Raw genomic sequence first — 55,307 nt, forward strand, 5'->3', positions numbered from 1 at the left:
GGTCGGCCTAACCCTGTAGCACCAGCGATATGAGTTCGGGCGTGGAGACGCCCGCCGAGCGAAGGAAGCCCTGGTAATAATCACAGCCTTCCCGTGCCAGCAGGTCGAGCTGCTGCTCCGTCTCCACCCCTTCGGCGATGACGTTGAGGCCCAGCGACTTCGCCATATGGATCACCCCGCGCACGATGATCCGGTCGCGCGCCGACCCGGCGATATCCTGGGCCAGGCTGGAATCGATCTTCAGATAATCGAGCGGCAGGCCCTTGAGGTAAGCCAGGCTCGAATAGCCGGTGCCGAAATCGTCGATCGCCACCGCCAGCCCTTCGGACCGCAGTGCCGTCAGCAGCGCCGCCGCCGCGTCGACATCATGGATCAGCCCGCTCTCTGTAATCTCCACCGTCAGCCGCGACCGGGGAAAGCCGCTGCGGTCCACCTGCCCCAGGAAATCGCCCATGAACCCCGGCTGCGAAATATCCGCCGCCGTGACGTTGATCGACAGGCGCAGATTGGACAGCGCGCTCGGCCATGCCGCCGCCTGCCGCAAGGCCTCGGCCTGGATATGCGCCGACAGCGGCAGCATATAGTCGGACCGTTCCGCCGTGCCGAACAATATGCCGGCCCCCAGCGGACCATAGATCGGGTGGTTCCACCGGGCCAACGCCTCGACCCCGCTGATGCGATGGTCATAGACCGGATATTGCGGCTGGAACACGATGCCGATCTCGCCCCGGTGCAGCGCCAGCCGCAGGTCGGTTTCCAGTTGGTCGGCGTCGAGCTGGCGGCTGCGCTTCTCGGCGGAAAAGATGCGAATGCCTTCGCCCCCGCCCTGTCGCGCATCGGCCAGTGCAGCCCCTGCCCGCCGCAGCAACTGGGTCGCATCATCCTCCGCCCGCGCCTGCGCGATACCGCATCGCGCAATCAAGCGGATCAGATGGTCGCCCGCACTGAACGGCCGGCTGATCGCCTCGATCAACTGCCGCGCCAGATAGGTCGCCCGCTCCGCCGCCGCCGGCTCGCCGGTCAGGCCGACCAGAAATTCCGTGCCGGCGATACGCGCGACCATCGCATGGCCCGCCACGCTGTCGACAATCTGCTCGATCCGCCGAGCGATCCGCCCGAGCAGCGCATCGCCCACGACCTGGCCATAGGCCGCATTCATGCGATCGAACTGGCTGATCGACAGCAGCACCACCGTCGTCGGCAGCCCCGACCGGCGATCCAGCCAGTCCAGCGCCGCCTGGCGCGAACGCAGCCCGGTCAGATTGTCGCGGCTCGCCACATCCTGATCCTGCGCGTCGGACAGCCACTCCACATCCGCCGCCACCGTGCCGTCGACGAAGCGCAGATGATGCACCAGCCGATTGCCCGGCCGATCCAGCACGGCATGGGCGAATGCCGCCGGACGCCCCGACTGCATCATCCCCTCCAGCGCGTTCAGCACCGCCTTGCGTTCATTGCGCGCCAGCCGGTGGATCAGGGTCGATGGCGTCGGCTGCCACGCCTCTATCCCCAGATTGCGGGCCAGGCTCTCGCTCAGCCGCAGTCCGGCGCCGTCACGGTCCATCTCCCAGTAAAGCGCGTCACCCCTGCGGATGCGCTGCGCCCGCTGGCTCTGCATCGCGCCGCCACCCAACCGCTCGACCAGCCGCTGCGCCGATGCCAGCGTCGCCTGCAACAAGGGTTGCGTCACCGGCGCCACCAGGAAATGGGTCGCGCCGGCATCGAACAATTGCGGCAGCGTCGCGACCGCCGCCGCATCGACCAGCACCACCAGCGCACAGCCACCCGCATCCACCGCCGGCACCAAAGGCGCGATCAGCTTGGCCGCCGTGCCGCCGCGCATGTCGACCAGCGCGATCTGGGCATCACTGCGCAGGAAACGTTGCGGGGCATCGGTGGCGCGGCGCGCGCCGATCGCGCGCCAGCCCGCCTCCTGCGCGGCACGGCACAGGGGGTCGCGGTCGCCGGGCGACAGGATGAAGATGCTGCGCTGCCCGTCCGGGGCGGCCTGCCCGCTCACTCTTTTATCGACTCCCTGACAAGGCGCATGCCGCTCTTGTAACAGCAACCGGTTACCGACCTCTTCACCGCCCCGCAACCGGCCAGCTTGCGCCCGCCATGCCCATGGCCTAGCTAGGGGCATGGCCATGGTCGATCCTGCCGCAACTTCCATGACCGACGGCCTTGGCCGCCGGATCGATTATCTGCGGATTTCCGTTACGGATCGATGCGACTTGCGCTGCCGATACTGCATGGCGGAACGGATGCAGTTCCTGCCGAAAAATCAGGTTCTGACGCTGGAGGAAATCGCGCTGCTCGCCGATCTCTTCATTGCGCGCGGCGTGCGCCGCATCCGCCTGACTGGCGGCGAACCGCTGGTGCGCCGCGACATCATCGACCTGATCCGTCGAATCGGTCGCCATCTGGATGCCGGCCTTCAGGAACTGACGCTGACCACCAACGGCACGCGTCTGGCCGATCATGCAGAGGCGCTGCACGACGCCGGCGTCCGCCGCATCAATGTCAGCCTTGACAGCCTGCAGGCAGATCGCTTCACCCACATCACGCGCGGCGGAGACCTGTCGGCCGTGCGGCGCGGACTGGATGCCGCGCGCGTGGCGGGGCTTGCGGTCAAGATCAACATGGTCGCGCTCAAGGATATCAATGCCGACGAGATCCTGCCGATGCTACGCTGGTGCGACAGCCAAGGCTTCGACCTGACCCTGATCGAGACCATGCCGCTGGGGGAAACCGGCGAGGATCGCACCGACCATTATCTGCCGCTGTCGCAAGTCGCGCAGGAGATTGACGCCCATCATGCCCTCACCTCGATTGCGGTGCGCACGGGCGGCCCGGCGCGCTATCATGATGTTGAGGGGCTGGGCATCCGCCTTGGCCTCATCACCCCGCTCACCCGCAATTTCTGCGCCGACTGCAATCGCATGCGCATGACCTGCGAGGGCAAGATCTACATGTGCCTGGGCCATGACGACCATGTCGATTTCAAGGCCGCGCTGCGCAGCGGCGGTCTCGCCGCGGTCGAGCCGCTGGTCGATCGCGCACTGCGGCGCAAGCCTGCCGCCCATGATTTCCGGATCGGCGCCGGCGCTCCGACTGCGGCGGTCCAGCGACATATGAGCGTCACCGGCGGATGAACAGCGAACCCCGGCGCGCCCTCGTCGCGTCCCCGACCCAGGCTGCACGGGCAGCGGAAGAGCGGTTGCGCGCTGCCTATGATTTCGTGCCGCTGGAACAGGCGGACACGGTAATTGCGCTGGGCGGCGACGGTTTCATGTTGCAGACACTGCACGCCATGCTGGAATCCCGCCGCATATTGCCGGTCTTCGGCATGAATCTCGGCACGGTCGGCTTCCTGATGAACGAATGGCGGCTTGAACGGCTGGAACAGCGGCTGGAAAAAGCCAAGAGCTTCAAGGTCAATCCGCTGCGCATGGTAGTCGACACCGTCGATGGCGAGCGTTTCTCCATCCCGGCGATCAACGAAGTCTCGCTGCTGCGCGAAACCCGCCAGACCGCCAAGCTGGAAGTGCAGGTCAACGATCGCCCCGTGCTGCCCGAACTGGTGTGCGACGGCGTGCTGGTCGCAACGCCCGCCGGGTCCACCGCCTATAATCTGTCCGCCCATGGCCCGATCCTGCCACTGGGGTCGGCGCTCGTCGCCCTGACCCCGATCAGCCCGTTCCGGCCGCGCCGCTGGCGTGGCGCCATCCTGCCGGAAAATACCGCGATTCGCTTTACCGTGCTCGATCCGGTCAAGCGTCCGGTCAGTGCCGTCGCCGACCAGCGCGAAGTCCGTGACGTCGCCCAGGTGGAGGTCAAGATCGACCGCGCCACGCCGCTGACTTTGTTGTTCGACCCCGAACATACGCTGGACGACCGGATCGCGGCCGAACAATTCATCGCGTAATTTTCTGCAATTTCACGCTTGCCATTTGGGACAAGCCGCTGCATATGCGCGGCCTGCCCGGCGCAAGCAGGGCTGCTCCCCGATAGCTCAGCGGTAGAGCATTCGACTGTTAATCGAATGGCCGTAGGTTCGAATCCTACTCGGGGAGCCACTATTTCAGCCCTTGGCAAGGCCGGACTGGCTCCAGACAATCCGAAATTCAGCGCATCGCACGATTGCAGCACTCGCGGCGCGCAAATGCATTGCGGGCCGGAACCTTTCGGCCCGGCCCGCATGAAGTCATGGTCACGCCCGAAGGCGCCGTGCGATCAGCGCGATGCGAATTGGCGACCGCGCGTCGATGCCACGGCCCAGCGCTGCGGCGTCGCGTTCGGTGCGCCTTCCCGCACGAAGCACTGGCCGCGCTGTGCCTTGATCGACTGACACAGCGTCTGCGCGTCGGCACGACTGCCAAAGCCGCTGATCGCGATCCGGTGGAAGGTCCGACCATTGACGGTCGCCTGGCTGGTCAGCACCGGGAAGGCCGCGATGCGTCCGTTGACGCGCGCCATACTGGTCCATTTTTCCTTGGCCACGGCCGGCGAATCGAAAGCACCAAGCTGGACGACCCAGGCGCTCGCGCCCGTGGTAACCGGCTTGATATAGGCAACCTGCTGCATCCGCGCTACCGGGCTGGCGAGCGGGGTAGCCTTGCCCTTGGCCGGCTTGGCCTTGGCCGCCGGGCCTTCGACGACGAAGTCGCGCTTGGCGGCGACGCGCACCGGTGCCGGCTTGGGCGCAGCCTTGACCGCGGGTGCGGGCGTGGATGCAGGCACGGCGGTTTCGATGATCCGGGTGTTGAGCGCGGGTGCGGCAGGCGCCGGCTCAGCCGCCGCCATCTCGATCGGCGAACCGCTCGGCAGGTCCAGCACCGGTGCCGGCTCGGTCGATGCGGCTGCCAAAGCCACCGGTGCGGCATCCGGCGCAGCGGGCACCAGCGCCAGCACCGCCGGCTGGCCCTGATCGGCGCCGTTGACGGTAACGCCCATCAGCGCGGCGACGCGCTGCGGCGCCAGTGCCGGGTCGGCCATGCCGGCCCATTGGGCGATACGCTGATTGGCGGCAAGCGGCGCCAGATCCAGCCCGGCGACCAGCCGCGCATCCTTCCAGCGACCGGCCAGCGCATAGGCATAGGCCAGGTTCTGGCGGGTGCGCGCATTGGCCGACGGATCCTGGATCGCGGCGGACAGGATGCGGACGCCTTCGGTCGGATCACCGGCCATCGCCAGCGCCAGGCCATAATCGCCCGCCGGCACATTGTCGGTATTGGCCGCCAGCAGATCGCGCGCAGCATCATTCTTGCCCAGCGCCACCTCGACCAGCGCCAGGCTGACGATGGTGCGCGAATCGCGGTTGCCCAGCGTCATCGCGTCGGTGAACGCCGTCTCGGCCGAAACGAAGCGGCCATCCAGCACATAGGCACGGCCCAGCAACTGGCGATATTGCGCATTGTCGGGCGCCGCCTGCACGGCCGCTTCCGCTGCCTGCACGGCCTTTGCGCCGTCGCGATCGGCCAGCGCCTTTTCCGCCGCCTCTGCCGGCTTGCCGGGATTGGCGTGCTTGACCGCCGCCGATCGCGGATGGAATGCCGCGCCGGTGCAGCCGACCATCGTCGTCGCCACCATCAAGGAGGAAACGGCCGCCTTGCCAAATGCCGTTCGTTTCATGACCTTACCCACCTATAATCAAAGATCGCCGCGTCAGTGCGGCAATTGCTGGGCAAGCCGATCAATTTCGGGCAGCCCTTCGAGGAAAGCATCCAGTGCTTCGGTAACAACCTGTTGTGCCGACCGGCCGGTCACCGCCGCCGCCAGACGCAGCTTGAGATGACGGCCCGCGTCCAGCCGCAGCGTGAAGGCCGCCTTGCGTGCGTTGTCGACCGCCATCGCCTTGGGCGGCGCGGCGCGCACCGGCGCCGGCTTTGCCCGCATCGGCTTGGCAGCCATCACCAGTTCGGCCGGTTCCGGCTCGGCTTCCACCGTCTCCGGCAGAACGACCTGTGCCACGCGCTCGGCCAGTTCCTCGCGTTCGGTCACGACCGCGGGCACCGGAACCGGCGCGAGCACCGTGGTCATCGGCGTCAGGCCGGTGGCAACGGGCGCGGTCGGCGCGGCAGGCTCGTCATCGTGCATCGGCACGTCGAAACCCATGTCGTTCCAGCCCAGATCATCGGACACCATGCCGGCATTGCTCGGGCGACCAAAGCCCAGCATCGGGCGGCGCATCGCCGGCGTGGCCGCGCCCTTGCGCGCCAGCAGGCCGGACGTCAGGGAAGCGATCGGTTTGGCTTCAGCCATGATAGCCCCCTTTTCTTACTGCACGACGCGGCGGCCGAAGCCACCACCGGCGGGACGCGAAGCGGCGGCGGTGCCGACGCTGTTCTGGGGCACGGAAAAGACCGTGCGGCGGAAATTCTTCTCGAGGCGATCGGAGATATAGCTCCACAGCCCGGTCACTTCGGCGGCCGACTTGCCCTTGGGATCGACCTCCATCACCGTGCGACCGTCGATCATCGAGGCAGCGAAATCGGTGCGATGGTGCAGCGTCACCGGCGCCACCGTGCCATGCTGCGACAGGGCGACAGCGGCTTCGGAGGTGATGCGCGCCTTGGGCGTCGCGGCATTGACGACGAAGATCAGCGGCTTGCCGGCGCGCTCGCACAGGTCGACCGTAGCACCGACCGCGCGCAGGTCATGCGGGCTCGGACGGGTCGGCACGACGATCAGTTCGGCAACCGAAATCACGCTCTGGATAGCCATGGTGATGGCCGGCGGCGTATCGATCACGGCCAGCTTGAACCCCTGCTGGCGCAGGATTTCGAGATCGGCGGCCAGCCGCGCAACCGTGGTCTGGGCAAAGGCGGGATATTCGGCCTCGCGCTCGTTCCACCAGTCAGCCAGCGAACCCTGGGGATCGATGTCGATCAGGACGACCGGACCGGCCCCGGCCAACTGGGCCTGTACGGCCAGATGACCGGACAGGGTCGTCTTGCCCGATCCGCCTTTTTGCGATGCCAATGCCAATATGCGCACGCGCCTTCCCCCAGGTAAATCCAGTTCCGAAACGATTTGGCATGGCGCCGCCTAAAATTCGGTTAACTGGTCTGGCAACCTTGTTGAGGATCACCTATCCCCGATTTCACATCATGGATCCGGCAATGCTAAGAAGACGTTAACCTTGTTTGACGATAGTGCCGGACGATATTTCCGGTCTGGAGCATGGATATGAAGCCTATCTGGGGAGCCGTTGCGTTCGGCACGCTATTGACGGCCGCCTTGCCGGCGCTTGCCGATGTGAAGGCCGGCGTCGATGCCTGGCAGCAGGGCGATTATGCCAAGGCGATCACCGAATGGCGCCCGCTCGCCAATGCCGGCGATCCCGATGCGCAGTTCAATCTGGGTCAGGCCTACAAGCTCGGCCGCGGCGTTCCGGCCGACCTCAACAGCGCGGTCGACTGGTATCGCAAGGCGACGGCGCAGGGCCATGCCCGCGCCGAGGATAATCTGGGCCTGCTGATGTTCCAGCAGGGCGATCGCGCCGGGGCCATGCCCTATCTCCAGCATGCCGCCGCCCGCGGCGAAACCCGCGCGCAATATATTGTCGGCACCGCCCTGTTCAACGGCGACATGGTCGGCAAGGACTGGGTCCGCGCCTATGCGATGATGACGCGCGCCTCCGCCTCCGGCCTGCCACAGGCAACCACCAGCCTGCAGCAGATGGACAAATATATCCCCGCCGACCAGCGCAAGCAGGGCCTAGCCCTGGCTTCGTCGATGGAAGCGCAGGAAAAGAGCCTAGCCAGCGCCAGCCTGACCCTGCCGGCGACAGCGGCACAGCCCCGCTCGGCTTCTCCCGCCCCGGCTCCAGCAAAGCCAGCGCCCGCACCCGTGGTAACGCAGGTCGCGGTTGCCAAGCCGCAGCCGGCCGCGCCCAAGCCGGCGCCGGAGGCAGCCAAACCGGCCCCCTCCAAGCCCGCGCCACCCAAGCCCGCGCCGTCTAGGATGCCGGCACCGGCTGCCGGCGGCGACTGGCGCGTCCAGCTTGGCGCGTTCGGCGACGAAGGCCGCGCCCGTGCGTTGTGGAGCCAGTTGACCCGCAAGGTCAGCGGCCTCTCCGGCTATCAACCCTATCTGGTCAAGGCCGGCAGCGTGACCCGCCTTCAGGCCGGACCGATCGCCAGCAGCGCCGACGCCTCGCGCCTGTGCAGCAGCATCAAGGCCGCCGGCGCGGACTGCATGCCGAAGAAGAACTAAGCCCGCGCGGGCGCCTAATACCCACCCGCGCTCGCCAGCATCCAGGCGCGAAAGCGCGCCAGTCCCGGATGGCCACCAAGCCCCGTGGGATAAACCAGATAATAGGCCTGCTCGCTGGACAGCGGTCGGTCGAACGGGATGACCAGGCTGCCCGCCTCCAGCTCCGGTTGGATCAGGAAGCTGGGGATCAGCGCCACGCCCGCCCCCGCCACAACCGCCTGCGCCAGCATCAGGAAATGCTCGAACGCCGGCCCCGGCGGCAACGGCCCCGCCTCGACGCCCGCCACCGCGAACCAGCGCGCCCAGGCGTCCCGCCGCGAACTCTGGCTCAGCAGCGGCTTGCCCAGCAGATCGGCCGGCGACCGCAGCCCATTGGCCGCCAGCCAGTCCGGCGCGCAGACCGGCACCATCTGTTCGCGAAACAGATAATCCTGCGCCACGCCGGGCCATTCCTCCGGCAGGCCATAATGGATCGCCGCGTCAAATTCCTCCTGCGCGAAATCGAACGGGTCGGATCGCGATGCGAAATCCACCACCAGATCAGGATGCAGCGCGCTGAGGCCCGGCAGGCGCGGCGCCAGCCAGCGCATGCCGAAACTGGGCAGGGTCGCAATCCGCAGCGCCCCCTGCGCCCGCCGCGCCGCCACCCGCCGGGTCGCCCGCCGGATCCTATCGAGCGCCGGCCGTATCTCCTCGGCATAGGCCTGCCCCGCCTCGTTCAGTTGCACCCGCCGCCCGACCCGGTCGAACAGAGGCGTCTGCAACCAATCCTCCAGCAGCGCGATCTGGCGGCTGACCGCACTCTGGGTCAGCCCCACCTCCACCCCGGCGCGCGAGAAGCTGCCATGGGTCGCGGCCGCATCGAAACTGTTGAGCGCGCTCATCGGCGGCAGCCATTTGCGCGCCCTATCCATTCCCGTTCCGCATCAAGTGATGACAGCTCCCTATTTGCGCGACCCACCCTATCCTGCGATAAGAGCGCTGTCATCGTGGAGCGTTCTTATGTCGTCGCAGAATGAAGGAAGCATCGTCGCCCTGGTTCAGTCGGTGCTGGGCGAAGACGCCGGCCGGGCCGCACTGGACGCATTGGCAATCGATCCCGCGCTGCTGGCGCAAAGCGGCCCGACCGTCAGTCGCGCCGCCTTTGCCATGGCGATGAACGTCATCTTGTTCCACGACCTGCTCGAACGGGTGCCGAGTGGCGCGGCCTATGTCGCCGACACGCTGGCGCGCGGCGGCCGAGTGATGTTCGACCATGGCGCGCTGCGAACCATCCGTTTTGCCGATGGGCCGACCGGCGCCCTGCCCGCTGGCGAGGATGCCTTCACGCGCATCTTCCTGCCGCTGGGCTATCGCATGGCCGCCCTCTATCCGCTTGATCGCCTCAGGATGACCGGCCGCGCCTATGCCCATGTCGACGCGCCCGAGACGATCCCGCAATTCTTCCTGTCCGAACTGCATGTCGACCGGTTCGACGCGGAATTTGGCGCGGCCGCGAGCCGCATCTTCGGCACCTCGCGCGATCCGCTCGACGCCCCGACCATCGCCCTGCTCGACCGCTATGCCGCTGGCGAACCAGTCACCTTCGATGAAGCCGCCGCCGCCCTGCCCGTCATCGTCTCCGCCTTCGACCGCCAGCATGAACCGCCGGCCTTTGCCGATTATGAACTGCTGCTCTCCCGCTCCAACGAGGCCGCCTGGATCGCGACCGAGGGCAATGCCTTCAACCATGCGACCGATCGCGTGCCCGATGTCGCAGCGCTGGCCGACCGGCTGAAGGCGGAAGACCGGCCGATGAAGCCCAAGCTCGAAATCTCCGCCACCGGCCGCGTGCGCCAGACCGCTTTCCGCGCCGACAGCGTCGAGCGCCTCTTTGCCGATCGCGATCTGCGCACCGTGCCCGGCTCCTTCTACGAATTCATCAGCCGCGATATCGACCCGGATACCGGCCGGCTGGACCTCGCCTTCGACACCGGCAACGCCACCGGCATCTTCGCCATGACCAGCGCCAAGGCTTGATCGCGGCCCCGGCTTGAGGCAACGCCTCGGCAGAATTGCTGGGAGCCGCAGAGTGAACGACAAGACCATCCCATCCTGGATATTGACCCTGGTCTGCGCCGATCGCGTCGGCATCGTCGCCGCGGTCAGCCAGTTCCTCGCCGAACGGGGCGGCTTCATCACCGACAGCCAGCAATATGCCGATCGCGAGGCCGGCCTCTTCTTCATGCGCGTCGCGTTCGAGGCGACCGACACCGGCATGCGCTTCGACACAGCCGGTCTGCGCGACGAATTTGCCGACATCGGCACCCGCTTCGCCATGGACTGGCGCCTCACTGAAGCGGCAGAACGCCCGCGCATGCTGATCGCCGTGTCGAAGGGGTCGCACTGCCTCGCCGACCTGCTTCATCGCTGGCAGACCGGCACGTTGGCGGTCGACATCATGGGGGTGGTGTCCAACCATCCCGACATGCGCCGCATCACCGAATGGCACGGCATCCCCTATCATGAGCTGCCGCCCAATGGCGACAAGGCCGCGCAGGAGGCCGCCCTGCTCGACCTGTTCGATCGCAGCCGGTCGGAATATCTGATCCTGGCCCGCTATATGCAGGTATTGTCGGAAAATCTGGTCGATCGGCTGGCCGGCCGCTGCGTCAATATCCATCACAGCTTCCTGCCCGGCTTCAAGGGCGCCCGCCCCTATCACCGCGCCCATGAGCGCGGCGTCAAGCTGATCGGCGCCACCGCCCATTTCGTCACCGCCGACCTCGACGAAGGGCCGATCATCGAACAGGCGGTCGAACGCGTCGACCATCGCGCCACCGCCGACGACATGATCCGCATCGGCCGCGATATCGAGGCCCAGGTGCTGGCCCGCGCCGTCGGCTGGCTCGCCGACCGACGCGTGCTGCGCAATGGCGGCAAGACGGTGGTGTTCCGCTAGAGCATCGTGCGCAAAAGTGGGCGAGCGGGATTCGCGTGCCTCCGGCTCGAGTTTTGCGCCTAAAACGATGCGACAACAAAAACTTAGAGCGCGCGATCTGCGTCGGATTTAACGCAGCGCGCTCTAAGAAGGCCGAACTGCCCGACATCCGTTCGGTTCGAGCCTGTCGAGAACCCTATACGCCCCTTCTCGACAAGCGCGAAGCGAACGGCCGTTAAAGCCCCAGCCGCGCCCAGAAATCGCCCGGCGCCAGCACGGCCTCAGCGCTGCGGTTGCGCTCGACGCGCGACCAGCTGCTATGGGGAATATGGATTTGCGGGGTCTGGTCCTGCCGCTGCTGGCGGACACGGGCTTGCTTATGGGTCATCGTCTTCTCCTTTTGCGGGAGGAACACGAAACCGGGCGTTGTCGCTTGGGTACCGTGCGCTTTAGCCGTTGGTAACGCGGAGCAAGCTGACATCCTTCAAAAGCCGCGGAGCGAAACGCTCGGCACTCTATCTACCTATCAAATAGAGAAAGGCAAAATAGCTTATCTTGTGCCGCGACCATCCGGGCTTTGCCCGGACGGTCCGCGATCAGCCCAATTGCTCAGCCCAGCCGCGCGGCATGCCAGCGCAGATGATCGTCCATGAAGCTGGAGATGAAATAATAGCTATGGTCATAGCCGTCGCGCAGATGGAGCGTCAGGTCGATGCCCGCCGCGTCGCAGGCCGTGCGCAGCAATTCGGGGCGTAGCTGCCCCTCCAGGAAGCTGTCTCCCGCGCCCTGATCCACCAGCAGCGCATCGATCCGCGCTCCATCCTCGATCAGCGCGACCGCGTCATGCTTGCGCCACGCGGCCCGGTCCGCGCCCAGATAGCCGCCCAGCGCCTTCTCGCCCCAGGGCACCTGCCCCGGCGCCACGATCGGCGCAAAGGCCGACACGGCACGATAACGATCGGGATAGGTCAGCCCGACGGTCAGCGCGCCATGGCCGCCCATGCTGTGCCCCATGATCGACTGGCGATCCATGTCGGCGGGGAACTGGTCCGCGATCAACGCCGGCAATTCCTGCGTCACATAGGACCACATGCGATAATGGGTGGCATAGGGCGCCTGCGTCGCATCGACATAGAAGCCTGCGCCCAGGCCAAAGTCCCAGGCGCCGTCCGGATCGTCGGCCACGCCCTCGCCGCGCGGCGAGGTATCGGGCGCGACGAAGATCAGCCCCAGTTCCGCGCAGGCCCGGCGAAACTCGCCCTTTTCGGTCACATTGGCATGGGTGCAGGTAAGGCCGGACAGATACCAGACCACCGGCAGCTTCGCGCCCGGCGCATGCGGCGGCACGAAAACGGAGAAGGTCATCTCCGTCCCCGTCTCGCGCGAGGCATGGCGATAGACGCCCTGGATGCCGCCAAAGGCCCTGTTGGTCGAAACCGTCTCCACTTGGCTCTTCCTTCCTCAGCCGATCCGATGCAGGCCGCACAGCTTGTTGCCGGCGGGATCGCGCAGATAGGCGAGATAGAGCTTGCCGAAGCCGCCCTCGCGCACGCCCGGCGGATCTTCACAAGCCGTGCCGCCCGCCGCGACCCCGGCCGCATGCCAGGCATCGGCCTGCTCGGTCGATGTCATGCGGAAACCGATCGTGCCGCCATTGGCGTGGCAGGCTGCCTCGCCGTCGATCGGTTTTGTGACCATGAACAGCGCGCCGTCATGCATGTAGATCAGCCGCCCCTTGTCGTCCTGCATCGCCGGCTTGCCGCCGACCGCACCGAACAGCGCGTCATAAAAGGCGCGCGAAGCGTCGAGATCATTCGATCCCACCATCACATGGCTGAACATGGTCACTCTCCTGTTGGGTTATCGGTTCAGAAGACGACGACGCTGCGGATGCTCTCGCCCGCATGCATCAGGTCGAAACCCTTGTTGATGTCCTCCAGCCCCATGACATGGGTGATCATCGGGTCGATCTCGATCTTGCCGGTCATGTACATGTCGACGATCTTGGGCACGTCGGTGCGGCCCTTGGCCCCACCAAAGGCGGTGCCGCGCCAGTTGCGGCCCGTGACCAGCTGGAACGGACGGGTGCTGATTTCCTTGCCGGCCTCGGCCACGCCGATGATGATGCTGGTGCCCCAGCCGCGATGGCAGGCTTCCAGCGCCACGCGCATCACTTCGGTGTTGCCGGTGGCGTCGAACGTGTAGTCCGCGCCGCCATCGGTCATCGCGACGATCGCGGCGACCACCTCCTCGCGGCTCATCCCCTTGGAGTTGAGGAATTCGGTCATGCCGAACCTGCGGCCCCATTCCTCGCGATCGGGATTGATGTCGACGCCGATGATCTTGTTCGCACCGGCCAGGCGCGCACCTTGGATCACGTTGAGGCCAATGCCGCCCAGGCCGAAGATCACGACATTGTCGCCGACCTGCACCTTGGCGGTGTTGATCACCGCGCCGACGCCCGTGGTGACGCCGCAGCCGATATAGCAGCTGCTCTGGAACGGCGCGTCCTCGCGAATCTTGGCCAGCGCGATCTCCGGCAGGACGGTGAAGTTGGAGAAGGTCGAGCAGCCCATATAATGGAAGATCGGCTGGCCCTTGTAGGAAAAGCGGGTCGTGCCGTCGGGCATCAGCCCCTTGCCCTGGGTCGCGCGGATCGCGGTGCAGAGGTTCGTCTTGCCGCTCAGGCACGACTTACACTGGCGGCATTCCGGCGTGTAGAGCGGGATGACATGGTCGCCCGGCACCAAGCTCGTGACGCCGGGACCAACCTCGCGAACGATGCCGGCGCCCTCATGGCCCAGGATCGAGGGGAAGATGCCCTCGCTGTCGAACCCGTCCAGCGTATAGGCATCGGTATGACAGATGCCGGTCGCCATGATCTCGACCAGGACTTCGCCCGCCTTGGGGCCTTCCAGATCGACCTCGACGATTTCGAGGGGCTTCTTCGCTTCGAAGGCGACGGCGGCGCGGGTTTTCACGGCGGGCTACTCCCATGACTGGCGTGAACGGGCGCCCCGAGGACGCCCTGTTAAAAGCATTCCCGGCGTTCATATCGGTTCCGGCAGCAATTGCCAGCCGATACCGCTGTCCAAAGGAGAGGAAAATCCAGCAGGATCCGAAAAAAACAAAGCGCATCCAGCGACTTGCATCGCCAAACGGATCGCCCTGCCTTTCCCGGTCGCGTCCTGTTTAGAAGGACACGTTGTAAATGAACCAGCCCAGGATCAGCAGGCTGCTCACCAGACAGATACGATCGCCGAAGACATCAATTCGAGACATCTGACACATCCTTCACCCAAAAGACGATCTGCGCCGCCTGTTGAGGAAGAATACATCAGATAAATGGACGTGGGAACAGCAATCTCATGACAAAACGTGCCGCCAGGGCGATGAATGGAAATCGCAACATCTTGAAATTTTCGCTGCAGCGCACAGCGATCATTCAACTAATCGAACGATGCCAAAAAGCCGAATAGTGGCAGGCACTTACCGCGGCTCAGCGAAATGCTGCACCGCGGTGGCGCAGGAAGGAGGCCGTCGCCTCCTCCGGCCCGCGATAGGCTTCCTGAAACTCGGCGCTCCAATATTTCAGGTCGTCGAGGTCGATTCGCGCGCCCGATACGGCGCAGAGCACGAACTGCCCCGGCCGTACCACGTCGAAATGCGGCGTGTCATATTGCAGCACCGCCAGCCCTTGAATATCCGCCGCCATCAGTCGCCGGTCAGGATGCGGTCGACCAGCTGCTTCACGGTCGGCACGAACCCGTTCGAATAGAAGGGGTCCTGCTTGAAGCGATAGGCGGCATGGCCGGCGAACAGCAGATTCTTGTCCAGGTCGCCGCCATGGACCGATTCCTGCAGCGACTTCTGGATGCAGAAGCTGCGCGGATCAGCCAGGCGACCGGTGGAGTTGGTTTCGCTGTCCATCCAGCTGGAGAAGCTGCACTGCGACAGGCAGCCCATGCAGTCGGTCTGGTCCTTGCGGATTTCCGCCTTCTCTTCCTCGGTCACGAAGACGAGCGTGTTGTCCGGCGTCTTGAGCGCGGAGGTGAAGCCTTGGCCCACCCATTCGCGCGCACGCAGCAGGTCGCCTACCGTAACCCAGAAATTCTTGCCCTTCACGCCCGCGTCGAGCTGATGGGTATGATCGCCCGCCTGCTCGGTGCTGAACGGGATCTGGCGGTCCGACCGCGCTTCGAGCGAGCGCAGGAAGGGATTGCGGATCGCCGAGCTGTAGAAGCCGGTGGGCGAGAATTTGTGCAGCAGCACGTCGCCCGGTTCCAGCTGCATCAGCCGGTCCTTCCAGTCCTGCGGGATCGGGCTTTCCTGGGTCAGCAGCGGACGGGTGCCGAACTGGAACATGATCGCGCCCAGCTCGGGATTGTCGATCCAGTCGTTCCAGTCCTTGAGCGCCCAGACGCCGCCGGCCATGACGATCGGCACGTCGTCGGAAATGCCGCCTTCGCGCATCGTGGCGCGCAGGTCGCGCACGCGCGGATAGGGATCCTGCGGCGCACGCGGATCTTCCGCATTCGACAGGCCGTTGTGGCCGCCGGCCAGCCAGGGATCTTCATAGACCACCGCGCCCAGCCATTCCGAAGCCTTGGAATAAGCGCGCTTCCACAGCGCGCGGAAGGCACGGCCCGACGACACGATCGGCAGATAGCTGACATTGTAGGAGGCAGCGATTTCGCTGAGCTTGTAGGGCATGCCCGCGCCACAGGTGACGCCGGCGACCATGCCCTTGGTCTTTTCCAGCACGCCGTGCAGCACGCGCTGCGCACCACCCATTTCCCACAGCACGTTGATGTTGATCGCGCCCTTGCCGCCGGCAATCTCATAGGCGCGCTTCACCTGCTCGACGGCACCGTCGATGGCATAGGCGATCAGTTCCTCATGGCGGTCGCGGCGGGTGCGGCCATGATAGATTTGCGGGATGATATTGCCCATGGAGTCATAGCTGTCGGCATTGACCGCCGATACCGTGCCGATGCCCCCGGCAGCCGCCCAGGCGCCCGAACTGGCGTGGTTGGAAACAGCAACACCCTTGCCACCTTCGACCAGCGGCCAGACTTCACGGCCACCATAGACGATGGGTTTCAAACCCTTGAACAACGACTTCTCCCGCGAAATGAACCGGCCTCCCCAGACCGGTTGAAATGTCGTCCTATAACAGTTTTTGTCAGGGATGACGAACTGTAGGGCGCCCTAGCGCAAAATGTGGGGGCTGGCCAGAGCCTCGCCATATAATGCGGCATAGGCGTCGACCATGGTCTTTTCGTCATAATCGCGCTGCGCCCGCACCCGGTTTGCCGCCCCCAATGCGGCGCGCAATTCCGGGTCGGCGGCCAGCGTCCCCAGCGCATCGGCCAGCCCCCGCTCGTCCGCCGCGACGAAGGGGCGGTTGGCCGGCGCGACCATATTGGCGACGTCGCCGACATCGGTCGACGCCACCGGCAGTCCGGCCGCCATCGCCTCAACCAGCGAGATCGGGAACTGCTCGCTGTCCGACGACAGGGCAAAAATGTCGAACAGGCCGATGAAGCGCCAGGGGTCGGTCATGAACCCGGCCAGACAGATATCGTCCAGCCCCTGCGCCGCCGCCTCGGCCAGGATCGCGTCGCGCTCCGGCCCCTCGCCCACCACCACCAGTTGCAGCCGTTCGCGATGGGCGGCCACCGCGCGCACCAGCCGGGGAATATTCTTGACCGCGCGCAGCCCTGCCAGCGTGCCGACCAGCAGCTTGCCCGGCGTGCGCACCAGACCCGGTATCGCATCCGGTGCCGGCGCCTGCGCATAGCGCGCCACATCGATGCCGTTGCGGATCAGATGGACCTTGCCCGCCGGCTGCTTCCACGCCTGATGCGCGATCCGCTCCAGCCGGGCCGAGGGCACGACCAGCGCCTGCGCCCGCCCTAGCGCCATGCGCCGATAGAGATTGCGCTGCGGCTTCAGCCCCGCCGCCTCGTCGGCGTTGAAGCCATCCTCATGATGGATCAGCGGCGGCAGGCGCATCGACCGGGCGAACAGCCGGTGCGCCATCACCCCGTCCATCGCCCCCCAATTATAGCCCAGCACCAGGTCATAGCCGGACAGGAACTGCGCGATCGCGCGGAACCGCGCCAGCCCCGGCCGCCCGGCAAAGGGCGGCGCTTCGGGAAAATCGACCGGCACCTGCGGTTCGATCGCGCTTCGGGCACCCAGCGCCTCGGGCGCGGCGCTGACGATGCTGTGCCGCGCCTTGTTGCCCCAGATGTTCATCAGCCGGATCGCGCGGGCTTCCTTGCCGCCCAGGGTGAAGCTGCCATGGATATGCAGGATGCGCGGCGGATCGCCCCGCCTCACGCCGCCGCCATCAGCCACGCAGCACGCGTTCCAGCAAACGGTCGATCCCGGCCGCCGCCTCCGGCTCGTCCAGTGCCGGCGCATGGCCGACATCAGACACCGTCACCAGTTCCGCGCTTGGCCCCACCTCGCGCGCCATCCGCTCCGCCGTCGGCGCGCTCAGCAGGTCCGACCGGCCACCGCGCAGCAACAGGGTCGGAATGCCCTGAAACGCCGCCATCACCGGCCACATGTCGACACCCGCCTCGCCGCCGGGCGCGCGCAGCGGCTCGGCGATGCGCATGTCATAGTCGAGCACGATCCGTCCGCCGCTGTTCAGCCGATAGAGCCGCTTGGCCATCGCCAGCCATTGCTCCAGCCCATAGGCCGGATAAACATCGCCATTCGCTTCCTCCAGCGCGCGGGCCGCATGGACCCAGCTCGGGTGCGACTGGCCGACGCCGACATAGCCGCGAATCCGCTCCAGCCCCGCCTCGTCCAGCGTCGGGCCGACATCGTTCAGCACCGCGCCCGCCAGCCATTCGCGATGGGTGGCGGCGATGAGCATGGTGATGATCCCGCCCAGCGACGTGCCGACCGCCACGAAGCGGGTGATCGCCAGGTCCGCCAGCAACCGACCGATATCCTGCAAATAGGTCAGCGGCACATAGCTCATCGGATCCTTGGCATAGGCGCTTTCCGCGCGCCCCCGCATATCCGGGCAGATCACCCGCCACTCGCCCGCCAGCCGCTGTGCCAGCGGCTCGAAATCGCGCGCATTGCGGGTTAGCCCCGGCAGGCACAGCACGGGCGGCCGCCCATCCTCGCCGCCCGCATAGTCGCGATAATGCAGCCGCAGTCCATCCGGGGACCACCAATATGCGTCACTATAGCCGGTCAAGCTTGATCCTTCCGCCCATGCTCCCCCATATCGCCGCATGGACAACAAGCCGCAAGCCGCCAATTACCACCCCGCCACGGAAATCACCGCGCTGATGCCCGACATCGCCGATCCGGTGCATGCTGCGGACTTTCCACAGACCCTGTTGCGCTTCCGCAATGACTGCGCCGCCGCCACTGTCGGCCTCGATCATCTGAGCGACGAAGAGTGGATAGCCCATTTCGGCCGCTTCGCGCCCCTGCCCGACAACCTCCCCCAGCCGCTCGCCCTGCGTTACCATGGCCATCAGTTCCGCCATTATAATCCCGATATCGGCGACGGCCGCGGCTTCCTGTTCGCGCAGATGCGCGACGCGGACGGCCGCCTGCTCGACCTGGGCACCAAGGGATCGGGCCAGACCCCCTATAGCCGCTTTGGCGACGGGCGCCTGACACTCAAGGGCGGCGTGCGCGAGATTTTGGCGACCGAGATGCTGGAGGCGCTGGGCGTCAACACGTCGAAGACCTTCTCGATCATCGAGACCGGCGAGGCGCTGGAGCGCAATGACGAGCCATCCCCCACGCGCGGCGCGGCGATGGTCCGTCTCAGCCATTCGCATATCCGCATCGGCAGCTTCCAGCGCGCCGCCTATATCGAGGACAACAGGTTGCTCGAAAGGCTGACCGACTATGCTCTCACCCGCCTCTATGGGGAACAGCCCGGCGACAATCCGCCCGCCCAGTTGCTCGGCCGCGTGGTCGATCGCACCGCCGACCTGGCCGCCAGCTACATGGTCGCCGGCTTCGTCCATGGCGTGCTCAACAGCGACAATATCAATGTCACCGGCGAAAGCTTCGATTATGGCCCCTGGCGCTTCACGCCGCTCTGGGACGCGGGCTTCACCGCCGCCTATTTCGACCATGCCGGCCTCTATGCCTTCGCCCGCCAGGCCGAGGCGATCCATTGGGACGTCGCCCAACTCGCCGTGTCGCTGCGACCATTAACCGAGGCGCCGCCGCTGATCGAACAGCTCGAACGCTTCCCCGCCCTCTATGCGCAGGCGATGCAGCGCCGCTTCTGCTGGCGCCTCGGCGTCCTGCCGGGCGCGAACAGCGCCGCCATGACCGAAACCGCCGTGCGCGCGATGATGACCACCGCGACGCCGATCGACATCTTCTTCCACGACTGGCGCGGCGGCACGCCCCGCAACCCCGCCCGCTACAGCGAACCGATCTGGGCCGAACTGCGCGACCAACTGACCAACCACCCGCCCGTCCCCGGCGCCTGCGACCACGCCTATTGGTCGGACGACGCCCCCTGCTCCATGCATATCGACGAAGTGGAAGCGATCTGGAGCGCGATCGACCAGTCCGACGACTGGTCCCCGCTCCACGCCAAGGTCACCGCCATCCGCCGCATGGGCGAGGCCCATGCGGCCGCGCCGACGCTGCCGTGAGAAAGGTCCAGACCCGGCAAAGCAAGTGGCACCACACCTGATCGCGTGGCGGAATGAGGTGGGAAGCGGTCTGCCCGATAATTCCTCCCCAAGCTTGCTTGGGGAGGGGGACCGCCGAAGGCGGTGGAGGGGCGAGAGAGGTGCGTTTGCGGCATAGCCCCTCCGTCAGCGTTGCGCGCTGTTCAATGGAGACACGTGTCTCCATTGAACTCCCCAAGGCAAGCTTGGGAAGGAATTAGAAACGTCCGCTGCGGGTGGATGGCGGACAGTCTGCTTCGGCTTGCACAACACCACTAAGCAGACAAGTATGCCTCCAACCAAAGGGAAGGCGAAAGATGCTTGAAGGGCGTGATTGGTTTGGGCTGGACGGCGCTGCTATATCGGAATTGGCCGCCTTAAAAGCGGTCGCCCCAGATGGCATCCCTTCCATCTATCTCGACCTGCTTGCATTTAGCAACGGCGGCGAAGGCCCCTTGCCTGTCAGCCCATACAACTTCTGCTTGGATGCGGCGGCGACCGTGGTGGAGAACATCAAAAACTCAAACTATAGCCAACCTCATCTGCAAGGCTTTCTTATCTTCGGCAGTAGCGGAGGTGGAGAATATCTCGCCTTCGACATCCGTGCACCAGCATCTTGGCATGTTGTTACTATCGACATGGTAGCAGGTGGCGACACAGCAGAGGTCGTCGCGCCTGATTTTGACGTTTTCTATGACTGGATCGGGTTAGAGGCAGCCGCGCCCTGAACGTCTAAAAGTGGTCGTCAGCGGCCCGTTATCGCCATGCCAATCGCTGCCACCGCCAGCATAGCAGCAAGACACATCACCGACCAAAACAGGACGGGTTGCTTGGATCGCTCAACGCCACCGCTATGGATTGCTACGGTTCCCCATCGAAAGCCCACGAACAAAACGAAAGCCGATACGGCCAGAAGCATAAGATTGAGAGCAAGCGGGGTCATTCAACAATCATAGCCTACCGATCTCGATATAAGCAATAAAACGTCCGCTTTCGGGGAAACAGCGTTGGCGAAGGAACGTCCAAAAATGGTCGCTTCCAGACCGCCTAACTCAGCTGTCCTACTCCGCCTTTCTCTGATCTACCCTTGGAAATGGATCAATCGCACGATCTTCACGCCATCTCGCGGTCGCTCCGCAACCGCCTGCTGGCGCATGGGCGTCGCTTCGCTGTCGCCCCGCTGTCGCGTCACCGAGGCGTGGTGATGACCCGATTTCGATGCGCGTGTCGCTTCACAGGCGCGCCGTCGGCGCGTCGCAGGAGCATCACCGGTGCATTTCGCTGGAATCCGCCTCACGACACTGTGAACTTCGACTGTCGCGTCGATTTACGGTCGAGACCTGCCAGCAATTTTCCGGAAGAAGCCGGGCCAGTCCGGCCAATTGCAGCGCCCCGCAGCAGCGCGACACGGAAAAAGCGTCCCGCCTTTGCCCCGGAAGGCGGGACGGGACGCTCCATCGGTCGCAGGCCGCCCCGTGATAACCATGCGCGGGCCGCGTCCGTCGAACCAACGACATCGGAGCGAGGCCGTTCCGGCGTTGATCGCGGGCCTGGTGCGACCTGCCGCAAAATCCGCCCCATCCGGGCAGCCTCCCGGCATCGCGTCGCCGGGAGGCGCTGCGCCTCAGCGCCGGGCAAGCTGAACGGCCGACTTGTGGCTGATGGTCAGGCCCGCATCGGCCCAGCCCTGCCTGCTGCGGCAATCGACGCGCGGCACCAGCGTGCTCGGCTGCACTTCGCGGAAGCAGTAGCGGTCGGTTTTCTCTTCATAGCTGACCTTGGCGTTGCCAAACTTGCCCACGGGCTGGGCGAAGACGGGCGCGGCGGCAACGGTCATGGCGGCGGCAGCGGCGATGATGGCGATGGTCTTCATGAGCAAATTCCTTCCCTGATTTTGATGGATCGGCGGCGCCGGCGTTCAGCGCTGGGCCAACTGGACGGCCGGCTTGCGGCTGATGGTCAGGCCCGCGTCGGCCCAGTCCTGCTTGCTGCGGCAATCGACGCGCGGCACCAGCGTGCTGGGCTGCACTTCGCGGAAGCAGTAGCGGTCGGTCTTTTCTTCATAGCGGACCTTGGCATTGCCGAACTCGCCTTCGGGCTGAGCGAAGGCGGGCGCGGCAGCAACGGTCATGGCGGTGGCAGCGGCGATGATGGTGATGGTCTTCATGAGCAAATTCCTTCCCTGAAATCTCGTTCCGCGACCCCGATCGGGTCGTGCCAGGAGCATTGCAGGGGCCGTGCCAATTTGCCGAAAGCCCGGAAAATCGGGCCTAAGTCCGCGCAAATCACATTTGCCGCACGAAAATTACACCAACAGTCGGCGATATATTTTTATATTTGGCATTTTCCGCGAACGACGATCCATCCCAACTTCGCCACGCATCAGCAAAGCTTTATTGTCAATCAAATCAGTAGTGATAAAATTGCCCCATAGATTTGGAGGTGCAGATGACGATTCACACCCTGTCGGACGACCAGACCCCCACCATCCTGACCGTGCCCGGCCTGATGAACAGCGGTCCGGGCCACTGGCAAAGCCTTTGGGAAAAGGCGCTTCCCGACTGCCATCGGGTCGAACTGGGCAGCTGGGACGCGCCCCATCGCAATGCCTGGATCACCAACCTGGGCCATGCCATCGCCCAGGTTGACGGGCCGGTGATCCTGGCCGCGCACAGCCTTGGCTGCCATGCGGTCGCCTGGTGGGCAGCGTTCGAAACCGGACAGTTGCGGGACAAGGTGGCCGGCGCCCTGCTGGTGGCGCCGCCGGAAGTGGACAGCGGCGCGGTCGACCGCCGCCTCGTCGGCTTCGGCCCCACGCCCAAGGGGCTGCTCCCCTTCCCCTCGATCGTCGTCGCCAGTCGCAACGATCCCTATATCGACTTTGCCAGCGCCCGGCGGCTCGCCCAATTCTGGGGCAGCCAGTTCGCCGACGCGGGCGAAAGCGGCCATATCAACGCCGCGTCGGACCTGGGCGAATGGAGCTTCGGCCAGTTCCTGCTCAACCACCTGACCGATCGGACAGCGCCGGCCGATCTTGCCGCGGTTCGCAACGAAGAAGCCCGGCGCAGCGCCGAAATGGCGATCCGCTACGGCTTCTGATCGCCGCTCACAGGCGGCCGCGCTGTCCTATTCGACGGCAGGATGATACAGGATCGATCCGGCATCGGCGCCCGCCCTGGCCGGATCGACCCAGCATCATAAAATTTCCAACTTCGGTTCTTAAATGTCCAAATATGCGGGAAATATGGGAAGTTAAGCGGAACATTTCCTATTGGCCGAACGTAGAAGAGCGCCCTCCATGCCCCGCTCTTCCTTCGTTAACCATTTTCGGTCATATCCTGCACCATGTCCGCCTCGCTGACGTCCCATGAACCCGCGACCGGCGCCCTGCTATGGCAGGGCGAAAGCGGCGACGTGGACGATATCGTCGCCCGCGCCCGCACCGGCTGGCCGCGCTGGGCCGCACAGCCGGTCGCCTTCCGCATCGAAACGCTGCGCCGCTTCGTCAATGTCGTGCGCGCCCATGAGGAGGAACTGGCCGACCTGATCGCCCGCGAAACCGGAAAGCCGCTATGGGACGCCCGGACCGAGGTGACGGCGGTCATGGCCAAGATCGACACATCGGTCGCCGCCTATTCCGAACGCACCGGCCAGCGCCGGCTGGAGGCCAATCTGGGCGCCCGCCAGTCGGTGCGGCACAAGCCCCATGGCGTGATGGCGGTGCTTGGCCCCTATAATTTCCCGGCCCATCTGCCCAATGGCCACATCATCCCGGCGCTGCTGGCGGGCAATGCCGTCATCTTCAAGCCGTCGGAAAAGACCCCAGCGGTCGGCGAGATGCTGGTGCGCTTCTATCATGAAGCGGGCGTCCCCACCGATGCCGTCCAGTTGCTGCTCGGCGGCGCGGAGGAAGGCAAGGCGCTGGCCGCCCATGCCGATGTCGCGGGCATATTGTTCACCGGATCGGCCCAGACCGGCATCGCCATCAACCGCCAGTTCGCCACCCAGCCGGGCAAGATCCTGGCGCTCGAGATGGGCGGCAACAATCCGCTGGTCGTCTGGGACACGCCGGAAATCGGCGCCGCCGCCGCGCTGGTGATCCAGTCCGCCTTCCTGTCGAGCGGCCAGCGCTGCACCGCCGCCAGCCGGCTGATCGTGCGCGACGCGATGGCCGACGCCCTGATCGCCGAGGTCAAGAAGCTCGCCGACCGGCTGATCGTCGATCACCCCCATGCCGATCCGCAGCCCTATATGGGACCGGTCATCGACAATCCGACCGCCGATGGCCTGACCGAAAGCTTCCTCTATCTGATGAGCCATGGCGGCCGGCCGATCAAGCATATGGTCCGGCCGCAAAAGGGCCTGCCCTTCCTGACGCCCGCGATCATCGACGTGACCGCGATGCAGGAACGGCCCGATGTCGAACTGTTCGGCCCGCTGCTCCAGATCGTGCGCGTGCCCGATTTCGAAACCGCCATCGCCGAGGCCAATAGCAGCCGTTATGGCCTGTCCGCCTCGCTCGTCGGCGGCAGTCCCGAACAATATGCACAATTCTGGGACAATGTCCGCGCCGGCGTGATCAACTGGAACCGGCCCACCAATGGCGCATCGGGCACCGCCCCGTTCGGCGGCGTCGGCGTATCCGGCAACCACCGCCCCAGCGCCTATTATGCCGCCGATTATTGCGCCTATCCGGTCGCCTCGGCCGAGATCGAACAGCCCCGCGCCACCATCGGCATCGGCCTCAAGGACATCGACGTCAGCGCCATGGGCGATTGACAACCCGGCTACTGGACAAAACTTTTCCTAAGCCCCTCCATATCCATTCTGAATTGAAACTCCGTCGCCCTTTCGCCATGTGGCGAGCATGGCTGACATTGCACCTGCTACCGTCCACCTGGTGGGCGCGGGACCGGGCGACCCGGAACTGCTGACCATCAAGGCCGTGCGCCTGATCCGCGACGCGCGCCTGATCGTGCATGACGGGCTAGTGTCCGACGACATATTGGCGCTGGCCGGGCCGCAGACGGAACTGGTCTCGGTCGCCAAGCAGCGCAGCCGCCATTCCATGCCGCAGGAGGCGATCAACGCCCTGCTGGTCCGCTTCGCCCTGGCTGGCGAGCCGGTCGTCCGCCTGAAGGGCGGCGATCCCTTCATCTTCGGCCGTGGTGGCGAGGAAGTAGATGCCTGCCGCGCCGCCGGCGTACCGGTCGAGGTCGTGCCGGGCATCAGCGCCGCGATCGGCGCCGCCGCCCAGGCGCAACTGCCGCTGACCCATCGCGAGGCGTCGAGCGCGGTCAGTTTCGTCGCCGGCCAGTGCAAGGGGCTTACCGATCAGGATTGGTCGGGCCTTGCGGGAAAAGGCCGCACGCTCGTCATCTATATGGGCGTCGCGACCGCCGCCGACATCGCCGACAAGCTGATGGCCGACGGCGTGTCGCCGGCGATCCCGGTCGCGGTGCTGGAAAATGGCACGCGCGCCGATATGCGCAGCCTGCGCACCCTGCTCGCCGATCTGGGCGACATGGTGGCGCGTGAAGAAGTCAAAAGCCCGGCCCTGATCGTGGTCGGCGACGTGGCAGCCCATGCCCTGGCACGCGATGTGCTGGCGGACTGGGCGGCAAAAGGGGAGAGTATTTCGGAGATGCGTTCGTGAAGATCCTGACGGGCAATGATCTGGTGACCGGTGATGTCATCTGGTGGGCCGGCGATGGCTGGTCGCGCCAGGTCGGCGACAGCGCCGATGTCGGCGAACAGGGCGACGACCTCGCCCGCACCGAGGAAGCGGCGCTGCGTGTCGTCGGCGCCTATGTGATCGACGCGACCGTCACCGACGAAGGCGTGCGCCCGGCCCATATCAAGGACCGTATCCGCGCCCTTGGCCCCACGGTGCGCCCCGACCTCAATTTGAAACCGAATGACGCCGACGCCGGCAACTGGGTGATCTGACATGTATCGCTACGACAGCTATGACCAGTCCATCGTCGACGCCCGTGTCGATGAATTTCGCGACCAGGTGCAGCGCCGCCTGACCGGCGCGCTGACCGAGGATCAGTTCAAGCCGCTGCGGCTGATGAACGGCCTCTATCTCCAGCTGCACGCCTATATGCTGCGCGTTGCCATCCCCTATGGCACGCTCAGCGGCAAACAGATGCGCAAGTTGGGCGAGATCGCAGCCAAATATGACAAGGGCTATGGCCACTTCACCACGCGCCAGAACCTGCAATATAACTGGATCAAGCTGGCCGATGCGCCCGACATCCTCGCCGAACTGGCGACGGTGGAGATGCACGCCATCCAGACCAGCGGCAATTGCATCCGCAACATCAGTTCCGACCAATATGCCGGCGTTTCCGCCGACGAGGTGGCGGACCCCCGCCCCTGGGCCGAACTGCTGCGCCAATGGTCGAGCTTCCACCCGGAATTCACTTACCTGCCGCGCAAGTTCAAGATTTGCGTGATTGCCAGCGACGATGATCGCGCGGCGATGCGCCTGCACGATATCGGCCTGAAGCTGGTGTCGAAGGACGGCGTCATCGGCGCCGAAGTCTATGCCGGTGGCGGCATGGGCCGCACCCCGATGGTCGCGCCGCAGATCAGGGATTTCGTACCGGAGGAGGAGATCGTCTCCTATCTGGAGGCCTGCCTGCGCGTCTATAATCGCTACGGTCGCCGCGACAACAAGTACAAGGCCCGCATCAAGATCCTGGTCCACGAGATCGGCGTCGAGGAATATAAGCGCCAGGTCGAGGAAGAGTTCGCCCATATGCGCGAACTGGGCCTCAACCCGCCGACCGAGGAACTGGACCGCATCCGCGCCTTCTTCGCCAACCCGGCCTATGAAACGGGCCTGAGCGAAGACATTGATCGCGCCGATCCGGCCTTTGCCCTGTGGATCGACCGTCAGGTCGCGGCGCACAAGCAGCCGGGCTATGCGATCGTCAATATCAGCCTGAAGCCGCTGACCGGTATTCCCGGCGATGCTTCGGCCGAACAGATCGAACTGGTCGCCTCGCTGGCCGAGCAGTACAGCCTCGACGAACTGCGCGTCACCCATGCGCAGAACCTGGTCCTGCCGCATGTGAAGAAGGCGGATCTCTACGCCATCTGGCAGAAGCTGGAGGAAGCGGGTCTGGCCGAGGCAAACCTTGACCTCATCACCGACATCATCGCCTGCCCTGGCCTTGATTATTGCGCACTGGCCAATGCCCGTTCGATCCCGCTGGCGCAGAAGATCGCGCAGCGCTTCGCCGACAATGCGCGTCAGGCCGAACTGGGCGAGCTGAAGCTCAAAATTTCGGGCTGCATCAACGCCTGCGGCCACCATCATGCAGGCCATATCGGCATTTTGGGCGTCGACCGTAAGGGCGTGGAGAATTTCCAGCTGCTGCTCGGCGGTTCCGGCGCGGAGGATGCGTCGCTCGGCCAGATCACCGGCCCCGGTTTCTCCGAAGATGGCGTGGTCGACGCGATCGAGAAGGTCACGGACATCTATCTGGCCGAACGCACCGACGGGGAGCGCTTCCTCGACACCTATCGCCGCATCGGCATGAAGCCCTTCAAGGAGGCGATCTATGGTTGAGTTCCTCTCCTTCCGCGACGGTGAAGCCGCACAGGAGCCGGCTGTGACGGTCGAATCCTTCACCGGCCAGTCCAACGCCACCGCCGTCCGCATCGAGCCGGGCGAGGATGCGCGCGAACTGCTGCCCCATCTCGATCGCCTCTCGCTGGTCGAGGTGAATTTCCCCGCCTATGGCGACGGGCGCGGCTATTCGGCGGCCCGTATCCTGCGGGAATCGGGCTATCAGGGCGAATTGCGCGCCGTGGGCGATGTGCTGGTCGACCAGATCAACGCCATGCGCCGCTGCGGCTTCGACAGTTTCCACCCCGCCAAAGCCCTGGATGACGCCGCCGTGGAGCGTGCGCTCACCCGCTATGCCGACGTCTATCAGAAGACGATCGATGGCCGTCAGCCCGTCTGGGCGAAACGGCATCCGGAGAAAATTGATGGCTGAACCTGCCCGCCAGATCCCAGAGCGGCTAGTAGATGTGATCGATGCCCGCCCCGTCTTTACCCAGGGGGATGCCGATGCGCTCAACGCGCGCTTCGAGGGCGTCGATACGCTGACCATGCTCAAGACCGTGTTCGCGGAAGGCCTCGCCGGCAATGTCGGCGTCGTCTCTTCCTTCGGCACGGAAAGCGCGGTGCTGCTCGATCTGGTGGCCAAGGCCGACAAGGCCATCCCGGTGATCTTCGTCGACACGCAGAAGATGTTCGCCGAGACGCTCAACTATCGTGACACACTCATCGCGCGGCTGGGCTTCACCAACAGCAGCGTGGTTGCGCCCGACGCGGCGGTGCTGGCCAAGAAGGACGAGACCGGCCTGCGCTGGTCCTATGATCCCGACGGCTGCTGCGAAATCCGCAAGGTCGAGCCGATGAAGCGCGCCAAGGCGAGCCTGGACGCCTGGATTTCGGGCCGCAAGGCCTTCCAGTCGGTCACGCGCCAGAACCTGCCGCGCTTCGAGGTCGAGGACGGCCGACTGAAGATCAATCCGCTGGGCGACTGGACCAAGACCGATCTGGAAGCCTATTTCGAGGCCGAACAACTGCCGCGTCACCCGCTGGAGGCGCAGGGCTATCTGTCGATCGGCTGCGAACCCTGCACGTCCAAGGTTCTACCGGGCGAAGACCCGCGCGCCGGTCGCTGGCGCGGATGGGACAAGGTGGAATGCGGCATCCATTCGCCGGTAACGCCGATCCCCGTCATCGATCCGGAAGACCCGGCAAACCTGCCCGCCTTCTGATCGCGCCGGGCGCCCTGCGGGGTGCCCGCCCCCTATCTTATTGTAACATTGCGTAACAAGCGCGGGCGCGCGCTGGACCTGTCGTGTCAGCAGCGCAATACACTCCGCCCTTTCCAACGGGACTTAAGGGAGTCGCCCCATGGATCGTCGTCAATTCCTGCTTTCCTCGGGCGCGGTCGCGCTCGCCACCGCTGCGCCACGCGCCCTGGCCCAGGCGGCCGGCGCCGATGATGCCCGCCTGTCGGCCGCCTTCGCCACCGCCTTCGAGCGCCAGCTCGACCTGTCGCCCGCCATGGTCACCAGCCTCGGCCTCGACAAGGGCGCCCGCTCCGCCGCCAAGAGCCAGCTCGACGACAACAGCAAGTCGGGCACGATGAAGAAGCTGGCCGCCACCCAGGCCGCGATCAAGGAGTTCAAGGGCTATGAGGGCGCCGCCCTGTCGGATGCGCAGCGCCTGAACCTGGAGGTCATCCTCTATTCGCTCGACCAGCAGACGGTCGCGCCGGCCAAGTTCGGCCTCAACAGCGTCCAGCGCCCCTATCGCATCTTCCAGCAAGGCGGCAGCTATTTCCAGACGCCCGACTTCCTGAACACCGCGCACACCATCAACACAGCCGGTGATTGCGAGGCCTATGTCGCCCGGCTCGACGCCTTCGCCCGGAACCTGCGGACCGATACCGCGCTGCAGCGGGACGAGGCCGCGCGCGGCTATCTCGCCCCCGGCTGGTCGCTCGACCTGACGCTCGGCCAGATGAAGAAGCTGCGCGGCCAGCCTGCCGCGACCAGCAGCCTGGTCCAGTCGCTGGTGAAGCGCGCCGCGGCCAAGGGCGTGACCGGCGACTGGCAGGCACAGGCCGCCGCCATCGTCGAAAAGTCGATCTATCCCGCGCTCGACGAACAGATCGCCGCAATCGAGGCGTTGAAGCCCAAGACCGCCGCCGGTGACGGCGTATGGCGCACCCCGCGCGGCGATGAAATCTATGCCGCCGCCCTCAAGCAGGCGACCACCACCGACCTTAGCGCCGACCAGATTCATGCCATGGGACTGGAGCAGGTCGCCGACATCAGCGCCAAGCTGGACGTGATCCTGAACGGCGCCGGCTTCACCAAGGGCAGCGTCGGCGAAAAGCTGGCCGCGCTCAATGTCGATCCGGCCCAGCTCTATGCCGACAGCCCGGATGGCCGCGCCGCCCTGCTCGCCCAGCTCAACCGCGACCTCGACGCCATGAAGGCGAAGCTGTCCCAGGCGTTCACGACCATCCCCAACACCCCGCTCGAAATCCGCGCGGTGCCGGTGGAGATCCAGGATGGCGCCTCCAACGGCTATTATAACCGCGCCGCACTCGACGGTTCGCGTCCGGCCATCTACTTCATCAACCTGAAGGACGTCGGCGACTGGCCGAAATATGGCCTGCCGGCCCTCACCTATCATGAAGGCGTGCCCGGCCATCACCTCCAGATCTCGACCGCGCAGACCGCCGGTGACGTGCCGATGCTGCGCAAGGTCGCCTTCATGAGCGCCTATAGCGAAGGCTGGGCGCTCTATGCCGAGCAACTGGCCGACGAGCTGGGCGGCTATGCGACGCCGATCGATCGCGCCGGTTATCTTCAGTCCTTCCTGTTCCGCGCCGCCCGCCTGGTGGTCGACACCGGCATCCATTCCAAGCAGTGGAGCGTCAAGCAGGCGACCGATTACATGGTCGAGAAGACCGGCTTTGCCCGCCCTCGCTGCCAGCGCGAGGTCGAGCGCTACTGCACCCAGCCGGGCCAGGCGACCAGCTACAAGGTCGGCCATGGCAGCTGGACCAAGGCCCGCGAAAAGGCGCAGGCACTGCTGGGCGACAAGTTCGATATCAAGCAGTTCCACGCCGTTCTTGAGGAAGGCGCGATGCCGCTATCGATCCTGGAGAAGCGGATCGAGGATCGCGCCCGCGCCCTCGCGCAGGCCTGACAAAGGACAAGTGGGTCCGGCCTTCCCTCAAGGCCGGACCCGTTGCATGATTACAAAAGAACAAAGGGGTATCGCCATGCTTCGTGCCGCACAGATTTCCGCTGCCGCCCTGATGATCGCTGCGCTCGCCGCGCCGATCGCCGCCCAGACCGATCCGATGACCCCGGACAAGGTCGATGTCTATGATCCGGCCCGGCCACAGGCGGACTATGTGCGCAAGGAAGTGATGATCCCGATGCGCGACGGAGTGAAGCTGTTCACCGTCATCGTCATGCGCAAGGGCACGCGCCATGGCCCGATCCTGCTGACCCGCACCCCCTATGATGCGGGCAAGGCGACCAGCCGCAACCGCAGCCAGAAGATCGAGGAAATCCTGCCGGTCATGGACGCCGATTTCGTCAATGACGGCTATATCCGCGTCTATCAGGACGTGCGCGGCCTGCACGGGTCGGAGGGCGACTATGTCATGACCCGTCCGCTGCGTGGCCCCCTCAACAAGACCGATGTCGACAACAGCACCGACGCCTATGACACGATCGACTGGCTGGTGAAGAATGTGCCGGAAACCAATGGCAAGGTCGCGATCACCGGCTCCTCCTATCCCGGCTTCACCTCGCTGATGGCGCTGATCGATCCGCATCCGGCCCTTAAGGCCGCCGTGCCGCAGAGCCCGATGGTCGACGGCTGGATGGGCGACGACTGGTTCCACAATGGCGCCTTCCGCAATTTCGGCTTCGGTTACAGCCTGTCGCAGACCGCCAAGAAGGGCGGCGGCGCCATCCCGATGGGCAATGGCGACGAATATACGACGATGCTGAACGCCGGATCGGCCGGCGACTTCGCCCGCGCCTATGGCCTCGACGCCTTCCCTTCGGTGCGCAAGCTGCTCGAGCATCCGGCCTATGATGCCTATTGGCAGGAACAGGCAGTCGACAAGCTGCTGGCCAAGCGCACCCTGACCGTGCCGACGATGCTGGTTGTGGGCCAGTGGGATCAGGAAGACAGCTATGGCGCCCCGGCGGTCTACAAGGCGCTGGAACCACAGGACAAGAAGAATGACATGGTCAGCCTGGTGATCGGCCCCTGGCGCCATAGCGGCGTCAATTATGAGGGCCGGAGCCTCGGCGATCTGCAGTTCGAGGGCGATACCGGCCGCCAGTTCCGCGTCGGTACGATGAAACCCTTCCTCGACCATTATCTCAAGGACAATCCGCCCGCCGGCTATACCATGCCCGGATCGCTCACCTATGCGACCGGCATCGACAAATGGGAAACCCGCGCCAAATGGCCGGGCGGCACGCCGACGCCGCTCTATCTGGGTGCCAGCTACAGCCTGTCCTGGGCCAAGCCGGCAGCGGCAGGCAGCGACTCCTATGTATCCGATCCGGCCAAGCCGGTCCCCTATCTGCCCCGGCCGATCCATCAGGACCAGAATGAGGCCTGGCGCACCTGGCTGGTGAAGGACCAGCGTTTCGTCGATGGTCGGCCCGATGTGCTGACCTATGTAACGCCGGTGCTGGACAAGGAGGTCCATATCGCCGGCCAGCCGATGGTCGACCTGTTCGCCGCCACCAGTGGCACCGACAGCGACTGGGTGGTGAAGCTGATCGACGTCTATCCGGAGGAAAACACCGCCAATCCGGTCATGGCCGGATATGAACTGCCGATCGGCATCGACATTTTCCGGGGCCGCTACGCCCATGGCTTCGACAAGCCGCAAGCGCTGACGCCGGGTAAGGCGGAAAATTACAAGTTCGGCCTTCCGAACGTGAACCATGTGTTCAAGCCGGGCCACCGCATCATGGTGCAGATCCAGTCCAGCCTGTTCCCGGTCTATGACCGCAACCCGCAGACCTATGTGCCGTCGATCTTCGACGCCAAGCCGGGCGACTACAAGCCGGCGACCCAGAGCGTCCAATATGGCGCGGCGGGTGCCAGCGCGATATGGTTGCCAATCGTCAAATAAGCGGATGGCAATGCGCCGCCGCGATCAAGGGAGGGCATGATGGCGGTTGAACTGAAGATCCTGGCCTGGGCCTGCGTCCTGCTGCTGGTCCATATCTTCGCGGCGGCGCATCTCAAGACGAAGCAATATGGCCTGAAATGGAATACCGGGGCGCGGGATGAAAACCTGCCCCCGCTCGATCCCGTCGGCGGCCGGCTGGTCCGCGCCCAGGCCAATTTCCTGGAAACCTTCCCGATCGCGATCATCGTCCTGTTCGGCGTGGTGGTGGCCGGCCGCACCAGCGAATGGACGGCGATCGGTGGCTGGCTGTGGCTGGTGTCGCGCGCGCTCTACCTGCCGCTCTATGGGCTGGGCGTGCCGGTGGTCCGCTCGCTCGCCTATCTCGCCAGCATGGTCGGCCTGTGCATCGTCTTCAAGGCGTTCGTCGCCGGCTGAACCGGGTGGCGGCGGATATATCCGCCGCCATGCCTGCTTATTCGAGGTCTTCGAGGTAGGAGCTGCCCTCGGCCAGATCCGAAAAGCGGGTGATCTTGGCGTCGAACTTCATGCGGATACGGCCGGTCGAACCGTGACGCTGCTTGGCGACGATCACCTCGGCCAGGCCGTAGATGCGCTCCATCTCCTGCACCCATTCCTGATGCTCGGGGCCTTCCTTGTTGCCCGGCTCCTTGGCGGCGACATAATAATCCTCGCGAAACACGAACCAGACCATGTCCGCGTCCTGCTCGATCGAGCCCGATTCGCGAAGGTCGGACAGTTGCGGACGCTTGTCCTCGCGCTGTTCCACCGCACGACTGAGCTGCGACAGCGCCAGCACCGGCACATGAAGTTCCTTCGCCAACGTCTTCAAACCACGGGAAATTTCCGAAATTTCGTTGACGCGACTATCGCCCGCCTTGCCGCTGCCCTGCAGCAGCTGGAGATAGTCGACGACGATGAAGCCGACATCATGACGGCGCTTGAGGCGACGAGCGCGGGTCCGAAGCGCCGCGATCGTCAGGCCCGGCGTATCGTCGATGAACAGCGGCAGTTCCTGCAGGTCGCGCGCGGCGCGCGACAGGTTCTGGAAGTCCGCCCGGCTGATCTTGCCCATACGCAGCGCTTCGCCGCTGATCCCCGACTGTTCGGCCAGAACGCGGGTCGCCAGCTGGTCGGCCGACATTTCGAGGCTGAAGAAGGCGGTCTTGGCGCCCATATTCTTTTCCGGCGGAATGCCGTCATTATGGTCGCGCAGCCAGCGCGACGCCGCATTATAGGCGATATTGGTCGCCAGCGACGTCTTGCCCATGCCCGGACGGCCGGCCAGGATCATCAAGTCGGAATTGTGCAGACCACCGATCTTCTCGTTGAGGCTGTTGATTCCGGTGGTGATACCCGACACATGGCCGCCGCTGTTGAGCGCACGTTCAGCCACCTGTACCGCCATGGTGGAGGCGGAGAGGAAGCTCTTGACCGACCCGCTCTCGCCCTCGCCTTCCGACACTTTGTAAAGCGCAACTTCGGCCAGCTCGATCTGCTCGCGCGGATTGACATCCTCACTGGTATCCAAAGCATTATCAACCAGTTCTCGACCAACGTTCACAAGTTGACGAAGTAGGGCAAGGTCATAGATCTGGGTCGCGAAGTCGCGCGCACCCAGCAGCGCGGCACCGCTGCCGGTGAGCTGCGCCAGATAGGCCGCGCCGCCCAGCTCCTTGAGCGCCGGATCCTGTTCCAGCATCGGCTTGAGCGTCACCGGATTGGCGATCATGTCGCGCTCGATCAGGCGCATCACCGCCTCATAGATACGGCCATGCAGTGGCTCGAAGAAATGTTCGGGCTTGAGCTTGAGCTGCACATCCTCCGCGATGCGGTTGTCAATCATCAGCGCGCCGAGCAGCGCAGCCTCCGCTTCGACGTTGCGCGGCAGTTCCAGCCCGCCCTCTTCGGGAGCGGCATTGAGTTTCACGAGTTCGACCATGGGCCCTCATCGCGCCACGACGCGGGTCGCGCAAGGGCGAAGGTTGAAACAACCGCATCTCCCCCGCCACAAGTCCCGCTTGCTTTTCGTGGCCCGCCGCCGCACTGACAGCAGACCCGCCATGGCCGATCCGCGCATCATAGACATCAAGCTCGACGAGCGCACCATCTTGTGGCGCAACGCGGATGTCGAGCAGGAACGGCGCATCGCCATTTTCGACCTGCTGGAGGATAATCATTTCGCGCCCGAGCGCATCCATGCCGACGGCTATGCCGGTCCCTACAAGGTGGTGCTGCGGGTCGAGGAAGGGCGCCTCGTCATCGAGATCAATCGCGCGGATGACAGCCCGCTGGAGGCGATCATCCTGGGCCTGGGCCGTTTCCGCCGGCCGATCCGCGAATATTTCGCGATCTGCGACAGCTATTATCAGGCGATCAGCAATGCCTCGCCAGCGCAGATCGAAACCGTCGACATGGCCCGGCGGGGCATTCACAACGACGCAGCGGACATGCTGAAGGAGCGGCTGGAGGGGAAGATCGCGGTCGATTTCGACACCGCGCGCCGCCTGTTCACACTTATCTGCGTCCTGCACATCAAGGGGTAATATCATCGGGCGTTTGACTTTGGGGGGCTTGCTGGTCCGCTTGGGGGCGGTTCTGGCAATCATCATCGTGCTGGGTTCGGCACTGTGGATCTATGCACGCGGATGGGCTCCGAACCGTGACGAATATCCGACCCAGGGCGTATCGGTGACATCGGACACCGGCCTGGTCGAATGGGGCACGCTGGCGGCGCAGGGGGCGGACTTCGCCTATATTCGCGCGGCCAGGGGCGCCAGCCTGCGCGACCCGCTGTTCGCCGCCAACTGGCGCGGCGCACGCGGCGCGGGCATGCGCTATGGCGCGGCGCTGGACTATAGCCTGTGTGCCAAGGCCGTCGATCAGGCGACCCAGTTCATGACCACCGTGCCGCGCGACAATGCCGCCCTGCCCCCGGTCATCCGGCTGGGGTTCGATCCGTCCTGCGCCACGCGGCCGGGCCGCGACCAGGTGCTGTCGGAACTCAACACGCTGGTCAACCTGGTCGAAAGCCATGCCGGCAAGCCTGCCCTGCTCAACATCAGCGCCGATTTCGACGCCCAATATGACATTGCCAGCGGCATCAACCGGACCTTGTGGGTCGACGGCAATTTCTTCGCGCCCGATTATGCCAAACGGCCCTGGGTGATGTGGACAGCCAGCGACATGCGGCATATCGACGGCGTCGACGGACCGATCAGATGGGATGTGGTGGCACCATGAGTGCAGAAGACAAGAATATCGCCGCGCTGGTCGCGGCAGCACGCGGCGCGCTGGCCCATGCCCATGCGCCCTACAGCCGCTTTGCCGTGGGCGCCGCCGTGCGCCTGACCGATGGTAGCATCGTCACCGGCAGCAATTTCGAAAATGCGAGCTATGGCCTGTCGCTCTGCGCCGAAACCGTCGCGCTGGCGACCGTCAACGCGCAGGGCCGTCTGGCCGATGTCACCGAGATCGCGGTCGTCGGCGGCGGCATGGCGGCGGACGGCAGCGTCGGCGGCGAGGCGATCGTCAGCCCCTGTGGCCGATGCCGCCAGGTCATCAACGAGGCCGAACAGATGGCCGGCCGCACCCTGGCCATCTATTGCGTCGCGCCCGAAGGTGACGGCCTGGTCGAACATCGCGTTGCCGACCTGTTGCCCCACGCCTTCGGCCCGGCCGACCTTGGCATCACCCCTGCACAGAAGAGCTGACAGACCCATGTCCATCCTTTCCGACCGCTGGATCCGCAAGCAGGCCCAGTCGAACCGCATGATCGAGCCGTTCGTCGAGAATCAGCGCCGCGACGGCTGCATCAGCTATGGCCTGTCCTCCTATGGCTATGACGCGCGCGTCGCCGACGAGTTCAAGATCTTTACCAATGTCGACAGCGCCGTGGTCGATCCCAAGGATTTCGCCGCCAACAGCTTCGTCGACCGCAAGACCGACGTCTGCATCATCCCGCCCAACAGCTTCGCGCTTGCCCGCACGGTCGAATATTTTCGCGTCCCGCGCGACGTGCTGGTGATCTGCCTTGGCAAATCCACCTATGCCCGTTGCGGCATCATCGTGAACGTCACGCCGCTGGAACCGGGCTGGGAAGGCCATGTGACGCTGGAATTTTCCAATACCACGCCGCTGCCCGCCAAGATCTACGCCAATGAAGGCGCCTGCCAGTTCCTGTTCCTGCAGGGCAACGAGCCTTGCGAGGTCAGCTATGCCGACCGGGCCGGAAAATATATGGGACAGCAGGGCGTGACATTGCCGCGCCTGTGACGCTGTGGCAGCATCGCGGGCCATGAAGCGCAAATGGCCCTCCCGATGCTGAAATTCCTGCGCCGATCCAATGACGAGGACGCGATGCCCCCCAGCGTTGGGGATGACTGGCGCGTCTATGCGATCGGCGACATTCATGGTCGGCTCGACCTGCTCGACCAGTTGCTCGGCATGCTGGTCGCCGACGATGCGCTGCGGCCTGGAAAGCGCCGGTGCCTCATCCTGCTCGGTGACCTGATCGATCGCGGGCCGCATTCGGCGCAGGTGGTCGAGCGGGTCCGGGCACTGCATGGATCGGGCAGCGATATCCGGCTGCTCAAGGGCAATCATGAAGAGATTTTCGTCATGGCCGCGCGCGGCGACCAAGGCGCGGTCAGCTTCTTCCGGCGGGTCGGCGGCATGGAAACGCTCGCCAGCTACGGCCTGCCGCTTTCGCTGAGCGCCGACATGGATGATGGGGCGATCGCCCACTGGATGCTGAACCATATTCCCCGCGCGGATGTCGATTTCCTCGACAGCTTCGTCGATCATCTGACGGTCGGCGACTATCTGTTCGTCCACGCCGGCATCCGCCCCAGGGTGCCGATCGCCGAGCAGCGACCATCGGACCTGCGCTGGATACGCGGCGATTTCCTCAACCATGGCGGACGGCATGACAAGATGGTGGTCCATGGCCATAGCATCACGCTGGAGGTCGAAAATCTGGCCAATCGCATCGGCATCGATACCGGCGCCTATTATTCCGGCCGGCTGACTGCCATCGGCCTGGAGGGCGCGGACCGATGGTTCCTTCAGACCGGCGAAACCTGAGCCCTTCCAGAGCGAGAGCCATGGCCTGGCGCTTTTGTTGCCGGCCCATGGCGGATCGCCCGCCATATTTCGTTCCCATGACCAACGGCAAAAAATGCCGAACAGCAGGGGACATATCATGCAGAAACGCCATGTTCTGGCGGGGCTTTCGCTCGCCACATGCCTTGTTGCGCCGACCCAACTGCTTGCCGCCCCTGCGCCGGACACCAGCCTGTCGCAGCGACACAAATTCTCCATTCCGTCGCAGCCCCTGAGCGGCGCGCTGCGGGCGCTGTCGGCGCAGGCCGGCATTCGCATCCTGTTCCCCTATGATGAAGTCGCCAATATCCGCAGCCGCCGGGTCGAAGGATGGCTGAGTACCGACGATGCGCTCAGCCAGTTGCTGGCCGGCACCGAATTGCGCCGATCCCCGGCCGGCGCCGGCGTCATCGCCCTCGTCACCCCGCCCAACCGCAGCGCGGTGCGTCGCCGACCGCTGGCGATCCAGTTCGCGCAGGCGAGCGGCACGGCTACGCTTGATGGCCTCGCCATGGCGCCTGCGCCGGAGCCGGCAGCGGAATCCGCGCCCATCATCGTCACCGGCACCCGCCAGACGACCCGCACCGTCGCCGAAAGCCTGGCGCCGATCGACGTGCTGGGTGAAAAGGATCTGGAAGCGAGCGGCAAGCAGTCCGTGCGCGACCTGCTCGGCACGCTGGTGCCTTCGATCAATGTGTCGAACAACGGCGCCGGCGCCAGCTGGGCGGTACGCACTTTGTCGCTGCGCGGCCTGGGCGGGGACCAGTTGCTGGTGCTGGTCAACGGCAAGCGGCGGCACAACACCGCCACCCTGTTCATCAACGGGTCGGTCCAGAATGGCCAGTCGCCGCCGGATCTGGATCTGATCCCCGGCAATGCGATCCAGCGGATCGAGGTGCTGCGCGACGGCGCGTCGGCCCAATATGGGTCGGACGCGATCGCCGGCGTCGTCAACATCATCCTGAAGAACGACACGCAGGGCGGCGCGGCGCTGACCATGGGCAGCACCGCCGACAATGGCGGCTGGCAGGGCCGCTGGCAGATCGACAAGGGCTTCGCCATCGGGCCGGACGGCGGCTATATCCACCTGTCCGGCGAAGGCGTGCTGCAGGACAATACGGTGGTGAACAGCAGCCCGATCACCAGCAATCCCTTCTACCCCACCGGCGACGCCCGCAATGCCGATCCGGACCGCATTCGCGCCAGATATGGCCAGCCGCAGGTGATCGGCGGCAATGCCAGCTATGACGCGATGATGCCGGTCGGCGGCGACATGGAAGTCTACAGCTTCGGCACCTACTCCAAGCGCCATGCGGCCGGCTGGCTGACCTATCGCAACCCGGCGGCGCTCAACAATATCCTGGAGATCTATCCCGAGGGCTATATCCCCCGCATCCATGTCTATGACGAAGATTTTCAGGTGGCCGGCGGCCTGCGCGGCGAGATTGGCGGCGGCATCCATGTCGACCTGTCGACCAGCTATGCGCAGGACGAGGTCAAATATGCGCAGACCACCTCGCTCAACCCCTCCATGGGGCCGGCCAGCCCGACCCATTTCTATCTGGGCAAGATCCGCTTCGACGAATGGACCAGCAATCTCGACTTCAGCAAGGAGCTCGACATCGGCCTCGCCGGGCCGCTGTCGGTCGCGGTTGGCGCCGAATATAAGAAGAACAAGTTCCTGATCGGTCCGGGCGACCCGGAATCCTATATCGATGGCGGCTATGTTTCGCCGGCCGGCAGCTGGCTCGCGGGGGCGACGCGGACCGGGGTCGGGTCGCAGGGCGTCACCGGCTTCCTGCCGGAAGGATCGGGTAGCTGGAGCCGCGACAACTGGAGCGCCTATATCAATCTGGAAGGCCAGATCGTCGAGGGGCTGGAGTTCGGCCTTGCCGGACGGCACGAGGATTATTCCGACTTCGGTACCACCGATACCGGCAAGGCGTCGCTGCGCATCGAGCCGTTTCGCGGCTTTGCCATTCGCGGCACCGCCAGCACCGGCTTTCGCGCGCCGACGCTGCAGCAACAACATTATGCCTCCTCCTCCACGATCAACGTCACCGTCAACGGCGTGAACCAGCTGCTCCCAGTGCAGGCGCTGCCGGTCGACGGGGTTGCCGCGCGGGCGCTGGGGGCGCAGCCGCTGAAGCCGGAAAAGTCGACCAACTTTTCCGCCGGTATCGTCCTGACCCCGGCCCCCAATTTCAACGTCACGGTCGATGCCTATCAGATCAAGGTCAGGGACCGTATCCTGCTGTCCGAAACGCTGAGCGGCACGGTGGTCATGAACGCGCTGGCGGCAGCGGGCATCCAGGGCATTGCCGGCGGCCTCATCTTCTCCAACGCGGCCGACACCCGCACCCGCGGCCTCGACATCGTCAGCACCTATCGAGCGGGGCTGGGCGACCTTGGCACCGCGACGATCAGCCTGTCGGCCAATTTCAACAAGACCATCTTCACCCATATCGACCCGGTCCCCGACGAGATCGCCGCATCCGGGCTGGTGCTGATCGGCCGGGCCAAGCAGGGCGACCTTTCCGAAGGCACGCCGCGCGACAAGCTGATCGGCAACATCCTGTGGGAAAAGGGCGATTTCAACCTGAACCTGCGCGCCACCCGCTATGGCAAAATCTATCAGCGGGCGAGCGCCGCCGTCTATCATACCGAGGATTTTGCCGCCTGCACCGCCGGCAGTGCCGGTTGCACCCTGGGCTATGTCGATGAGAAGCTGAGCCCCAAGACGATCCTCGACCTCGAACTGGGCTACCGGCTGGCGAAGGGCGTCAAGCTGTCGGTCGGCGCCAATAATCTGCTCAACACCTATCCCAACAAATTGAAGCCCGTGAACCGGACGGCCGGCAGCCTTTACAATGCCTATGCCCCCTATGGGATCAGCGGCGGTTTCTATTATGGCCGGCTGAACCTGGAATTCTGACGCGACAGTTGAAAGTTCACAGTGTCGTGCGACGTGAAATCCGCCGTTTTTGCGGTCTGGCGCGCCTGCCACGCATCCCTGACGCGCCACCGACGCGACAGTGACGCGACGGTGAAGCGACACGGAAGCGACATCGAAGCGACAGTCAGGCGACAGCGAAGCGACGATTAACGCCAGCCGGCCGCCTGCGCTGCCCGCTCGCCCTGCGCATCGGCAGGAGCGCCGTCGATCAGGCCGTCTATGGTGGCGAGAAGGCGCGGATCGGCCGAGGCGGCCTGGCGATATTCGCTCGTCTGGCCCTTGCCGGGCACCGCCTGCAGCAATTGCCAGCCGGCATCGGTGCGGCAGGCAACACCGGCCATGGCCGCGCCGTCGAAGCTGCGGCACCAGCCGCCGCCCTTGCGCCGGAAACTAAGGCCGATACGGACCGGGCCATCCTCCCCGGCCGAGGCCAGTTGGCTGTCGAGCGCGGTCGCGAGTGATCCCTGTGCCAGCATCGCACCGTCCTTTACCGCAATCGGCCCATCCGGCCCGCCCGACATATGGCCGATGCCAAGGCCCAGCAGCAGGCTGGCGGCGATCGCGCCGCCCGTAACCCAGCTCCAGCGCCGCGAAGGTCGCGCGATCGGCACCACCGTCGGCGGCGCCAGCATGGCCTGCATCGACGCAGGCACATCCTCCTGCGCGATCGGCGCGAAATGGCCGGCCAGCCGTGCGGGCAGCCGCCGATGCTGCTCCAGCCGGGCGGCCAGCGCGGGATCGTCCGCCACGGCGCGGTCGACGCGCCGCCGCGTCACCTCGTCCAGTTCACCATCCACCCAGGCGATCAGCATGGCTTCGTCAATGTCGGTCATGCCGCTTCCCCCAAGAGTTCGATGAGCGCGCCGCGACCGCGCACCAGTCGCGAGGTCAGCGTGCCCATCGGTATGTTCAATATCGCAGCCGCCTCCTTGTAGGACAGCCCCTCCACCAGCACGAGCGCGATCGCCTCGCGCTGTTCGGGCGGCAATGCCTGCATCGCCCGATCGACGTCGGACAGGGTCATGGCCTGTTCCACCGCCTTGTCGCCGGCATAGCCGACATCGGCCCCCGCCTCTTCCGGGGCGAAGGTTCTGGCGGCGCGCTGCCGCGCGCGGCCCTCATCGATCCAAAGATTGCGCATGATCCGATACATCCAGCTGTCGAGCCGCGTGCCCGGTTGCCACTGGTCGCGGGCGCGCAGCCCCTTTTCCAGTGCCGCCTGGCACAGATCGTCGCCATCGGCGCGATCATGCGACAGGCTGGCGGCAAAACGCCGCAGCCGGGGCAGGATCGCCAGCAGGTCGCGCTCGAACGACATTATGTCTCCAACATATTCTTCGTTTGGAAAATGCGCAGAAGCGCATTTTCGGTACCGCACCAGCCCACTCCCCCACCCGGCCACCCATAGAATATAGCCGTTGGGTGGCCGGGTGGGGGAGAGGGCCGGAGCGGCAAATCCGGTTTCAATCGGATTTACAAACGAACTCTTCAGGGATGAAACGTCCCTGCCCGGCCGTTTCATCCTTCAGAAAGTCCAGCAACCGGAATTTTTTTGACGATGGACGATTTTGACGCTGAAAAGGCCGGCGATGACCGGCGGGAAGAGACAGAGATGAGATGGACGCGCCCGTTGCTGATCACGGGGCTGTGGCTCGCAGCGCCGGGTGCGCAGGCGCAATTGCTGCCCGCCCCGGCCGCGGGGACGTTGGGGGGCGGCGCGCTGGGCGGGGTCGGCCAGATAGTGCCCGACACGCTCAACCGGCTGGGCAGTATCGTCGACCAGAGTGGACTGGATCGGCTGTCACCGGCACGTCTGGCCGATCGGCTGGCAGCGGCGCGCACGGCGCGGATCGACGCGCTGCTGCGCCAGCATGGCGACGCGGTCGAACTGGACGACCGGCGAGAGCCGGCGCGGCGGGGCATCATCCTGCTGACCGCGGCGGACGCGGCCGCGATCGATAAGCTGCGGGCGGCCGGCTATGGCGTGGAACGGATCGAGGCGGAGGAGATCGACATGGCGATCACCCGCCTGACCGTGCCGGATGGCCAGAGCCTGGCGCGCGCGCTGCGCAATGTGCGCAAGATCGCCCCGCAGGCGCAGGCGAGCGCCGACAATCTCTATTTCCCGAGCGGCGCGGCTGCGGCAGAGCGATCGGCTGCACTGGCAAGCCATGGGTCGGTCGGGCGCGGCGCGGCGGGCCTGATCGACGGCGGCGTGGCCGCGCATCCGGCGCTGGCCGGCCCGATCGAGCAGCGCGGCTTCGTCGCCGGCGCGCCAAGGGCCAGCGCCCATGGCACGGCGGTCGCATCCTTGATCGGCGGATATGGCAGCGTGAAGGGCGCCGCGCCGGGCACGCCGCTGCTGGTCGCCGACGTCTATGGCGACGATCCGGCCGGCGGCAGCAGCTTTGCCATCGTCCGTGCTCTGGGCTGGATGGCGGCGCGCGGCGCGAGGGTGGTGACGATCAGCCTGGTCGGGCCGGACAATCCCTTGCTGGCCGGGGCGATCCGGCTGGTGCGCGACAAGGGGGTGATGCTGATCGCGGCAGTCGGCAATGACGGTCCGGCCGCCCCACCCGCCTTCCCCGCCTCCTACCCGCAGGTGATCGCGGTCACCGGCGTGGACGGGCGTGGACGGCTGCTGCCCGAGGCCGGGCGTGCGGCCCATGTCGATTTCGCCGCGCCCGGTGCGGACATGATGGCCGCCGACATGGCGGGCGGCCGGGACAAGGTGCGCGGCACATCCTTTGCGGCGCCGCTCGTGGCCGGGCGGCTGATGGCGGGTGGATCGGTCGAGGCGCTGCGGCGGGAGGCAAAACCCGGTCGCGGCAAGGGCTATGGCGCCGGCATATTGTGCGAGACTTGCAGAAATATGGATTGAATTTCCGTACCTTGCGAGAAAAATTCAGACGTCCGGGATTAAAGCGAAACGCCCCGCCGTTGTCCTGTCATCGGATCAAGATGACCAAGGAGACGGTCCATGAAGACGCAGATTATCATCGCAACCGCCTGCCTCGCGGCGCTCACCACGGCCCCCGCATCGGCCCAGTTGCTGGGCGGTGGCGGCCTGGGGGGTGGGCTTGGCGGTGGCGGGCTGGGCGGCATGACCGGCGGCCTGGGTGGCACGCTGGGTGGTTCGTTCGGCGGATCGGGCAGCCTGGATCGCAGCATCGACCTCGACAATGGCCGGGTCGGCGCCAGCGGCAACGGCAATGGCCGCGCCGAAGGATCGGCAAGCCGTCGTGGCAAGAGCCGCTCGGCCAGCGGATCGGGATCGGCCAGCGGCAATCTGGCGGTAGATACGCTGGGCACCAGCGATGTGACCGGCGCGGCCGATACGGCGCGCAGCCGGGCCAGCGACACGGTCGGCACCGCACGGGACCGGGCGCAAAGCGGCGTCGCGACGGCGCGCGATCGGGCGAGCAGCACCGTGGCATCGGCGCGTGACCGGGCAGGCAGCACGGTTGCCACCGCACGGGATCGGGCGGGCTCGACGGCCAGCGGCGCACGATCGGCGGCGGGCAATGTCGCGGGCAGCGCGACCAATGCCGTCGGCAGCGCCGCCTCGATCGACGCCAGCGGGCAGGTTTCGGGCAGCGGCGCGACCCATGGCAGCACCAGCCAGCCGCAGAGCGATGCCGCAGCGCCTTCCTCCTCTTCCGATCAGGCCACGGATTGACCCCATAACCCCGTAGCCGTCGCCTGACGGAAGCGGCCGGCGATCCCCATCGGATCGCCGGCCGCATCATGTCCGCAATCGGGCGGCGGGATCAGCTGGACGCGACCACCATGGCACGGGCGCGATCGGTGGCGGCGCGTGTGTCCCCCGCCAGTTTCTTGACCTCTGCCGCGACCACCGCGAAGCCACGCCCGGCCTCGCCCGCCCGTGCCGCCTCGATCGTGGCGTTGAGGGCGAGCAGGTTGGTCTGGTTGGCGATGCCGCTGATCGTCTCGACAATGTCGACCAGCCCGTCGACCGTGCTCTTGAGTTCAGCGCGCAATATCTTGGACGGGGTGGTGTCGGTCGCGATCTTGAGGATGCGCTCGACCCGGCCTTCGGCATTGAAGACCGGATTATAGGTGGCCTGCAGCCAGATGTCGCGGCCATGCTTGTCGAGGCGCCGATATTCGCCGGCATCGAAATCGCCCTGCGCCAGCTTGTCCCACAGGGCGGCATAGGCGGCCGAGCGCGCCTGGCCTTCGTCGCAGAAGATGCGGTGATGGCGGCCGACAATCTCCCCCAGCGCATAGCCCATGGTCGCCAGGAACAGGTCATTGGCCCAGAGGATCGTGCCGTCCGGCGCAAATTCGATCACCGCCTGCGAACGGCAGATGGCGTCCCAGACGGCATCGCGGCTGTGGGGGTGAATGGCCTGGCCCATGAACATAAAACTCCTTCACCCCCGGCCTAGGCATCGATGGTAAATGGCAGCTTAATTCTATGGAAATTACATAATTTGTAACAATATGGCGGATACGGAAAAGGCCGGCGATCCCATCGGACCGCCGGCCTTTCCACCCCCTGACATGCAATCAGCGGTCGATCAGGCAACCCGCGCTTCGAGCGCCTCGACCTCATCGGGATCACGCAGCACATAGCCGCGGCCCCATACGGTTTCGATATAATTGTCGCCACCGCAGGCCAGCGCCAGCTTCTTGCGCAGCTTGCAGATGAAGACGTCGATGATCTTGAGTTCGGGCTCGTCCATGCCACCATAGAGATGATTGAGGAACATCTCCTTGGTGAGGGTCGTGCCCTTGCGGAGCGAGAGCAGCTCCAGCATCGCATATTCCTTGCCGGTCAGATGGACGCGGTTGCCGTCCACTTCCACGGTCTTCGCGTCGAGATTCACCGCCAGCTTGCCGGTGCGGATGACCGACTGCGAATGGCCCTTCGAGCGGCGGACCACGGCGTGGATGCGCGCAATCAGTTCCTCGCGATGGAACGGCTTGGTGACATAATCGTCGGCGCCGAAGCCGAAGGACCGGACCTTGCTGTCCATTTCGGCGACACCCGACAGGATCAGCACCGGGGTCTGCACCCGTGCCGCCCGCAGCTTTTTCAGCACGTCATAGCCGTGCATGTCGGGCAGGTTCAGGTCGAGACAGATGATGTCATAGTCGTACAGCTTGCCGAGATCGAGGCCCTCTTCCCCGAGATCGGTGGTGTAGACATTGAAGCCCTCGGTCGTGAGCATAAGCTCGATCGCCTTGGCAGTGGTCGGTTCGTCCTCAATCAGCAGCACGCGCATTGGAAGCCCCTTCGTGTCGCAGGTCCGTTCACCCCACCAGAACGGTTTCTGCTCGCAATCATTAACCAAAAAACTTCTGAAGGACAAAGGTTAATTTTTCGCTAACCCGCAGGAATCCGCGAGTCGTATAAAAACGAATCTATTTACAAAGCGTTGACCCCGTAACGAAGCCCGCCGAGTCAAGCTGGATTACGGGATGAAACGAGCAAAGTCCTGCCCTGGTTCCGCCTTTCGCAGGGGCGATCCGTGGCGATCACAAGGCGGAAATTTGCACTTCGTAAACCAGCCTCAGCAACCATGGTGGCGGGTCAGGAAGTCGAGCAGCGCCTCCACCCGCGCCGGGCGCAGGCGCGAGGGCGGCGTCACCAGATGCAGGCCGAAGGGCGGCGGCCGCCAGTCGAGCAATATCTCCTCCAGCTCACCCGAGCGGATCGCATCGCCGACGATGAAATCGGGCAGACGGGCGATGCCAACGCCCAGCCGCAGCGCGGGCATCATCGCCTCGCCGCTGTTGACGGTGATGCGCGGGCGGACCTGCACCGTCACATTCTGCTGCCCCGGCCCGGTGAAGCGCCAGACATCGGGCGCGGTGACGTTGGAATAGCAGAGGCAGTCATGGCTGCCGAGGTCGGACGGATGGGTCGGGCGGCCGCGCTCGGCCAGATAGGCAGGCGAGGCGACGACATGCATATGGACGTCCGCCAGCCGGCGCGCACGCAGCGAACTGTCAGGCATGTCGGCGATGCGGATGGTGGCGTCGAGGCCGAGTTCGACGATGTCGATCTTGGCATCGGACAGATGCAGGTCGACATCGACCAGCGGGTTTTCCTTCGTGAACTGCGCAATCAGCGGCGCGATCCGCAGCAGGCCGAAATTCATCGGCGCGCCCAGGCGCACCGTGCCGGAGAGTTCGGCGGTCTCGTCGCGCGCGGCTTCCTCCGCCGCCTGCCCTTCGGCCAGGATGCGCTGGGCATGATCGGCAAGGCGGCGGCCGCTCTCGGTCAGCGCCAGGCGGCGGCTGGTGCGGCTGAACAGGCTGGTATCGAGATGCTGCTCCAGGCGGGTCACCGCCTTGGACACGGTGGCCTTGGAGACGCTGAGCGCCTTGGCCGCGTCGGTAAAGCTGCGATGTTCAACCACGGCGGCAAACATCGCCCAGGCCTCGAAATCAGGTAGGCGCATAGGGAAACAATCCGTTTCAACACTGCTTATTCAAGAAACGAACCTGATCGCTAGATTGTCGGAAAGCAAGCCGGAAGCATCCGGCATCGCAATCGAAAGGCAGACCCCATGAGCACGACAACCGCGAGCCGCATCGAGCGCCGCCCGTTCGCGTCGCTCGGCCATGCCGACCATGGCTGGCTGAACGCACGGCATCATTTTTCCTTCGCCAATTACTATGATCCCGCCCGCATGGGCTGGGGCGCGATCCGGGTATGGAACGACGACGAGATCGGTCCGCGCTCGGGCTTTCCCCCCCACCCGCACAGCGACATGGAGATCATTACCTATGTCCGCAGCGGCGCGATCACCCACCAGGACAGCCTGGGCAACAAGGGCCGGACCGAGGCTGGCGATGTCCAGGTGATGTCGGCCGGCACCGGCATCCGCCACGCCGAATATAATCTGGAGGACGAAACCACCACCCTGTTCCAGATCTGGGTCATTCCCCGGTCGATCGGCGGATCGCCCAGCTGGGGCGCCAAGCCCTTCCCGAAGGGCGATCGTTCCGGCAAGCTGGTGGTGCTGGCCAGCGGCCATGACGAGGACAGGGAAGCGCTGCGCATCCGGGCCGATGCCCGGCTGCTGGGCGGCACGATCAAGGCGGGCGACAGCGTGACCTATGACAGTGCCGAGGGGCGCCACCTCTATCTGGTCCCGGCAACGGGCCTGATCGAGATTGACGGCCAAACCTTCGAGGCACGGGACGGCGCGGCCATCATCGGCGGCGCTCCCATCACCATCACTGCGGTCGAGGACAGCGAGATCGTCCTGGTCGACAGCGAATAGACATGACGCTTACGCACCGGTCCGTCATTCCCCTCCCCTAGACGGACCGGTCCGGGTCGCCCGCATGCTCCCTCCCTTGTGCGGGCGACCACTCTTTCAACCTTTCAGTTTCAGATGAGGAGACGTGACAATGGCTAAGGTTCTGGTTCTCTATTATTCGTCCTACGGGCATATCGAAACGATGGCCAAGGCCATGGCCGAAGGCGCAGCCGCCGCCGGCGCGCAGGTCGACATCAAGCGCGTGCCCGAAACCGCGCCGCTGGAAGTCGCCAAGGCGGCCCATTTCAAGCTGGACCAGGACGCCCCGGTCGCGACCGTCGCCGAACTGGCAGATTATGACGCGATCATCATCGGCACCGGCACCCGTTTTGGCCGCATGTCGAGCCAGATGGCGGCCTTCCTGGATCAGGCCGGCGGCCTGTGGGCGCGCGGCGCACTCAATGGCAAGGTCGGTGGCGCCTTCACCTCGACCGCATCGCAGCATGGCGGCCAGGAAGTCACCCTCTTCTCGATCATCACCAACCTGCTGCATTTCGGCATGACGATCGTCGGCCTGGACTATGGCTTCGCCGGCCAGATGGGCGTCGACAAGGTGCGCGGCGGTTCGCCCTATGGTGCGACCACCCTGGCCGATGGCGACGGCAGCCGCCAGCCGAGCGAGGAAGAACTGGACGGCGCCCGCTATCAGGGCCGCCGGATCGCCGAAACCGCGATCAAGCTGCACGGTTAATCGCCGCCCGCGCCGTCTGGGGGACGCAGCCTGGCTGCGTTCTTCGGTCGCATGGGTGCGCCATCAGGTTGTAGGGAGCTGGCACGCCGGGACTGCGCGCCAGCTCCTTTTTCTTTCGAACTGGGGTCCGTTCTACTGCGTCTGCTTGCCGACCATGACGCCGCCCATGTTGAGCGTGCCGCCATTGACCGGATCGATCATGCCATAATTCCAGCGCGCAAAGAATTCCTGCGCCTGCGGGCCGGCAAACTGGCCGTTGATGCTGCCATTAGTGGTGCCAATGCCACGAATGGTCATTTCCTTTTCGAACTGTCCCGAAAAGCTGGATGCGCCGACAATGGAACTTCCGGCAAAATTCTGCGCCCCCAGTTCGTAGCGCTGCCCGCTATCGCGATCGGTTGCCACGGGGCGCATCACGCCCGACATACGGGCCGCGGCGAAATCATAGGAGAGGCTTGCATCGCCCGTGATGACATAGGGCCGCTGCGTTGCACTGGCACTTACGGGCACGGTCGTGATCCCCTGGATGATCGCCGCATAGCTGGCCGAACCAGACCGCGGCATCGCGCCATCCGGCGTCTTGCGGCCATAGGCCAGCACAGTTTCGTTGACGTCAGACTGATACAGGCTGGGAACGGGACCAACCGACCAGGTTGCAAAGCTGGTATAGGTCAGCGCAATCGTCGGGTTTCCGGCGCCCGGTTTCAGGACACGGATCTCGATCGGATATTCGCTGGCGACCCCACCAAATGTTTCCGTCTTCGTGGTCCGATAGACGTCGAAGGACGCATTGCTGGCCGCAGCATCCCTGATCGCGTCGGTCAAGGCGACATCGCTGACCACCGCAAACTGATTGACCACCAGACTGTCGCTATCTTCCGAATAGCGCATGGTGACGGGCGGTGTCGTCAGGCTGGTGATGCGCTGCATATAGCTGTTGGTGGGCGAGGTCAGGATATATTGCGCCTGCATGCCCGTGGTCTCGAACGCCTCATTGACGCGCAGCGCATCCAGCCCGCCATTGGCCGGCAATGTTGCCAGGTCGCGTCCCAGCAGCGTACCCAAATAGGCGCGCCCTCCTGTCGGCGTGTTCCAGCTCCAGGCCGCACCAAGCTCCTCATGGTTGGGGCCATAAAAGCGTCCATCGAACGACCCGGCCGGGTTGCTGGGCGCCCCGATCGTGAAACTACCGCTGAAGGCATTGGATCCGGACGCGATCCTGGCGCTGGCATACCAGTTGCTGGTGTCCACCTTTCCGCCATCCGTTCCATAGGTGGAAAAATCACCATTGCCGGTCAGGCCGCCAGAGGCGAAATCGATGTTGAGAGTGCCGCCCCCCCTGAGGCCCAGTGCCGTGTCGGCATAGGTGGCAATGCCGTTCAGCGATGCCACAAAAGTTGCGGTGCCGCCGAGCGGCATGGCCGAAGCCTTTGTTTCCACGCCATAGGTAAAGGCATCCGCTGTGGCGCTCACTGCGCTGCTATTTGCTGTGGTGCGTTGCCACACGGCAGCGCCGGCATATTGGAATTGCGGGCTGTCAGGCGTCCCCTTCTCAGCTGCGTTCTTACGAACGGCCAACGTGTCTGTGCGGTTACCCGATTTATCGACATAAACGTCGAGGTCCGCATTGCTGAGCGCAGCATCCCTGCTCGATACCGCAAAATTCTGCGAACGGTCGGCGGCCGACACCGAATAGCGATTGCTCGACGCATCATAACGGAACGTCAGTGCAGATTTGGCGGCAGTCGCCGTACCTGCTCCATTTGCCGGGAAGCTGGCTGTACCAGCCACCGCATTATTGACGAAAGTTTCCGAAACAAGCGGTGCGACCAGATCAGCATTGGCGCTCGGTGTGGGTGTGGGTGTGGGTGTGGGTGTGGGCGTCGGAGTAGGTGCTGGCGTGGGAGTGGGCGTACTGTTCACGCCACCACCCCCGCCACATGCAGAAAGCGCCAGCATCAAGGCGATCGCGCTCGCGCCGCGAAGAGCCTGTTTCGTCATCTTCATTCCCCCGTCAGAAAACCGAACCGATGCCGAACTCGGCAGAAATTCGGCGATATTGATAGATTTCGATGGTCGAGCGATTGCGTTCCCATTTGAGCCGCGCCAGTGGCGCGAACGGACCGACCTGCAAGGCGCGTAACGTCGCCCCGATGCTCGCGCTCAATCGATTTTCGATGCGCCGGCGTGGATAAAGAAGCAGCCGGGCATCAGCCTCCAAATGGCTGTATCCCATTGTCGCGACGAAGGTGGTGCGCCCCATTTCGCGGAAGCCATAGACGCTGCCCCCACCACTGACGAAGCTATAACCGGGATCGCGCGCTGCTTCGCGCAGGGCAAACATCTGAACGCCGCCGCCGCCCCGCGCGCTGAAGGCATGATCAAATGCCCCGGCCAGGGTGAAATCATCCGCTGTCTGCAAGGCGTTGCGCTGGTTGCGGACATGGGTGATGCCACCTTCAAGCTGAAGTTGGCTACGTTTTCCCACCGGGTGCAGCAGATTCGCGCTGCCACCATAGCCGGTCGAATAGAGACGGTCGCCATACCAGCGCCAGCTTGGCCCGGCCGCCACGGTAATACGATCCGACCCCGACAGATATTGGGGGCCGACCTGCAACGCCGCACTGATGTCGTTGAAAGAGGCATCGCGATAGAGCGAGGCGCCGACCGACGCGCGCACCATCAGATCCGCGCCCGGTTCGATGCCGTGGCGCCAATAGCCCTGGCCGCGCAGACTGAGCCCGACACCCGATTTTTCCTGGGCATCCTTGTCGAGCAGGAAATCGCCGATCACCGTTCCAAGCCGATCGGAACGGGTCGCGCGATTGACATTGCTGTCGGGCGCAAGGGCGAGTTCGATCGAACCGCCGAGCGTCTTCCGTGCGCTCAAGGCATTGGCATAGAAGCGCACCATCTGCTCGACCTGTGGCGGCAAGCCGGCAGCCTGTGCCGCGCGCATTTCGCGGCCGGCAGCCCGCACGTCACCGCTGGCAGCCAGCACCCTGGCCAGTTCCAACCGCACGCGGGCGGCATGGGGTTTTACATCAAGGATATGCCGGAACTCGACCGCCGCATCGCTGTAGCGTTGCAGGTCGTCGGCCAGCATCAGCCCCAGCCGGAAGCGCGCTTCGATCCGCAACTCGGGATCGGCATCGGCGAACAGGGCGCGATAGGCCGCCTGGGCGGTTTCGAAATCGCGTGCCTGTCGCGCGGATTCGGCAACGTCGAAAATCTGTCCAGCCGACAGGATGGCAGGTGTCGATGCGCGTTCCGCATCGACATGCTGCGCACTGGCAACCGACGTCGGCACGCACAGCACCGACGCGACAAGACGCGCCGCGAATCTGATAAAATCCCCCAAGCCCCCCTGAGTCCCCACTCAGCAAGCCGCCGATATAAAGGCCTTTTTTAGGAGCTCAATGGAATTTTACGATCCGGCAATGTTGGCGTGACCGAACCTTGTGGATGTCATCCCAGCGTCTTGGGCGTGACCCAGACTTCGACCGGGGTGATGAACTTGCCCGGTGCGGGCTTGCCGACGACGACGCGGTCGGCGGTGACCAGTTCGCCATTTTCAAGGTTCAGCGACACCCAGGGCTTGGGCATGCGCTCGAACTTCATCTTCTGGATGGGCTGGCCAGTGGCCGTGTTCATGATGGTGGCAATGATAGACATAGGGCGCGGCCGCTAGCGCCTGCGCCCGCCCCCTGTCCAGAGCCGGAATCGGCAAATATTTTCGCCCCTTGCGAAAAAAGTTGCTGCCCATGTCACATCGGGCGCGGCCGTCTCGTCATGTCAGCAATAGCAAGCAAAGGAGCTGTATCATGACCGACAAGATCAATCCCTATGCCGCCGCGCCGCAGCTGATGAAGAGCTGGACCGCCCTCTCCACCGCCATCGCCGACAGCCTGGAGCCGAGCCTGATCGAACTGGTGAAGATCCGTTCGTCGCAGATCAACGGCTGCGCCAATTGCATCAACATGCATACGTACGAAGCGCGCGAGAAGGGCGAGAGCGAACAGCGCATCTACCTGCTGTCGGCCTGGCGCGAGGCGCCCTGTTATACCGACCGCGAGCGCGCCGCGCTGGGCTGGACCGAGGCGCTGACCGAAATCGCCAAGGGCCACACCCATGAAGCGGCCAAGGAAGCGCTGAACTGGGAATTCACCGAGGAGGAACAGGTCAAGCTGACCCTGATGATCAACATCATCAATGGCTGGAACCGCATCGCCGTCGGCTTCAACCTCTGGTATGACCTGCCGATGAAGGCAGCAGCCTGATGGCGCGGGGGACGCAGACGGACGCGGCGGCGCGCTTCGACCCGCTGCGTCCCCGCCTGATCCGGGTGGCCTATCGCATGCTCGGATCGGTCGCCGATGCCGAGGATGTGGTGCAGGATGCCTTCATCCGCTGGATGGGCGCCGACCATGGCGCGGTGCGCGAACCCGAAGCCTTTCTCCGCCGCATCGTCACCCGCCTCTGCCTCGACCAGATGAAATCGGCGCGGGCGCAGCGCGAAACCTATGTCGGCCCTTGGCTGCCCGAACCGATGGTCGAGGAAGCGGACGAGGAAGAGGATGTCACCCTGCCGCTGATGCTGGCATTGGAGCGGCTGTCGCCGCTGGAGCGGGCCGCCTTCCTGCTGCACGATGTATTTGGGCTGGCCTTTGACGAGGTGGCGAGGACCATCCAGCGCGATGCCGCCGCCTGTCGTCAGCTTGCCGCCCGCGCGCGCGACCATGTGCGCGACGCCCGCCCCCGGTTCCAAATCGAAAAACAGCGCGGGCTGGAGATTGCCGGCGCCTTCTTCGCCGCGTCGCGCAGCGGCGACATGAGCACATTGGGCGCGCTGCTGGCGCAGGATGTCAGCTTCCACAGCGATGGCGGCGGCAAGCGCCCGGCCGCGATCCGCCCGGCGATCGGCCATGGCCAGGTGATGCAGGTCCACAAGGCGCTGGCCGTGCTGTTCGGCAAATATGGGTCGACCCTGCTGCGCACCTGCATGGTGAACGGCCTGCCCGGCTTCGTCACGCGCGAGGCCGATGGCGAATTGCAGACCACCGCGCTCGACATCGAGGACGGGCATGTCACCGCCATCTACATCATGCGCAACCCCGACAAGCTGCGCCATCTGCATTGAATGCTTAATCGCCGGATAAGCCCGTTCCTTGGGGAAATGGCAGCGAATGGCTGACATGGCAGGATCGGGGACCGGGAGCGAAACAGAGATGGTTGGTGCGATCGGCGGCTCGGGCAATGGCTGGGGCCAGTTCAAGAAGGCGATGGAAGAATTTGCCGAAAAGGTTCGGCAGGCGAACCAGAATAGCGGCAGCACGACAGCGAAAGTGACAGAGGCGAGCGCACCGGCGGCCACCACGCCGGTTGCGGCAAGCGAGCCGGTCGCCAGCGTCCAGCCGGCGGTCGAAACGACACCGGCTGTCGCAACGACCGCGCCGGCGCCGGTGATCGCGAGCGAATCGGCCGTCGTCGTCAGCGACAGCGTTTCCCTGTCACCTTCGCTGTCGCCCCTGACCTATAGCGCGCCCACGCCAGCGCCGCGATCGCAGGCCGTCGCCGCGCCGGCAACCACGCTGGACACGCAATTGTCCGACGCGGGCTATTATGCGTCGCCGGCGGCGTCGGCCGTCGCCGACCCGGTCGCCCCCGCCCAGCAGGAGGATGCCGCCGCGCTGAGCCAGGCGCAGGTGATCGCCCAGGCCGCCTATGCCCTGGTCGCCCGCGCCGGCGAGGATCATCGGCTGTCGCTGATCCAGCAGGGCTGACGCCCCGCGCCGTCAGCGCGCCAGATAGCCGCCATCGACCGGATAATAGGTTCCGGTCATGAAGGAGGCGCGGTCGGACAGGAGGAAGCTGGTCATGGCAGCGATCTCCTCCGGGCGCGCCAGCCTGTCAAACGCATGCAGGCCGGCGAGGACCCCCCGTTCCGCATCGGTCATGGTCTTGCCGAGCGCCGGGGTTTCGACAAAGGCCGGCCCGACCGCATTCACCCTGATACCCTGGCCGGCATAGTCGAGCGCGGCAGTCTTGGTCATGCCGACGACAGCATGCTTGGACGTCACATAGGCGGCCGAACCGGCCCAGCCGACCGCGCCCAGGATCGAGGCCATGTTGACGATCGCGCCGCCACCGGATTTCAGCATCGCCGGGATCTGATATTTCATGCCGTAGAAGACGCTGTGCAGATCGACGCCGACAACCCGGTGCCAGTCATCGATGGCGATGTCGGCCAGCGGTGTGGACGGCGCGCCGATCCCGGCATTATTGACCGCCAGATGCAGTCCGCCGAAGGTTTCGACGGCGAAGTCGACACTGGCGCTGACCGCTTGTGCATCGCTGACATCGACCTTGAAGGCGCGCGCCCGATCCTCGCCACAGGATTGCGCGAGACGCTGTGCCCCCGCCTCGTCGAAATCGGCGATGACGACCTTCGCCCCTTCCGCCAACAAATCCTTCACCACCGCTTCGCCGATGCCCGATGCACCGCCGGTGACGATCGCGACCCGATCCTGAAACAACGCCATTCCAACTGCTCCTTGATTATCGCCGCCGGGCGACGGCATGACTGATGGGAAATAAACTCGACTCAAAGTATCCGGTTCCGTATCCTTTTATGCCGGAGCCGAATGGAAGGAAAGCAGGGATGGCCGCCGACACCAGCCAGCGGGCTGACG

Annotated in this window: 57 protein-coding genes and 1 tRNA gene (2 of these 58 running past the window's edge); 33 read left to right on the forward strand and 25 right to left on the reverse strand. The window is 65.0% G+C overall.

Annotation, left to right across the window (positions count from 1 at the left end):
• Positions 1–19 carry the 3' end of a TorF family putative porin gene (locus ACUCV3_RS10620; RefSeq protein ID WP_279731376.1) on the forward strand. It extends 719 nt beyond the left edge of the window, so the window shows 19 of its 738 coding nt (coding positions 720–738); its start codon lies beyond the left edge, outside the window; its stop codon occupies positions 17–19.
• On the opposite strand, the gene ACUCV3_RS10625 is transcribed toward ACUCV3_RS10620, so the two are convergent.
• Positions 8–2,020, reverse strand: coding sequence for a putative bifunctional diguanylate cyclase/phosphodiesterase (locus ACUCV3_RS10625; RefSeq protein WP_482240611.1), 2,013 nt, complete (start codon positions 2,018–2,020; stop codon positions 8–10). The two genes, ACUCV3_RS10620 and ACUCV3_RS10625, sit on opposite strands and share 12 nt — an antisense overlap.
• A gap of 121 nt (positions 2,021–2,141) precedes the next feature.
• Here ACUCV3_RS10625 and moaA point away from each other — a divergent pair, with 121 nt between their 5' ends.
• The 3 genes from moaA to ACUCV3_RS10640 all read left to right on the forward strand — a co-directional run bounded on the left by moaA (position 2,142) and on the right by ACUCV3_RS10640 (position 4,079).
• Entirely contained in the window at positions 2,142–3,155 is a 1,014-nt protein-coding gene (gene moaA, locus ACUCV3_RS10630; RefSeq protein WP_279731378.1) for a GTP 3',8-cyclase MoaA, read from the forward strand.
• Complete coding sequence (locus ACUCV3_RS10635) at positions 3,152–3,928, forward strand: NAD kinase (RefSeq protein ID WP_004207502.1); 777 nt, start codon at positions 3,152–3,154, stop codon at positions 3,926–3,928. The genes moaA and ACUCV3_RS10635 overlap by 4 nt, the downstream gene beginning before the upstream one ends.
• A 76-nt stretch (positions 3,929–4,004) precedes the next feature.
• A tRNA-Asn gene (locus ACUCV3_RS10640) sits at positions 4,005–4,079 on the forward strand.
• A 157-nt stretch (positions 4,080–4,236) separates the two neighbouring features.
• On the opposite strand, the gene ACUCV3_RS10645 is transcribed toward ACUCV3_RS10640, so the two are convergent.
• Genes ACUCV3_RS10645 through ACUCV3_RS10655 form a run of 3 tightly spaced genes read right to left on the reverse strand, consistent with a single transcriptional unit; the run spans position 4,237 to position 6,999 of the window.
• A complete protein-coding gene (locus tag ACUCV3_RS10645; protein WP_482240612.1) occupies positions 4,237–5,634 on the reverse strand; it encodes an SPOR domain-containing protein in 1,398 nt (465 codons plus the stop codon).
• Between the two features lie 33 nt (positions 5,635–5,667).
• Entirely contained in the window at positions 5,668–6,264 is a 597-nt protein-coding gene (locus ACUCV3_RS10650; RefSeq protein WP_313392382.1) for a hypothetical protein, read from the reverse strand.
• 15 nt (positions 6,265–6,279) lie between these two features.
• Entirely contained in the window at positions 6,280–6,999 is a 720-nt protein-coding gene (locus ACUCV3_RS10655) for a ParA family protein (RefSeq protein ID WP_004212248.1), read from the reverse strand.
• A gap of 186 nt (positions 7,000–7,185) precedes the next feature.
• On the opposite strand from ACUCV3_RS10655, the gene ACUCV3_RS10660 reads away from it, so the two are divergent.
• The gene (locus tag ACUCV3_RS10660; RefSeq protein WP_279729832.1) at positions 7,186–8,220 is read left to right on the forward strand and encodes an SPOR domain-containing protein; all 1,035 of its coding nucleotides are present in this window, start codon (positions 7,186–7,188) and stop codon (positions 8,218–8,220) included.
• Between the two features lie 14 nt (positions 8,221–8,234).
• Here ACUCV3_RS10660 and gcvA read toward each other — a convergent pair whose 3' ends face one another.
• A complete protein-coding gene (gene gcvA, locus ACUCV3_RS10665; RefSeq protein ID WP_279729833.1) occupies positions 8,235–9,134 on the reverse strand; it encodes a transcriptional regulator GcvA in 900 nt (299 codons plus the stop codon).
• 88 nt (positions 9,135–9,222) lie between these two features.
• Here gcvA and ACUCV3_RS10670 point away from each other — a divergent pair, with 88 nt between their 5' ends.
• A complete protein-coding gene (locus ACUCV3_RS10670; protein ID WP_482240613.1) occupies positions 9,223–10,239 on the forward strand; it encodes a 2-oxoadipate dioxygenase/decarboxylase family protein in 1,017 nt (338 codons plus the stop codon).
• Positions 10,240–10,291: 52 nt separating this feature from the next.
• Positions 10,292–11,161 carry a formyltetrahydrofolate deformylase gene (gene purU / locus ACUCV3_RS10675; protein ID WP_017500643.1) on the forward strand — a complete coding sequence of 290 codons (870 nt, stop codon included), beginning with the start codon at positions 10,292–10,294 and terminating at the stop codon, positions 11,159–11,161.
• 214 nt (positions 11,162–11,375) lie between these two features.
• Here purU and ACUCV3_RS10680 read toward each other — a convergent pair whose 3' ends face one another.
• From ACUCV3_RS10680 to ACUCV3_RS10715, 8 genes are all read right to left on the reverse strand, one after another.
• Positions 11,376–11,528 (reverse strand): hypothetical protein, encoded by a 153-nt coding sequence (locus ACUCV3_RS10680; RefSeq protein ID WP_010338958.1) that lies wholly within the window; start codon positions 11,526–11,528, stop codon positions 11,376–11,378.
• Positions 11,529–11,749: 221 nt separating this feature from the next.
• Entirely contained in the window at positions 11,750–12,586 is an 837-nt protein-coding gene (fghA, locus tag ACUCV3_RS10685; RefSeq protein WP_279729836.1) for an S-formylglutathione hydrolase, read from the reverse strand.
• 15 nt (positions 12,587–12,601) lie between these two features.
• The gene (locus ACUCV3_RS10690; RefSeq protein ID WP_279729837.1) at positions 12,602–12,982 is read right to left on the reverse strand and encodes a VOC family protein; all 381 of its coding nucleotides are present in this window, start codon (positions 12,980–12,982) and stop codon (positions 12,602–12,604) included.
• A gap of 26 nt (positions 12,983–13,008) precedes the next feature.
• Positions 13,009–14,121, reverse strand: coding sequence for an S-(hydroxymethyl)glutathione dehydrogenase/class III alcohol dehydrogenase (locus tag ACUCV3_RS10695; RefSeq protein WP_279729838.1), 1,113 nt, complete (start codon positions 14,119–14,121; stop codon positions 13,009–13,011).
• Positions 14,122–14,639: 518 nt separating this feature from the next.
• Positions 14,640–14,855 carry a DUF2093 domain-containing protein gene (locus ACUCV3_RS10700; RefSeq protein ID WP_048936921.1) on the reverse strand — a complete coding sequence of 72 codons (216 nt, stop codon included), beginning with the start codon at positions 14,853–14,855 and terminating at the stop codon, positions 14,640–14,642.
• Positions 14,855–16,258, reverse strand: a complete 1,404-nt coding sequence (locus tag ACUCV3_RS10705) for an NAD(P)H-dependent flavin oxidoreductase (RefSeq protein WP_004212237.1) — start codon at positions 16,256–16,258, stop codon at positions 14,855–14,857. Before ACUCV3_RS10705 ends, ACUCV3_RS10700 begins: the two co-directional genes overlap by 1 nt.
• 93 nt (positions 16,259–16,351) lie before the next feature.
• A complete protein-coding gene (locus tag ACUCV3_RS10710) occupies positions 16,352–17,506 on the reverse strand; it encodes a glycosyltransferase (RefSeq protein ID WP_279729839.1) in 1,155 nt (384 codons plus the stop codon).
• Entirely contained in the window at positions 17,499–18,368 is an 870-nt protein-coding gene (locus ACUCV3_RS10715) for an alpha/beta fold hydrolase (protein WP_279729840.1), read from the reverse strand. The genes ACUCV3_RS10710 and ACUCV3_RS10715 overlap by 8 nt, the downstream gene beginning before the upstream one ends.
• Before the next feature lie 37 nt (positions 18,369–18,405).
• Here ACUCV3_RS10715 and ACUCV3_RS10720 point away from each other — a divergent pair, with 37 nt between their 5' ends.
• Complete coding sequence (locus tag ACUCV3_RS10720; protein WP_279729841.1) at positions 18,406–19,803, forward strand: protein adenylyltransferase SelO family protein; 1,398 nt, start codon at positions 18,406–18,408, stop codon at positions 19,801–19,803.
• Between the two features lie 335 nt (positions 19,804–20,138).
• On the forward strand, positions 20,139–20,549 hold the full coding sequence (locus tag ACUCV3_RS10725) for an SMI1/KNR4 family protein (protein ID WP_048938741.1): 411 nt from the start codon (positions 20,139–20,141) through the stop codon (positions 20,547–20,549).
• 896 nt (positions 20,550–21,445) lie between these two features.
• Here ACUCV3_RS10725 and ACUCV3_RS10730 read toward each other — a convergent pair.
• Positions 21,446–21,694: a hypothetical protein gene (locus tag ACUCV3_RS10730; protein WP_279729842.1), complete on the reverse strand. Its 249-nt coding sequence runs from the start codon at positions 21,692–21,694 to the stop codon at positions 21,446–21,448.
• Positions 21,695–21,739: 45 nt separating this feature from the next.
• Positions 21,740–21,988 (reverse strand): hypothetical protein, encoded by a 249-nt coding sequence (locus ACUCV3_RS10735; RefSeq protein ID WP_279729843.1) that lies wholly within the window; start codon positions 21,986–21,988, stop codon positions 21,740–21,742.
• 281 nt (positions 21,989–22,269) lie between these two features.
• On the opposite strand from ACUCV3_RS10735, the gene ACUCV3_RS10740 reads away from it, so the two are divergent.
• From ACUCV3_RS10740 to ACUCV3_RS10785, 10 genes are all read left to right on the forward strand, one after another.
• Entirely contained in the window at positions 22,270–22,920 is a 651-nt protein-coding gene (locus tag ACUCV3_RS10740) for an RBBP9/YdeN family alpha/beta hydrolase (protein WP_482240614.1), read from the forward strand.
• Positions 22,921–23,166: 246 nt separating this feature from the next.
• Complete coding sequence (gene astD, locus ACUCV3_RS10745; RefSeq protein WP_048936928.1) at positions 23,167–24,600, forward strand: succinylglutamate-semialdehyde dehydrogenase; 1,434 nt, start codon at positions 23,167–23,169, stop codon at positions 24,598–24,600.
• Positions 24,601–24,688: 88 nt separating this feature from the next.
• Positions 24,689–25,477, forward strand: coding sequence for a uroporphyrinogen-III C-methyltransferase (gene cobA, locus ACUCV3_RS10750; protein ID WP_048936929.1), 789 nt, complete (start codon positions 24,689–24,691; stop codon positions 25,475–25,477).
• Positions 25,474–25,770, forward strand: coding sequence for a DUF2849 domain-containing protein (locus ACUCV3_RS10755; RefSeq protein ID WP_004212225.1), 297 nt, complete (start codon positions 25,474–25,476; stop codon positions 25,768–25,770). Before cobA ends, ACUCV3_RS10755 begins: the two co-directional genes overlap by 4 nt.
• Before the next feature lies 1 nt (position 25,771).
• Positions 25,772–27,403 (forward strand): nitrite/sulfite reductase, encoded by a 1,632-nt coding sequence (locus ACUCV3_RS10760; protein ID WP_279729846.1) that lies wholly within the window; start codon positions 25,772–25,774, stop codon positions 27,401–27,403.
• Entirely contained in the window at positions 27,396–27,836 is a 441-nt protein-coding gene (locus ACUCV3_RS10765; protein WP_004212223.1) for a DUF934 domain-containing protein, read from the forward strand. The genes ACUCV3_RS10760 and ACUCV3_RS10765 overlap by 8 nt, the downstream gene beginning before the upstream one ends.
• A complete protein-coding gene (locus tag ACUCV3_RS10770; RefSeq protein ID WP_279729847.1) occupies positions 27,829–28,629 on the forward strand; it encodes a phosphoadenylyl-sulfate reductase in 801 nt (266 codons plus the stop codon). The genes ACUCV3_RS10765 and ACUCV3_RS10770 overlap by 8 nt, the downstream gene beginning before the upstream one ends.
• 139 nt (positions 28,630–28,768) lie before the next feature.
• The gene (locus ACUCV3_RS10775) at positions 28,769–30,580 is read left to right on the forward strand and encodes a DUF885 domain-containing protein (RefSeq protein ID WP_279729848.1); all 1,812 of its coding nucleotides are present in this window, start codon (positions 28,769–28,771) and stop codon (positions 30,578–30,580) included.
• Positions 30,581–30,656: 76 nt separating this feature from the next.
• On the forward strand, positions 30,657–32,546 hold the full coding sequence (locus ACUCV3_RS10780; RefSeq protein ID WP_279729849.1) for a CocE/NonD family hydrolase: 1,890 nt from the start codon (positions 30,657–30,659) through the stop codon (positions 32,544–32,546).
• A gap of 39 nt (positions 32,547–32,585) precedes the next feature.
• The gene (locus tag ACUCV3_RS10785; protein WP_029548059.1) at positions 32,586–32,981 is read left to right on the forward strand and encodes an MAPEG family protein; all 396 of its coding nucleotides are present in this window, start codon (positions 32,586–32,588) and stop codon (positions 32,979–32,981) included.
• Between the two features lie 37 nt (positions 32,982–33,018).
• Here ACUCV3_RS10785 and ACUCV3_RS10790 read toward each other — a convergent pair whose 3' ends face one another.
• Positions 33,019–34,506 (reverse strand): replicative DNA helicase, encoded by a 1,488-nt coding sequence (locus ACUCV3_RS10790; RefSeq protein WP_010339984.1) that lies wholly within the window; start codon positions 34,504–34,506, stop codon positions 33,019–33,021.
• A 121-nt stretch (positions 34,507–34,627) separates the two neighbouring features.
• Here ACUCV3_RS10790 and ACUCV3_RS10795 point away from each other — a divergent pair, with 121 nt between their 5' ends.
• The 6 genes from ACUCV3_RS10795 (at position 34,628) to ACUCV3_RS10820 (ending at position 40,602) form a co-directional block, all read left to right on the forward strand.
• A complete protein-coding gene (locus ACUCV3_RS10795; protein WP_279729851.1) occupies positions 34,628–35,110 on the forward strand; it encodes a UPF0262 family protein in 483 nt (160 codons plus the stop codon).
• Positions 35,111–35,174: 64 nt separating this feature from the next.
• Entirely contained in the window at positions 35,175–35,807 is a 633-nt protein-coding gene (locus ACUCV3_RS10800; protein WP_004212215.1) for a GH25 family lysozyme, read from the forward strand.
• On the forward strand, positions 35,804–36,277 hold the full coding sequence (locus ACUCV3_RS10805; protein WP_048936936.1) for a cytidine deaminase: 474 nt from the start codon (positions 35,804–35,806) through the stop codon (positions 36,275–36,277). The genes ACUCV3_RS10800 and ACUCV3_RS10805 overlap by 4 nt, the downstream gene beginning before the upstream one ends.
• A 7-nt stretch (positions 36,278–36,284) precedes the next feature.
• Positions 36,285–36,839: a dCTP deaminase gene (dcd, locus tag ACUCV3_RS10810; protein WP_004212213.1), complete on the forward strand. Its 555-nt coding sequence runs from the start codon at positions 36,285–36,287 to the stop codon at positions 36,837–36,839.
• Between the two features lie 33 nt (positions 36,840–36,872).
• Complete coding sequence (locus ACUCV3_RS10815) at positions 36,873–37,649, forward strand: metallophosphoesterase family protein (protein WP_279729855.1); 777 nt, start codon at positions 36,873–36,875, stop codon at positions 37,647–37,649.
• Between the two features lie 118 nt (positions 37,650–37,767).
• Complete coding sequence (locus ACUCV3_RS10820) at positions 37,768–40,602, forward strand: TonB-dependent receptor plug domain-containing protein (protein WP_279729857.1); 2,835 nt, start codon at positions 37,768–37,770, stop codon at positions 40,600–40,602.
• A gap of 167 nt (positions 40,603–40,769) precedes the next feature.
• On the opposite strand, the gene ACUCV3_RS10825 is transcribed toward ACUCV3_RS10820, so the two are convergent.
• Together ACUCV3_RS10825 and ACUCV3_RS10830 are read right to left on the reverse strand one after the other, a co-directional pair.
• Entirely contained in the window at positions 40,770–41,456 is a 687-nt protein-coding gene (locus ACUCV3_RS10825) for an anti-sigma factor family protein (RefSeq protein ID WP_279729858.1), read from the reverse strand.
• Positions 41,453–41,941, reverse strand: coding sequence for an RNA polymerase sigma factor (locus tag ACUCV3_RS10830; RefSeq protein WP_004212209.1), 489 nt, complete (start codon positions 41,939–41,941; stop codon positions 41,453–41,455). Before ACUCV3_RS10830 ends, ACUCV3_RS10825 begins: the two co-directional genes overlap by 4 nt.
• A 240-nt stretch (positions 41,942–42,181) precedes the next feature.
• On the opposite strand from ACUCV3_RS10830, the gene ACUCV3_RS10835 reads away from it, so the two are divergent.
• Positions 42,182–43,504: a S8 family serine peptidase gene (locus ACUCV3_RS10835; protein ID WP_279729860.1), complete on the forward strand. Its 1,323-nt coding sequence runs from the start codon at positions 42,182–42,184 to the stop codon at positions 43,502–43,504.
• Positions 43,505–43,603: 99 nt separating this feature from the next.
• The gene (locus ACUCV3_RS10840; RefSeq protein ID WP_482240615.1) at positions 43,604–44,302 is read left to right on the forward strand and encodes a hypothetical protein; all 699 of its coding nucleotides are present in this window, start codon (positions 43,604–43,606) and stop codon (positions 44,300–44,302) included.
• Between the two features lie 91 nt (positions 44,303–44,393).
• On the opposite strand, the gene ACUCV3_RS10845 is transcribed toward ACUCV3_RS10840, so the two are convergent.
• From ACUCV3_RS10845 to ACUCV3_RS10855, 3 genes are all read right to left on the reverse strand, one after another.
• Positions 44,394–45,011 carry a methyl-accepting chemotaxis protein gene (locus tag ACUCV3_RS10845; protein ID WP_048936942.1) on the reverse strand — a complete coding sequence of 206 codons (618 nt, stop codon included), beginning with the start codon at positions 45,009–45,011 and terminating at the stop codon, positions 44,394–44,396.
• A gap of 156 nt (positions 45,012–45,167) precedes the next feature.
• A complete protein-coding gene (gene ctrA / locus ACUCV3_RS10850) occupies positions 45,168–45,875 on the reverse strand; it encodes a response regulator transcription factor CtrA (protein ID WP_004212203.1) in 708 nt (235 codons plus the stop codon).
• Between the two features lie 288 nt (positions 45,876–46,163).
• Positions 46,164–47,057 carry a LysR family transcriptional regulator gene (locus ACUCV3_RS10855; RefSeq protein WP_029548055.1) on the reverse strand — a complete coding sequence of 298 codons (894 nt, stop codon included), beginning with the start codon at positions 47,055–47,057 and terminating at the stop codon, positions 46,164–46,166.
• A 108-nt stretch (positions 47,058–47,165) separates the two neighbouring features.
• On the opposite strand from ACUCV3_RS10855, the gene ACUCV3_RS10860 reads away from it, so the two are divergent.
• Together ACUCV3_RS10860 and wrbA are read left to right on the forward strand one after the other, a co-directional pair.
• The gene (locus tag ACUCV3_RS10860; protein ID WP_279729942.1) at positions 47,166–47,885 is read left to right on the forward strand and encodes a pirin family protein; all 720 of its coding nucleotides are present in this window, start codon (positions 47,166–47,168) and stop codon (positions 47,883–47,885) included.
• Between the two features lie 130 nt (positions 47,886–48,015).
• Entirely contained in the window at positions 48,016–48,615 is a 600-nt protein-coding gene (gene wrbA, locus ACUCV3_RS10865) for an NAD(P)H:quinone oxidoreductase (RefSeq protein WP_004212197.1), read from the forward strand.
• Between the two features lie 132 nt (positions 48,616–48,747).
• Here the strand turns inward: wrbA and ACUCV3_RS10870 are convergent, their stop codons facing one another.
• From ACUCV3_RS10870 to ACUCV3_RS10880, 3 genes are all read right to left on the reverse strand, one after another.
• The gene (locus tag ACUCV3_RS10870; protein WP_482240616.1) at positions 48,748–50,616 is read right to left on the reverse strand and encodes a HupA family protein; all 1,869 of its coding nucleotides are present in this window, start codon (positions 50,614–50,616) and stop codon (positions 48,748–48,750) included.
• A 13-nt stretch (positions 50,617–50,629) separates the two neighbouring features.
• Entirely contained in the window at positions 50,630–51,976 is a 1,347-nt protein-coding gene (locus ACUCV3_RS10875) for a surface lipoprotein assembly modifier (protein ID WP_482240617.1), read from the reverse strand.
• A gap of 107 nt (positions 51,977–52,083) precedes the next feature.
• Positions 52,084–52,269: a hypothetical protein gene (locus ACUCV3_RS10880; RefSeq protein WP_004212193.1), complete on the reverse strand. Its 186-nt coding sequence runs from the start codon at positions 52,267–52,269 to the stop codon at positions 52,084–52,086.
• Positions 52,270–52,439: 170 nt separating this feature from the next.
• Between ACUCV3_RS10880 and ACUCV3_RS10885 the strand changes: the two genes are divergently transcribed.
• From ACUCV3_RS10885 to ACUCV3_RS10895, 3 genes are all read left to right on the forward strand, one after another.
• Complete coding sequence (locus tag ACUCV3_RS10885; RefSeq protein ID WP_482240618.1) at positions 52,440–52,895, forward strand: carboxymuconolactone decarboxylase family protein; 456 nt, start codon at positions 52,440–52,442, stop codon at positions 52,893–52,895.
• A complete protein-coding gene (locus tag ACUCV3_RS10890) occupies positions 52,895–53,755 on the forward strand; it encodes a sigma-70 family RNA polymerase sigma factor (RefSeq protein ID WP_279729948.1) in 861 nt (286 codons plus the stop codon). The genes ACUCV3_RS10885 and ACUCV3_RS10890 overlap by 1 nt, the downstream gene beginning before the upstream one ends.
• Before the next feature lie 88 nt (positions 53,756–53,843).
• Positions 53,844–54,398, forward strand: a complete 555-nt coding sequence (locus ACUCV3_RS10895) for a hypothetical protein (RefSeq protein WP_279776242.1) — start codon at positions 53,844–53,846, stop codon at positions 54,396–54,398.
• Between the two features lie 12 nt (positions 54,399–54,410).
• Here ACUCV3_RS10895 and ACUCV3_RS10900 read toward each other — a convergent pair whose 3' ends face one another.
• Positions 54,411–55,157, reverse strand: a complete 747-nt coding sequence (locus ACUCV3_RS10900; RefSeq protein ID WP_279729951.1) for an SDR family NAD(P)-dependent oxidoreductase — start codon at positions 55,155–55,157, stop codon at positions 54,411–54,413.
• A 119-nt stretch (positions 55,158–55,276) separates the two neighbouring features.
• Between ACUCV3_RS10900 and ACUCV3_RS10905 the strand changes: the two genes are divergently transcribed.
• A protein-coding gene (locus tag ACUCV3_RS10905; RefSeq protein WP_279729953.1) for a TetR/AcrR family transcriptional regulator crosses the window boundary here: on the forward strand, positions 55,277–55,307 show its start. 656 nt of this gene lie beyond the right edge of the window; only the first 31 of its 687 coding nucleotides appear in the window; the start codon lies at positions 55,277–55,279; its stop codon lies off the right edge, out of view.

Source organism: Sphingobium sp. VMM (assembly GCF_056790315.1).

Coding starts and splice junctions, on each gene's coding strand:
- ACUCV3_RS10735 (WP_279729843.1), bottom strand. CDS start 21,988: ATGAAGACCATCACCATCATCGCCGCTGCCACCGCCATGACCGTTGCT.
- dcd (WP_004212213.1), top strand. CDS start 36,285: ATGTCCATCCTTTCCGACCGCTGGATCCGCAAGCAGGCCCAGTCGAAC.
- ACUCV3_RS10885 (WP_482240618.1), top strand. CDS start 52,440: ATGACCGACAAGATCAATCCCTATGCCGCCGCGCCGCAGCTGATGAAG.
- ACUCV3_RS10805 (WP_048936936.1), top strand. CDS start 35,804: ATGAGTGCAGAAGACAAGAATATCGCCGCGCTGGTCGCGGCAGCACGC.
- ACUCV3_RS10855 (WP_029548055.1), bottom strand. CDS start 47,057: ATGCGCCTACCTGATTTCGAGGCCTGGGCGATGTTTGCCGCCGTGGTT.
- cobA (WP_048936929.1), top strand. CDS start 24,689: ATGGCTGACATTGCACCTGCTACCGTCCACCTGGTGGGCGCGGGACCG.
- ctrA (WP_004212203.1), bottom strand. CDS start 45,875: ATGCGCGTGCTGCTGATTGAGGACGAACCGACCACTGCCAAGGCGATC.
- ACUCV3_RS10835 (WP_279729860.1), top strand. CDS start 42,182: ATGGACGATTTTGACGCTGAAAAGGCCGGCGATGACCGGCGGGAAGAG.
- ACUCV3_RS10815 (WP_279729855.1), top strand. CDS start 36,873: ATGGCCCTCCCGATGCTGAAATTCCTGCGCCGATCCAATGACGAGGAC.
- ACUCV3_RS10860 (WP_279729942.1), top strand. CDS start 47,166: ATGAGCACGACAACCGCGAGCCGCATCGAGCGCCGCCCGTTCGCGTCG.
- ACUCV3_RS10770 (WP_279729847.1), top strand. CDS start 27,829: ATGGCTGAACCTGCCCGCCAGATCCCAGAGCGGCTAGTAGATGTGATC.
- ACUCV3_RS10830 (WP_004212209.1), bottom strand. CDS start 41,941: ATGTCGTTCGAGCGCGACCTGCTGGCGATCCTGCCCCGGCTGCGGCGT.
- astD (WP_048936928.1), top strand. CDS start 23,167: ATGTCCGCCTCGCTGACGTCCCATGAACCCGCGACCGGCGCCCTGCTA.
- ACUCV3_RS10740 (WP_482240614.1), top strand. CDS start 22,270: ATGACGATTCACACCCTGTCGGACGACCAGACCCCCACCATCCTGACC.
- ACUCV3_RS10635 (WP_004207502.1), top strand. CDS start 3,152: ATGAACAGCGAACCCCGGCGCGCCCTCGTCGCGTCCCCGACCCAGGCT.
- ACUCV3_RS10775 (WP_279729848.1), top strand. CDS start 28,769: ATGGATCGTCGTCAATTCCTGCTTTCCTCGGGCGCGGTCGCGCTCGCC.
- ACUCV3_RS10880 (WP_004212193.1), bottom strand. CDS start 52,269: ATGAACACGGCCACTGGCCAGCCCATCCAGAAGATGAAGTTCGAGCGC.
- ACUCV3_RS10790 (WP_010339984.1), bottom strand. CDS start 34,506: ATGGTCGAACTCGTGAAACTCAATGCCGCTCCCGAAGAGGGCGGGCTG.
- ACUCV3_RS10680 (WP_010338958.1), bottom strand. CDS start 11,528: ATGACCCATAAGCAAGCCCGTGTCCGCCAGCAGCGGCAGGACCAGACC.
- ACUCV3_RS10870 (WP_482240616.1), bottom strand. CDS start 50,616: ATGACGAAACAGGCTCTTCGCGGCGCGAGCGCGATCGCCTTGATGCTG.
- ACUCV3_RS10765 (WP_004212223.1), top strand. CDS start 27,396: ATGGTTGAGTTCCTCTCCTTCCGCGACGGTGAAGCCGCACAGGAGCCG.
- ACUCV3_RS10645 (WP_482240612.1), bottom strand. CDS start 5,634: ATGAAACGAACGGCATTTGGCAAGGCGGCCGTTTCCTCCTTGATGGTG.
- ACUCV3_RS10650 (WP_313392382.1), bottom strand. CDS start 6,264: ATGGCTGAAGCCAAACCGATCGCTTCCCTGACGTCCGGCCTGCTGGCG.
- ACUCV3_RS10720 (WP_279729841.1), top strand. CDS start 18,406: ATGGACAACAAGCCGCAAGCCGCCAATTACCACCCCGCCACGGAAATC.
- ACUCV3_RS10780 (WP_279729849.1), top strand. CDS start 30,657: ATGCTTCGTGCCGCACAGATTTCCGCTGCCGCCCTGATGATCGCTGCG.
- ACUCV3_RS10825 (WP_279729858.1), bottom strand. CDS start 41,456: ATGACCGACATTGACGAAGCCATGCTGATCGCCTGGGTGGATGGTGAA.
- ACUCV3_RS10845 (WP_048936942.1), bottom strand. CDS start 45,011: ATGTTCATGGGCCAGGCCATTCACCCCCACAGCCGCGATGCCGTCTGG.
- wrbA (WP_004212197.1), top strand. CDS start 48,016: ATGGCTAAGGTTCTGGTTCTCTATTATTCGTCCTACGGGCATATCGAA.
- ACUCV3_RS10670 (WP_482240613.1), top strand. CDS start 9,223: ATGTCGTCGCAGAATGAAGGAAGCATCGTCGCCCTGGTTCAGTCGGTG.
- ACUCV3_RS10725 (WP_048938741.1), top strand. CDS start 20,139: ATGCTTGAAGGGCGTGATTGGTTTGGGCTGGACGGCGCTGCTATATCG.
- gcvA (WP_279729833.1), bottom strand. CDS start 9,134: ATGGATAGGGCGCGCAAATGGCTGCCGCCGATGAGCGCGCTCAACAGT.
- ACUCV3_RS10690 (WP_279729837.1), bottom strand. CDS start 12,982: ATGTTCAGCCATGTGATGGTGGGATCGAATGATCTCGACGCTTCGCGC.
- moaA (WP_279731378.1), top strand. CDS start 2,142: ATGGCCATGGTCGATCCTGCCGCAACTTCCATGACCGACGGCCTTGGC.
- ACUCV3_RS10820 (WP_279729857.1), top strand. CDS start 37,768: ATGCAGAAACGCCATGTTCTGGCGGGGCTTTCGCTCGCCACATGCCTT.
- ACUCV3_RS10900 (WP_279729951.1), bottom strand. CDS start 55,157: ATGGCGTTGTTTCAGGATCGGGTCGCGATCGTCACCGGCGGTGCATCG.
- ACUCV3_RS10890 (WP_279729948.1), top strand. CDS start 52,895: ATGGCGCGGGGGACGCAGACGGACGCGGCGGCGCGCTTCGACCCGCTG.
- ACUCV3_RS10760 (WP_279729846.1), top strand. CDS start 25,772: ATGTATCGCTACGACAGCTATGACCAGTCCATCGTCGACGCCCGTGTC.
- ACUCV3_RS10895 (WP_279776242.1), top strand. CDS start 53,844: ATGGTTGGTGCGATCGGCGGCTCGGGCAATGGCTGGGGCCAGTTCAAG.
- ACUCV3_RS10840 (WP_482240615.1), top strand. CDS start 43,604: ATGAAGACGCAGATTATCATCGCAACCGCCTGCCTCGCGGCGCTCACC.
- ACUCV3_RS10700 (WP_048936921.1), bottom strand. CDS start 14,855: ATGGCGGCGGATATTCAAGGGCTGGCGGTGCTGCAATATGACACGCCG.
- ACUCV3_RS10660 (WP_279729832.1), top strand. CDS start 7,186: ATGGATATGAAGCCTATCTGGGGAGCCGTTGCGTTCGGCACGCTATTG.
- ACUCV3_RS10795 (WP_279729851.1), top strand. CDS start 34,628: ATGGCCGATCCGCGCATCATAGACATCAAGCTCGACGAGCGCACCATC.
- ACUCV3_RS10785 (WP_029548059.1), top strand. CDS start 32,586: ATGGCGGTTGAACTGAAGATCCTGGCCTGGGCCTGCGTCCTGCTGCTG.
- ACUCV3_RS10730 (WP_279729842.1), bottom strand. CDS start 21,694: ATGAAGACCATCGCCATCATCGCCGCTGCCGCCGCCATGACCGTTGCC.